Origin of the sequence: Microbacterium stercoris (assembly GCF_017592545.1) — a bacterium.
Taxonomy (GTDB): Bacteria; Actinomycetota; Actinomycetes; order Actinomycetales; family Microbacteriaceae; genus Microbacterium; species Microbacterium stercoris.
This window is the reverse complement of record NZ_JAGFOA010000006.1, coordinates 55,115-111,277: the sequence shown is the minus strand read 5'-3', so window position 1 is coordinate 111,277 and position 56,163 is coordinate 55,115. Positions and strand designations below refer to the sequence as shown.

At 70.7% G+C, this 56,163-nt stretch carries 53 protein-coding genes and 1 tRNA gene (2 of these 54 only partly in view); 15 read left to right on the top strand and 39 right to left on the bottom strand.

Going from position 1 to position 56,163, the window contains the following annotated elements; all coding sequences use genetic code 11:
• Positions 1-1,010 carry the 3' portion of an NAD(P)-binding domain-containing protein gene (locus J5V96_RS14275; protein WP_208504520.1) on the top strand. The gene continues 115 nt to the left of window position 1, outside the view, so only the last 1,010 of its 1,125 coding nucleotides appear in the window; the start codon falls outside the window, past its left edge; the stop codon is at positions 1,008-1,010.
• Between the two features lie 44 nt (positions 1,011-1,054).
• On the opposite strand, the gene phnN is transcribed toward J5V96_RS14275, so the two are convergent.
• The 9 genes from phnN to phnG are packed head-to-tail and all read right to left on the bottom strand — an operon-like array spanning position 1,055 to position 8,155.
• Positions 1,055-1,612, bottom strand: coding sequence for a phosphonate metabolism protein/1,5-bisphosphokinase (PRPP-forming) PhnN (phnN, locus tag J5V96_RS14270; RefSeq protein WP_208504518.1), 558 nt, complete (start codon positions 1,610-1,612; stop codon positions 1,055-1,057).
• Positions 1,609-2,793, bottom strand: coding sequence for an alpha-D-ribose 1-methylphosphonate 5-triphosphate diphosphatase (locus J5V96_RS14265; protein ID WP_208504516.1), 1,185 nt, complete (start codon positions 2,791-2,793; stop codon positions 1,609-1,611). Before J5V96_RS14265 ends, phnN begins: the two co-directional genes overlap by 4 nt.
• Entirely contained in the window at positions 2,790-3,473 is a 684-nt protein-coding gene (locus J5V96_RS14260) for a DUF1045 domain-containing protein (protein ID WP_208504514.1), read from the bottom strand. The genes J5V96_RS14265 and J5V96_RS14260 overlap by 4 nt, the downstream gene beginning before the upstream one ends.
• Entirely contained in the window at positions 3,470-4,225 is a 756-nt protein-coding gene (gene phnL, locus J5V96_RS14255; protein ID WP_208504513.1) for a phosphonate C-P lyase system protein PhnL, read from the bottom strand. The genes J5V96_RS14260 and phnL overlap by 4 nt, the downstream gene beginning before the upstream one ends.
• Positions 4,226-4,227: 2 nt before the next feature.
• Positions 4,228-5,013, bottom strand: coding sequence for a phosphonate C-P lyase system protein PhnK (gene phnK / locus J5V96_RS14250; protein WP_208504511.1), 786 nt, complete (start codon positions 5,011-5,013; stop codon positions 4,228-4,230).
• Complete coding sequence (locus tag J5V96_RS14245) at positions 5,010-5,888, bottom strand: alpha-D-ribose 1-methylphosphonate 5-phosphate C-P-lyase PhnJ (RefSeq protein ID WP_208504509.1); 879 nt, start codon at positions 5,886-5,888, stop codon at positions 5,010-5,012. Before J5V96_RS14245 ends, phnK begins: the two co-directional genes overlap by 4 nt.
• Complete coding sequence (locus J5V96_RS14240; RefSeq protein WP_208504507.1) at positions 5,881-7,023, bottom strand: carbon-phosphorus lyase complex subunit; 1,143 nt, start codon at positions 7,021-7,023, stop codon at positions 5,881-5,883. The genes J5V96_RS14245 and J5V96_RS14240 overlap by 8 nt, the downstream gene beginning before the upstream one ends.
• Positions 7,023-7,673 carry a phosphonate C-P lyase system protein PhnH gene (gene phnH, locus J5V96_RS14235; RefSeq protein ID WP_208504505.1) on the bottom strand — a complete coding sequence of 217 codons (651 nt, stop codon included), beginning with the start codon at positions 7,671-7,673 and terminating at the stop codon, positions 7,023-7,025. Before phnH ends, J5V96_RS14240 begins: the two co-directional genes overlap by 1 nt.
• Positions 7,670-8,155 (bottom strand): phosphonate C-P lyase system protein PhnG, encoded by a 486-nt coding sequence (gene phnG, locus J5V96_RS14230; RefSeq protein WP_208504495.1) that lies wholly within the window; start codon positions 8,153-8,155, stop codon positions 7,670-7,672. The genes phnH and phnG overlap by 4 nt, the downstream gene beginning before the upstream one ends.
• 138 nt (positions 8,156-8,293) lie before the next feature.
• Here phnG and phnF point away from each other — a divergent pair, with 138 nt between their 5' ends.
• Positions 8,294-9,040, top strand: coding sequence for a phosphonate metabolism transcriptional regulator PhnF (phnF, locus tag J5V96_RS14225; RefSeq protein WP_208504492.1), 747 nt, complete (start codon positions 8,294-8,296; stop codon positions 9,038-9,040).
• Between the two features lie 25 nt (positions 9,041-9,065).
• Here phnF and J5V96_RS14220 read toward each other — a convergent pair.
• Both J5V96_RS14220 and J5V96_RS14215 read right to left on the bottom strand, forming a co-directional pair.
• Positions 9,066-9,138 (bottom strand) — tRNA-Met (locus J5V96_RS14220).
• A 68-nt stretch (positions 9,139-9,206) separates the two neighbouring features.
• Positions 9,207-9,674, bottom strand: a complete 468-nt coding sequence (locus J5V96_RS14215) for an Lrp/AsnC family transcriptional regulator (RefSeq protein WP_208504488.1) — start codon at positions 9,672-9,674, stop codon at positions 9,207-9,209.
• Positions 9,675-9,776: 102 nt separating this feature from the next.
• On the opposite strand from J5V96_RS14215, the gene J5V96_RS14210 reads away from it, so the two are divergent.
• From J5V96_RS14210 to J5V96_RS14200, 3 genes are all read left to right on the top strand, one after another.
• Entirely contained in the window at positions 9,777-10,247 is a 471-nt protein-coding gene (locus J5V96_RS14210) for a DUF2000 domain-containing protein (protein ID WP_208504485.1), read from the top strand.
• A 169-nt stretch (positions 10,248-10,416) separates the two neighbouring features.
• Complete coding sequence (locus J5V96_RS14205) at positions 10,417-12,054, top strand: ABC-F family ATP-binding cassette domain-containing protein (protein WP_208504481.1); 1,638 nt, start codon at positions 10,417-10,419, stop codon at positions 12,052-12,054.
• Between the two features lie 48 nt (positions 12,055-12,102).
• On the top strand, positions 12,103-12,891 hold the full coding sequence (locus J5V96_RS14200) for an SDR family NAD(P)-dependent oxidoreductase (RefSeq protein WP_208504479.1): 789 nt from the start codon (positions 12,103-12,105) through the stop codon (positions 12,889-12,891).
• Positions 12,892-12,948: 57 nt separating this feature from the next.
• On the opposite strand, the gene mmsB is transcribed toward J5V96_RS14200, so the two are convergent.
• The 12 genes from mmsB to J5V96_RS14140 all read right to left on the bottom strand — a co-directional run bounded on the left by mmsB (position 12,949) and on the right by J5V96_RS14140 (position 27,667).
• Positions 12,949-14,172: a multiple monosaccharide ABC transporter permease gene (gene mmsB / locus J5V96_RS14195; protein WP_208504477.1), complete on the bottom strand. Its 1,224-nt coding sequence runs from the start codon at positions 14,170-14,172 to the stop codon at positions 12,949-12,951.
• A complete protein-coding gene (gene mmsA / locus J5V96_RS14190; protein WP_208504475.1) occupies positions 14,169-15,719 on the bottom strand; it encodes a multiple monosaccharide ABC transporter ATP-binding protein in 1,551 nt (516 codons plus the stop codon). Before mmsA ends, mmsB begins: the two co-directional genes overlap by 4 nt.
• 93 nt (positions 15,720-15,812) lie before the next feature.
• Positions 15,813-16,967 (bottom strand): multiple monosaccharide ABC transporter substrate-binding protein, encoded by a 1,155-nt coding sequence (gene chvE, locus J5V96_RS14185; RefSeq protein ID WP_208504473.1) that lies wholly within the window; start codon positions 16,965-16,967, stop codon positions 15,813-15,815.
• A gap of 145 nt (positions 16,968-17,112) precedes the next feature.
• The gene (arfA, locus tag J5V96_RS14180; protein ID WP_208504471.1) at positions 17,113-18,624 is read right to left on the bottom strand and encodes an arabinosylfuranosidase ArfA; all 1,512 of its coding nucleotides are present in this window, start codon (positions 18,622-18,624) and stop codon (positions 17,113-17,115) included.
• A gap of 118 nt (positions 18,625-18,742) precedes the next feature.
• Positions 18,743-20,089: an ABC transporter substrate-binding protein gene (locus tag J5V96_RS14175; RefSeq protein WP_208504469.1), complete on the bottom strand. Its 1,347-nt coding sequence runs from the start codon at positions 20,087-20,089 to the stop codon at positions 18,743-18,745.
• A gap of 76 nt (positions 20,090-20,165) precedes the next feature.
• Positions 20,166-21,047: a carbohydrate ABC transporter permease gene (locus J5V96_RS14170; RefSeq protein ID WP_236014823.1), complete on the bottom strand. Its 882-nt coding sequence runs from the start codon at positions 21,045-21,047 to the stop codon at positions 20,166-20,168.
• Positions 21,044-21,943, bottom strand: coding sequence for a carbohydrate ABC transporter permease (locus J5V96_RS14165; protein WP_208504467.1), 900 nt, complete (start codon positions 21,941-21,943; stop codon positions 21,044-21,046). Before J5V96_RS14165 ends, J5V96_RS14170 begins: the two co-directional genes overlap by 4 nt.
• A 119-nt stretch (positions 21,944-22,062) precedes the next feature.
• Entirely contained in the window at positions 22,063-23,925 is a 1,863-nt protein-coding gene (locus tag J5V96_RS14160; protein WP_208504465.1) for a glycoside hydrolase family 127 protein, read from the bottom strand.
• Positions 23,926-23,969: 44 nt separating this feature from the next.
• Positions 23,970-24,974: a LacI family DNA-binding transcriptional regulator gene (locus J5V96_RS14155; protein WP_208504464.1), complete on the bottom strand. Its 1,005-nt coding sequence runs from the start codon at positions 24,972-24,974 to the stop codon at positions 23,970-23,972.
• Between the two features lie 83 nt (positions 24,975-25,057).
• Positions 25,058-26,242, bottom strand: coding sequence for an acetyl-CoA C-acetyltransferase (locus tag J5V96_RS14150; protein ID WP_208504462.1), 1,185 nt, complete (start codon positions 26,240-26,242; stop codon positions 25,058-25,060).
• On the bottom strand, positions 26,239-26,889 hold the full coding sequence (locus J5V96_RS14145) for a CoA transferase subunit B (RefSeq protein WP_208504459.1): 651 nt from the start codon (positions 26,887-26,889) through the stop codon (positions 26,239-26,241). Before J5V96_RS14145 ends, J5V96_RS14150 begins: the two co-directional genes overlap by 4 nt.
• Position 26,890: 1 nt before the next feature.
• Complete coding sequence (locus J5V96_RS14140) at positions 26,891-27,667, bottom strand: CoA transferase subunit A (RefSeq protein ID WP_208504457.1); 777 nt, start codon at positions 27,665-27,667, stop codon at positions 26,891-26,893.
• Positions 27,668-27,785: 118 nt separating this feature from the next.
• Here J5V96_RS14140 and J5V96_RS14135 point away from each other — a divergent pair, with 118 nt between their 5' ends.
• Positions 27,786-28,598 (top strand): IclR family transcriptional regulator, encoded by an 813-nt coding sequence (locus tag J5V96_RS14135; protein ID WP_208504455.1) that lies wholly within the window; start codon positions 27,786-27,788, stop codon positions 28,596-28,598.
• Positions 28,599-28,676: 78 nt separating this feature from the next.
• Here the strand turns inward: J5V96_RS14135 and araA are convergent, their stop codons facing one another.
• The 9 genes from araA to J5V96_RS14090 form a co-directional block, all read right to left on the bottom strand.
• Positions 28,677-30,188 (bottom strand): L-arabinose isomerase, encoded by a 1,512-nt coding sequence (gene araA / locus J5V96_RS14130; RefSeq protein ID WP_208504453.1) that lies wholly within the window; start codon positions 30,186-30,188, stop codon positions 28,677-28,679.
• 28 nt (positions 30,189-30,216) lie between these two features.
• Entirely contained in the window at positions 30,217-30,909 is a 693-nt protein-coding gene (locus J5V96_RS14125) for an L-ribulose-5-phosphate 4-epimerase (protein ID WP_208504452.1), read from the bottom strand.
• An 88-nt stretch (positions 30,910-30,997) separates the two neighbouring features.
• Positions 30,998-32,596, bottom strand: a complete 1,599-nt coding sequence (locus J5V96_RS14120) for an FGGY-family carbohydrate kinase (RefSeq protein ID WP_208504450.1) — start codon at positions 32,594-32,596, stop codon at positions 30,998-31,000.
• Between the two features lie 133 nt (positions 32,597-32,729).
• Positions 32,730-33,752, bottom strand: a complete 1,023-nt coding sequence (locus tag J5V96_RS14115; RefSeq protein ID WP_208504448.1) for a LacI family DNA-binding transcriptional regulator — start codon at positions 33,750-33,752, stop codon at positions 32,730-32,732.
• 36 nt (positions 33,753-33,788) lie between these two features.
• Entirely contained in the window at positions 33,789-34,373 is a 585-nt protein-coding gene (locus J5V96_RS14110) for a YdeI/OmpD-associated family protein (RefSeq protein WP_208504446.1), read from the bottom strand.
• Between the two features lie 32 nt (positions 34,374-34,405).
• Positions 34,406-35,716: an MFS transporter gene (locus J5V96_RS14105; protein WP_208504444.1), complete on the bottom strand. Its 1,311-nt coding sequence runs from the start codon at positions 35,714-35,716 to the stop codon at positions 34,406-34,408.
• 130 nt (positions 35,717-35,846) lie between these two features.
• A complete protein-coding gene (locus J5V96_RS14100) occupies positions 35,847-36,971 on the bottom strand; it encodes a fatty acid desaturase family protein (protein WP_208504442.1) in 1,125 nt (374 codons plus the stop codon).
• Between the two features lie 174 nt (positions 36,972-37,145).
• Entirely contained in the window at positions 37,146-37,436 is a 291-nt protein-coding gene (locus J5V96_RS14095; RefSeq protein ID WP_208504440.1) for a hypothetical protein, read from the bottom strand.
• A 208-nt stretch (positions 37,437-37,644) separates the two neighbouring features.
• A complete protein-coding gene (locus tag J5V96_RS14090; RefSeq protein WP_208504438.1) occupies positions 37,645-38,544 on the bottom strand; it encodes a LysR family transcriptional regulator in 900 nt (299 codons plus the stop codon).
• A 125-nt stretch (positions 38,545-38,669) separates the two neighbouring features.
• Between J5V96_RS14090 and J5V96_RS14085 the strand changes: the two genes are divergently transcribed.
• The 3 genes from J5V96_RS14085 (at position 38,670) to J5V96_RS14075 (ending at position 42,799) form a co-directional block, all read left to right on the top strand.
• Positions 38,670-39,356, top strand: coding sequence for a type 1 glutamine amidotransferase domain-containing protein (locus J5V96_RS14085; RefSeq protein ID WP_208504436.1), 687 nt, complete (start codon positions 38,670-38,672; stop codon positions 39,354-39,356).
• A 162-nt stretch (positions 39,357-39,518) separates the two neighbouring features.
• On the top strand, positions 39,519-40,523 hold the full coding sequence (locus tag J5V96_RS14080) for a LacI family DNA-binding transcriptional regulator (protein ID WP_208504434.1): 1,005 nt from the start codon (positions 39,519-39,521) through the stop codon (positions 40,521-40,523).
• 68 nt (positions 40,524-40,591) lie between these two features.
• Positions 40,592-42,799 (top strand): alpha-galactosidase, encoded by a 2,208-nt coding sequence (locus J5V96_RS14075; RefSeq protein WP_208504432.1) that lies wholly within the window; start codon positions 40,592-40,594, stop codon positions 42,797-42,799.
• A gap of 66 nt (positions 42,800-42,865) precedes the next feature.
• On the opposite strand, the gene J5V96_RS14070 is transcribed toward J5V96_RS14075, so the two are convergent.
• The 3 genes from J5V96_RS14070 to J5V96_RS14060 all read right to left on the bottom strand — a co-directional run bounded on the left by J5V96_RS14070 (position 42,866) and on the right by J5V96_RS14060 (position 46,096).
• Positions 42,866-43,738, bottom strand: a complete 873-nt coding sequence (locus J5V96_RS14070) for a carbohydrate ABC transporter permease (RefSeq protein ID WP_208504430.1) — start codon at positions 43,736-43,738, stop codon at positions 42,866-42,868.
• Entirely contained in the window at positions 43,738-44,721 is a 984-nt protein-coding gene (locus J5V96_RS14065) for a carbohydrate ABC transporter permease (protein ID WP_307793649.1), read from the bottom strand. Before J5V96_RS14065 ends, J5V96_RS14070 begins: the two co-directional genes overlap by 1 nt.
• 79 nt (positions 44,722-44,800) lie before the next feature.
• A complete protein-coding gene (locus J5V96_RS14060; RefSeq protein ID WP_208504428.1) occupies positions 44,801-46,096 on the bottom strand; it encodes an extracellular solute-binding protein in 1,296 nt (431 codons plus the stop codon).
• 249 nt (positions 46,097-46,345) lie between these two features.
• Between J5V96_RS14060 and J5V96_RS14055 the strand changes: the two genes are divergently transcribed.
• On the top strand, positions 46,346-48,724 hold the full coding sequence (locus tag J5V96_RS14055; RefSeq protein WP_208504426.1) for a glycosyl hydrolase family 95 catalytic domain-containing protein: 2,379 nt from the start codon (positions 46,346-46,348) through the stop codon (positions 48,722-48,724).
• Here the strand turns inward: J5V96_RS14055 and fliW are convergent.
• The 4 genes from fliW to J5V96_RS14035 are packed head-to-tail and all read right to left on the bottom strand — an operon-like array spanning position 48,678 to position 51,914.
• Entirely contained in the window at positions 48,678-49,061 is a 384-nt protein-coding gene (gene fliW, locus J5V96_RS14050) for a flagellar assembly protein FliW (protein ID WP_208504425.1), read from the bottom strand. The two genes, J5V96_RS14055 and fliW, sit on opposite strands and share 47 nt — an antisense overlap.
• Positions 49,058-49,945, bottom strand: a complete 888-nt coding sequence (locus J5V96_RS14045; protein ID WP_208504423.1) for a flagellin N-terminal helical domain-containing protein — start codon at positions 49,943-49,945, stop codon at positions 49,058-49,060. Before J5V96_RS14045 ends, fliW begins: the two co-directional genes overlap by 4 nt.
• Positions 49,946-49,964: 19 nt before the next feature.
• Positions 49,965-51,374 (bottom strand): flagellar hook-associated protein FlgK, encoded by a 1,410-nt coding sequence (gene flgK, locus J5V96_RS14040; protein WP_208504421.1) that lies wholly within the window; start codon positions 51,372-51,374, stop codon positions 49,965-49,967.
• A 54-nt stretch (positions 51,375-51,428) separates the two neighbouring features.
• Positions 51,429-51,914 carry a flagellar protein FlgN gene (locus J5V96_RS14035; RefSeq protein ID WP_208504419.1) on the bottom strand — a complete coding sequence of 162 codons (486 nt, stop codon included), beginning with the start codon at positions 51,912-51,914 and terminating at the stop codon, positions 51,429-51,431.
• A 269-nt stretch (positions 51,915-52,183) separates the two neighbouring features.
• Between J5V96_RS14035 and J5V96_RS14030 the strand changes: the two genes are divergently transcribed.
• The 5 genes from J5V96_RS14030 to J5V96_RS14010 form a co-directional block, all read left to right on the top strand.
• Positions 52,184-52,993: a sigma-70 family RNA polymerase sigma factor gene (locus J5V96_RS14030; RefSeq protein ID WP_208504417.1), complete on the top strand. Its 810-nt coding sequence runs from the start codon at positions 52,184-52,186 to the stop codon at positions 52,991-52,993.
• 94 nt (positions 52,994-53,087) lie between these two features.
• Positions 53,088-53,960 (top strand): flagellin N-terminal helical domain-containing protein, encoded by an 873-nt coding sequence (locus tag J5V96_RS14025; protein WP_208504414.1) that lies wholly within the window; start codon positions 53,088-53,090, stop codon positions 53,958-53,960.
• A 134-nt stretch (positions 53,961-54,094) separates the two neighbouring features.
• A complete protein-coding gene (gene fliD / locus J5V96_RS14020; protein ID WP_208504413.1) occupies positions 54,095-55,447 on the top strand; it encodes a flagellar filament capping protein FliD in 1,353 nt (450 codons plus the stop codon).
• Complete coding sequence (locus J5V96_RS14015) at positions 55,447-55,947, top strand: flagellar export chaperone FliS (protein ID WP_208504411.1); 501 nt, start codon at positions 55,447-55,449, stop codon at positions 55,945-55,947. The genes fliD and J5V96_RS14015 overlap by 1 nt, the downstream gene beginning before the upstream one ends.
• A protein-coding gene (locus J5V96_RS14010; protein WP_208504410.1) for a hypothetical protein crosses the window boundary here: on the top strand, positions 55,940-56,163 show its 5' portion. The gene runs 55 nt beyond the window's last position; only the first 224 of its 279 coding nucleotides appear in the window; it begins with the start codon at positions 55,940-55,942; the stop codon falls past the right edge of the window. The genes J5V96_RS14015 and J5V96_RS14010 overlap by 8 nt, the downstream gene beginning before the upstream one ends.

Here is a 56,163-nt window from a genome sequence, read left to right as displayed (position 1 = left end):
CGCGCTCGTACGTCGTTCTCGACGCGAACCCCGCCCCCGGCGGCGCGTGGCAGCACCGGTGGCCGTCGCTGACGGTGCGCAACCTCAACCGCATCTTCGACCTTCCGGGGCTCGCGCAGCCGCGGATGGATCCGGACGAACCGAGCAGCGCCGCGGTGCCCCGGTACTTCGCAGGATTCGAGGAGCAGTACGGCTTCCCGATCCTGCGTCCCGTGCGGGTGCTCTCCGTCGACTACGCCGACGACGACGAGGACGGCGATCTGCTCGTCGAGACCGATCAGGGCACGTGGCGCACGCGAGCGGTCATCAACGCGACCGGCACATGGAACAACCCCGTGCTCCCCGTCTACCCCGGCGCCGAGACCTTCCGCGGCCGCCAGCTGCACACCCGCGACTACGGACGCCTCGAGGATTTCGCGCCCGTCGACGGGCGGCGCCAGCGGATCGCGATCGTCGGCGGCGGGATCTCGGCGGTGCAGCAGCTCGAGGAGATCTCCCGCGTCGCCGACACGCGCTGGTACACGCGCCGCGAACCGGTGTTCCTCGAGGGCGAGTTCGACCCCGAGACCACGGGCCGCGCCACCATCGACAAGGTGACAGCGGATGTCGAGGCGGGGCGCCCGACCGGAAGCGTCGTCGGCTACACCGGGCTCGGCTGGGGCGCCGCGGCCCGCGCGGCCCGCGACCGGGGTGTGCTTGTGCGCCGCCCGATGTTCACGGCGATCGAGCCCGATGGCGTGCGCGAGGCAGACGGATCCTTCACCCCGCTCGATGCGATCCTCTGGGCCACCGGCTTCCGGGCCGACCTGCGCCACCTCGACCCCCTCTACCTGCGCAACGAGCTCGAGGGCATCACCATGCGCGGCACACAGGTCGCCGGCGAGCCGCGTGTGCACCTCATCGGGTTCGGCCCGTCCCAGTCGACCGTCGGCGCCAATCGGGCCGGGCGGGCGGCCGTCGCCGCGGTCACGCGCTACCTCGACGACGGGCTCGCCGAGGACGTGGCCTGACCCGCGCCTCCGACAACCCGAGCCTCCTCAGCCGGCGACTCGGATCAGCGTGCCGGCGCCCCGGTTCGCACCGAGCGCAGGAAGTCGAGCAGCTGCGCGCCAGCATCCGCGAGCGCGCCGCCGTTCACGATCTCGAGGTCGACGGGGAAGTCCGGGGCCGGGTCGATACGATCGAGGCGGGCCTGCGCGTCGGCGGAGGTCTCGCGGCCGCGAGCGAGGATGCGGGCGCGACGCACCTCGTCGGGCACAGCGATCCGCACCGAATACGCGCGTCCGAAGGTCTCCTCGAGCCTCGGAAGCGTCTCGCGCGACACGTTGCCGACCACGACCCAGCCATCGGCGATCGCGTCGAGGACCGACGCGGACACCCCGTAGGCGAGGCCATGCGCGCGCCAGGACAGCGCGAATCGTCCGGCCGCCTCGGCCGCCGCGAAGTCGGCCTCGGTCACCGGTACGTGATCCTCCCCCGGCCCCGAAGGGCGGGTGATGACGCGGCGCGGGAACAGGTAGCGCGACGTGCTCAGTCGCTCGCGCGTCCATCCGAGCACCGCGTCCTTGCCGGATCCGGAGGGACCCGTGATCGCGACGAACGCGCCGGTCATGCGACGCGCACGCCCTCGCGCCAGACGCCGCGCACGATCGGCACCGGCGCACCGAGCGGGTGCTGCTCGGACGGAGCCTCGTCATACGCGTGCACCCGGATCAGGTCGGCGCGCTTGCCGATGCCGATCGTCCCGCGGTCATGCAGTCCGACCGCCGCGGCCGGATTGGCGCTGATGAGCTTCGACGCCTGCGAGAGAGTGACGTCGCCGCGCGCGAAGAGCAGGAACGCCGCCTGCAGCGGGCTGGCGGGCACGTAGTCGCTCGACAGGATGTCGAGCAGCCCGGCGGCCAGCAGCTCCGACGCCGCGACGTTGCCCGAGTGGGATCCCCCGCGCACGATGTTCGGCGCGCCCATCACGATGAGCTGGCCCACGGAGCGCGCGTGGCGGGCGGCCTCCACCGTGGTCGGGAACTCCGAGATGAGGCCGCCGAGCGCCTTCGACTCGTCGACGTGCGCCTGCGTGGCGTCGTCGTGGGCGGCGATCGCGATGCCGCGGGCGGCGGCGCGCTCCGCCATCTGCTTCCGGTGCGGCACCGCGTACTCGGCCGAGAGCTTGTGCAGGGCCACCACGTGCGCGTCGAACTCGTCATTCGTCAGGCGCCCCTTGCCGACCATGTAGGTGCGGAAGGCCTCGACGTCGGCGTACTGGCGCTGGCCCGGAGTGTGATCCATCAGCGAGACCATGCGCACGCGCTCGTGGACGCCGACCTCGTCGAACACGTCGACGACATCCGGCGTCGAGACCTCGCAGCGCAGGTGCACGAAGTGGTCGGCCCGCAGCAGGCCGCTGTCGGCCGCGTGCACCACGGCCTCGACGAGCGTGCGCGCGTTCTTGGCCATGTTGTTGCCGTCGGTCGGGCCGGTGCCGATGCGCAGGGCGTCGAGCACTGTGGTCATCCCCGAGGCCGCCATCTGCGCGTCGTGTGCGATCACCGCGGGGATCGGATCCCAGTAGCGCTTCGGGCGCGGCTGGAAGTGCGCCTCGACCTGGTCGGTGTGCACCTCGACGATGCCCGGCATCAGGAAGTCCCCGCCGACATCCTCGCCGCCGGAAGCCCCGACGGCCGAGCCGCCCGACGAGATGTCGGCGATCATCCCGTCGGCGACGCGGACGGATCCGAGGATCACCTCATCGTCGAGCACGATCCGGGCATTGGTGAAGACGGTCTCGTTGCTCATGCGTGTGCTCCCGGGGCGCTGTTCTCGGCGAACGGATGGACGGAGAGGATCTCGAAATCGGCACCGGGTCCGCGCTCGACGAACAGGGCGATCGCGCGCAGCGGCACGTCAACGCCGGTGAGGGCGGAGAAGTGCGTCTCGAGGGCCGCGTCGACCTCGTCGGCGGCTTCGGGCGGCACCGGATCCGTCAGGGTCAGGTGGAACCGGAACTCGTCGAGCACGTACGGGTAGCCGTATCGCTCGAAGAGCTCACGCTGGCGCGGGGTGAGGCGCTCCGGCCGACGGCGTGCGACGTCGGCTTCGGTGAGCGGGGCGCGGAACGCCTCGAACGCGCGCACCGCATCTTCCGCCAGCGTCGCGATGTCGGATTCGTCACCCGAGGCGATGAGCGCACGGAAGTGCCCGAGCCTCGCCACCCGCGGCGAGCGCAGCACGACCTCGTGACGTCCGGCGGCGAACGCGTCGGCCGCCGCGCGCAGCTCCTCCTCGGTGCGCCCCTCTGCGAGGCGGAAGGGCGCCTTCAGCGTGCCGTGGAAGCCGTAGCGGCGGGGCCCCAGCGTGCGATCGCGGAGGTCGGGTCGGGCGAACCACGCCTCGGCCGCCGCGCGCAGGGCGGCGCCCTCGGGCTCCGCGGCCTCGCCCAGGGCGCCGGGGAGCGCGTAGACCGCGTAGCGCGTCATGCCCCGGCTCCGGGGGTGAAGGCCGCCACGTCGACGATCGCATCGCTCACGGCGTCGCGCACGTCATGGTCGTGGAAGATCGCCAGCATCCCGACGCCCCGGGCGAGGCGCTCGCGGATGAGCTCGATCACAACACCGCGATTGCGGGCGTCGAGCGAGGCGGTCGGCTCGTCGAGCAGCAGCAGCGGCCGCTCGGCGAGGAACCCGCGCGCGATGTTGACACGCTGCTGCTCGCCGCCGGAGAAGGTCGCCGGAGGCAGTGTCCACAGTCGCTCGGGGATCGAGAGGCGGGCGAGCATCTCCTCCGCCCGCTGGCGCGCCGCCTGGCGCTCGACGCCGCGCTCGACGAGCGGCTCGGCCACGACGTCGATCGCGGGTACGCGGGGAACAGCTCGCAGGAACTGGCTCACGTAGCCCATCGTCTCGCGTCGTGCCGCGAGTACCTCGCGCGGCTGCGCCGTGGCGAGATCCAGGGTGGCCCCTTGGTGCGCGAGCAGGATGCGCCCCGCGTGCGCCCCATAGGAGCCGTAGACCATCTTCATCACGGTGCTCTTGCCGGCACCCGACTCGCCGCCCAGCACCACGCAGGATCCGCGCGGCACGTCGAAGGTGAGCCCGGCTAGCACGGGGATCCGCTGGCGGCCCTGCAGGTGCAGCGTGAATGTCTTCCCCACACCCTGGACGCTCAGGATGGCACCCTCGGGCAAGGTGGCCGAGGGCTCGGCGGTCAGCGTGTTCGTGGGAGAAGGCATCACTACCCCTGGAGGATCGAGGAGACGAGCAGCTGGGTGTAGGCGGCCTGGGGATCATCGAGCACGCGATCCGTGAGCCCCTGTTCGATCACGGCGCCGTCCTTCATCACCAGCGTGCGGTGCGAGATGAGACGGGCGACCGCGAGGTCGTGCGTGACGATGATGACCGCGAGGCCGAGATCGGACACGAGCGAGCGGATCAGGTCGAGCAGGCGGGCCTGCACCGACACGTCGAGGCCGGAGGTCGGCTCGTCCATGAAGACGAGCCGGGGGCCGAACACGAGGTTGCGGGCGATCTGCAGACGCTGGCGCATGCCGCCCGAGAAGGTCGCCGGGGCGTCGTCGATGCGATCCAGCGGGATCTCGACACGTGCCAGCCACTCCTCGGCCTGCCGTCGGATGTCGCCGTAGTGGCGGGCGCCGTTGGCCATCAGCGGCTCGCCGATGTTGCCGCCGGCCGAGACGTGCATCCGCAGGCCGTCGGCCGGGTGCTGGTGCACAAAGCCCCACTCGGTGCGCCAGAGGCGGCGCACGTCGCGCTCGGACAGCTCCGACAGCTCGACGAGGTCGCCGCCCTGCCGGTAGCGGATGGATCCCTCATCGACCGACAGGCGCTGGGACAGCATGCCGAGCAGGGTGGACTTGCCCGATCCGGACTCGCCGACGATCGCCAGCACCTCCCCCGGCCACAGGTCAAAGCTCACGTCGCGGCAGCCGAACTTCTCGCCGTAGGTGTGGCCCGCGCTCATGACGCTCAGCAGGGGCAGCTCGTAGTCGAGCGTGTTCATGCCAGGACCTTCCCGGTCGGCGTGCCGGCGGGGCCGGATCCAGCCACTCGGCGCTCGCAGTGATCGGTGTCGGAGCACGCATACATGACCGTGCCCTTGTCGTCCATCACGATCTCGTCGAGGTAGACGCCCTCGGCGCCGCAGACGGCACACGGAGTCTCGAAGGTCTGCGGCTCGAACGGGAAGTCCTCGAAGCCGAGGCTCTCGACGTCCGTGTACGCGGGCACCGCGTAGATGCGCTTCTCACGCCCCGCGCCGAACAGGTGCATCGCAGGACTCTGGTGCAGCTTCGGGTTGTCGAAGCTCGGGATGGGAGAGGGCGCCATCACGTAGCGGCCGGCGACGAGCACGGGGTAGTCGTAGGTCTTCGCGATATGGCCGTACTTGGCGATGTCCTCGTAGAGCTTCACGTACATCAGGCCGTACTCCTCGAGGGCATGCAGGCGACGCGTCTCGGTCTCGCGCGGCTCGAGGAAGCGCAGCGGCTCGGGGATCGGCACCTGGTAGACCATGATCTGCCCGTCCACGAGGGGCGTCTCGGGGATGCGGTGACGCGTCTGGATGACCGTGGCGAGGTCGGTGCGGGTGGTGCCGCGGGCGCCCGCGACCTTCTCGAAGAACTGGCGGATCGAGACGGCGTTCGTGGTGTCGTCCGCGCCCTGGTCGATGACCTTGAGGGTGTCGGCCTGGCCGATGACGCCGGCGGTGACCTGCACGCCGCCCGTTCCCCAGCCGCGGGGCATGGGCACCTCGCGGGAGGCGAAGGGCACCTGGAAGCCCGGGACTGCGATGGCCTTGAGCAGGGCCCGGCGGATGACGCGCTTGGTCTGCTCATCGAGGTAGCCCTCGTTGTAGACGATGCGGGGCTCAGGCATGGCTGTCCTCCTTCTTGGTCCGGCGTTCGGCGCGCGCATCCCCTTCGGCCCGCGCGGCGGCGACCCGCTCCTCGAACTCCCTGTGCAGCTGGCGGATGAGCACGAGCTCCCCCTGGAAGTCGACGTAGTGCGGCAGCTTCAGGTGCTCGACGAACCCGGCGGCCTGCACGTTGTCGGCGTGGGCGATGACGAACTCCTCGTCCTGCGCCGGAGAGACCCGGCGCTCGGAGAACTCCTCTGCGCGGAGGGCGCGGTCGACGAGCGACATCGACATGGCCTTCCGCTCGGAGCGGCCGAAGACGAGACCGTAGCCGCGCGTGAACTGCGGGGCCTGATCGGCGCTGCCGACGAACTGGTTCACCATCTGGCATTCGGTGAGCTCGATGCGTCCGATCGGGATGGCCATGCCGAGCTCCGGCGCCTCGAACTCGACCTCGACCTCACCGACCCGCACTTCCCCGGCAAAGGGGTGGTTGTTGCCGTAGCCGCGCTGCGTCGAGTAGCCCAGCGCCAGCAGAAAGCCCTCGTCTCCGCGGCTCAGGGCCTGCAGGCGCTCCGCGCGCGACATCGGGAACACTGTCGGCTCGCGGGTGAGATCGGCCGGATCCGGATCCGTCCAGTCATCCGGACGATCCGGCTCGATGAGCGCGTCGACCCCGAGCAGGTCGGTGACGCGGGGCATGGCGTCGTCGCCGGAGGGCGGCGTCAGCGGATCGGTCGGGAGCTCGGGCGTGGTCAGCTCATCGGCGAGCAGACGGTGCGTGTAGTCGAACGTCGCGCCGAGCTGCTGGCCGCCGGGGATGTCCTTGAACGTCGCCGAGACGCGGCGCTCGGACGCGAGGCCCGCGGTGTCGAGGGCCTCGGTGACACCGAAGCGCGGCAGCGTTGTGCGGTACGACCGCATCAGCGTCACGGCTTCGAGCACGTCGCCCTGCGACTGCAGCAGCGCCTTGGCAGCCAGGTCGGGGTCGTACAGCGACCCCTCGGCCATCACGCGCGCGACGAGCACGCCCATCTGGTCGCGGACCTGGGCGTATCCGATCCGCTCGGATCCCGCGTCGCCCCGTCCGCGCTGCGCGAGCAGAGCGTGGGCGTTCGCGATCGCCTTCTCGCCTCCCTTGACGGCGACGTACATCAGTTCACCCTCCGGTCGTGGGTCTTGTTCTCGGCACCCTCGAGGCGGGTGCTGCGGGGCAGCCCGCGCACGATGTCGCCGTGCGCGTCGGATGCGGCGAGCACCACGTCGACGCCACGCGGGAACCGTTCGTGGTTCTGCATCCACTGTCCGAGGAACCCGCCGGGAAGCCCGGCGCCGTCCCACCGCGCCGACCCGTTGATCCCGGGACCGGTGGCGGTGAAGGATCCGACGCCCCGGGCGCCCGTGGCGTCGATGACGAGCGTCGCGGAGCGATGCGGCTCCTCGTCGGTGCCCTGCGCGAGGTCGCTCAGACGCGGTGCCGCGGAGGGCGACGAGGCCACGACGAACAGCGCGTCGCGTGCGTCGTCGACGATGCGCGCGCCCGTGTGGAAGCGCAGCCATGAGACGACATCGGTCGAGGCCCTCAGGGCCTTGTCGAGCCAGACCGGGGTCTGGTCGTCGCAGAGCGCGAGCAGGATGCCTCCCACGGCCTGGCTGAGCGGGGCCGGCGGGGCCACCACACGCGGCAGCGGCCGCGGCAGCGTCGGGCGCCCGAGCGCCTCGAGCACGCCGCGGAAGACACGCTGCGCGTCGTGCACGGGCTGCGCGAAGCCGGGCAGCTGGCCACCTCCCGACAGGCTGCTCATTCGTCGTCCTCGTCTTCCGGGCCATCGTTCTCGCGGGCGACCGTGAAGAAGTCGACGACCGTGCTGCGGGCCTGGGCCCGGGCGCGGGCGTCGCGTTCGGCCTGGGCGCTCTCGAGAGGCTCGATCACCTCGGCGAGCACGCGGTCGCGGGCGGGGCCGGCCAGCAGCGCGTCGAAGATCGCGGCGAGGCCGGCGTGCTCCGGGTGGCTGCCGAGCACATACGACGTGCCGGTGCTTTGACCCCCGGACTGCTGCACCAGGACGGTGGCGCGCGTCACGGTGGCCTCGCCCACGTGGAAGCGGTCGCCGGTGCCGCCGATTCGGCCCTGCACCATCACCAGCCCCGCCTCCGGGCCGCGCAGGTACTGCACCTCCGGCCGGTCCGGCCAGGCGTCCCACAGTCGCTGGAGATCAGCCTGCGGCGCATTGGCAAGGACGCGCGCAGTGCGGCGGCGCTCCCGGACGACATCGTGCGTCTTCATCAGCCCATCACCTCGTGTCGAGAAGTTGTCTATCTCTCTAGACAACTGAGACTGTACGCTCGGGATGTCGACCGGAAGGGGCGCAGAACGCGACCTACGGGCCACGACCGCGTGAACATCGAGTGAACGAGGAGCAGGATGAGCGAGCAGACGCCCCGCCAGGGCAGCGGATACTCGGCCTGGCGCCTGATCGCCGAGGAGCTGCGCGCCGACATCACCGAGGGCCACCTGGCCGTCGGCGACAAGCTCCCGACCGAGTCGGCGCTCGCCGAGCGCTTCGCCGTCAACCGCCACACGGCCCGCCAGGCGCTCGCGGCGCTCGCGTCCGACGGCCTGGTCGAATCGCGGCGCGGATCGGGCACCTTCGTCACGGGCGGCGCCATCCACCTGCACCGGATCGGCATGCGCACACGCATGTCGAGCTCGATCGGCACCCGCGGCACACCGCACGGGCGCGTGCTCGAGAGCGCGACCGAGGCTCCCCCGACGCGGATCGGCCGCCGGCTCGGCATCGAACGGGGGCTGGGCGTGCGCGTGGAGACGCTGCGCACGGTCGACGGCCAGCCGCTCGCTCTCGGCACGCACTGGTTCGACGCCGAGCGCCTGCCCGACATCGCGGCGAGTCTGCGCCGCACCGCCTCGATCACCGCCGCGCTGCGCGCAAGCGGCATCGATGACTATGTGCGCGTGGAGACCGTGGCGTCCGCGCGCCACGCCACCGCCGCGGAAGCCTCGCTGCTGAAACTCGACCCCGGCGCCATCGTGCTGGTCACCGAGTCGGTCGACGCCCTTCTCGACGGCACACCCCTGCAGCACAGCGTCGCTCGCTTCGCCGCGCAGCGCGTCAAGCTCGACATCGAGCACACGCCGCCGCTCGGTCGCTGAACGAGCGAGGAGCGCCGAGATCCCGACGCGACGGCAGGAGTCGAACCTGCAGCAGCACCGGGTATGAACCGGACCCCGGGACCACCCGGACCGCCGCGATGCCCCCACGCTACGGCGGGGCTCCGACATCCGGAACGGGTGTGACGGGGCGTGACGTCACGCGCCGTCACGTGGCCGGCGAGATGCCGACCGGATTTCGCAGGTGCTCGTAGACGACCGTGGTACGCACGTCGGCGATCTCCTCGCGTTCGGTGAGTCGGTCGATCACAAACGCATAGAGCGCTTCGTTGTCGGCCACGGCGACGTGGATGATGAAGTCGACGTCGCCGCTCACGACGAAGACGCCGAGCGTCTCGGGCAGCAGCGACACCCAGTCGCGGAAGGCCTCGATGACGTCACGCGAAGGCGGGCGCACGCGCACCGAGATCAGAGCCTGCACCGCCCGACCGACCTGCGCGAGGTCGACATCGAGGCTCGCCCCGAGGATGACCCCGCGCCGGCGCAGCGCCCGGGTGCGATCCAGCGCCGTCGTCGGCGACACCCCGACGCGGGCGGCCACCTCGCGATTGCTCATCCGCGCATTCGTCTGGAGAGCGGTCAGGATCGCCGTATCTAATGCGTCGAGATCAGCCATCGACGCCTCCGTTTCGTACTTCGTAAACCGGTGAATCTGGAGACCCGGATTCCTGCCTAGATTTTTCCCTGACTCCCGATGATCCGCACGCAAGGAACGCACATGGAATCCACGCCCTTCGGCTTCTCCCCCGACGAGATCGACACCGCCGCGCCGACCCGCGCCGCTCGGCTCAAGTGGGTGATCGTCGTGGACGGGTCGCTGCCCACGGGGCGCATCGCCAACGCGACGGCGTGCGTGGGCGCGGCGACGGGCGCCGCGGTCGCCGGGCTGCTCGGCCCCGACGCACTCGACGCCGACGGATCCCGGCACTCCGACCTCCCCTGGATCGGCTGCACCGTGCTGGTGGCGGATGCCGCTCAGCTCGCGGCCATCCGGGCGCGCGCGGCCGCATCCGACGGGGTCTTCGTCTCCGACATGCCCGCGGCCGCGCAGCTTACGCGCGTGTACGACGAGTACCTCGAGGAGGTGACGGCGCATGCGTCCGATGGCCTCGCCTACGCGGCTGTCGGCCTCGTCGGCCCGCGCAACCGGATCGACCGGATCGTCGGTCGCCTGCCGCTGCTGCGCTGACGGCGCAGCGGGGAGGCGGTGCGGAGGCAGGGCCGACACGCCCGGGATTCGCGCACCGGCGTCGGGCGCTGTTACCGTGGAGGCATGGAGATCGAGGTCGACAGGAACTAGCCGGCACCCGGAGTCATCGGGTGCGCGCTCTTCTCACTCGCCCCGAAAGGTCTCCCTCATGCTGCATACCCTGTCCCCCGTCTCCCTGGTCGATGTCTCGTTCGAGTGGCCCGACGGATCCGTCGCCCTCGATTCGCTGACCGGCACCTTCCCCGCCGGGCGCACCGGTCTTGTCGGACGCAACGGCGTCGGCAAGTCCACGCTCCTCAAGCTCATCGCCGGCGTGCACACCCCCACCTCCGGTCGCATCGAGACCGCCGGGGAGGTCGGCTACCTGCCCCAGACGCTCACGCTCGACCGCGACACGACGGTCGCCGATCTGCTCGGCATCGCTCCGATCCTCACGGCACTCCGCGCGATCGAGTCGGGCGATGTCGACGTGGCGCACTTCGACGCGGTCGGCGACGACTGGGACATCGAGTCACGCGCCGACCTCGCGCTCTCCGAGATCGGCTTCGGCGCGCAGGATCTGGATCGGCGCGTCGGCGAGCTGTCCGGCGGCGAGGCGATGCTCATCGCCATCACCGGGCTGCGCCTGCGCCGCACCCCGATCACGCTGCTCGACGAGCCCACGAACAACCTCGACCGACCCACGCGGCAGCGCCTCGCGCGGCTGATCGACGACTGGCCGGGCACGCTCATCATCGTCAGCCACGACCTCGAGCTGCTCGACCGCATGGAGCACACCGCCGAGCTGCGATCGATCGGCCTCGGCCAGGACGCGCGCGACCGCGGCGCGAGGCTCGAGCTGTTCGGCGGTGCGTACTCGGAGTTCCGCGCGTTCGTCGATCAGGAGCAGGCCGCGGCGTCCCAGGCGGCGCGCACCGCGCAGCAGCAGCTGCGCACGGAGAAGCGCCAGCGGCAGGAGGCCGAAGCCAAGATCGCCGCGCGCGCCCGCGCCGGCAAGAAGGCCTCCGAGAACCAGGCCAAGATCCTCGCGAACGCCAAGGCCAGCAAGGCGCAGGCATCCGCCGGATCCCTCCGCAGCTCGCTCGCCGAGAAGGTCGACGAGGCGCAGGCCGCCCTCGATGCCGCGGATGCGCGCGTGCGCCGCGAGGAGCACATCCACCTGACCCTCCCGGATCCCGACGTCGCGCGCGGCCGTCGGATCGCCGAGCTGTCCGACGGCGACAGGATCGTCACGATCCAGGGACCGGAGCGGGTCGCGCTGGTCGGCCCGAACGGCGCCGGCAAGACGACGCTGCTCGAGCAGCTGGCCTCCGGGGCCGAGCCCACCCCGGGCCACGTCGGCGGGCGCCTGGCCACGTCCCGCGTCGGCTACCTGCGACAGCGTCTCGACGACCTCGACGACACCCGATCGGCGGTCGACAACGTGCGCGACGCCGCTCCGGGCACCGCTCCCGGAGAGCTGCGCAACCAGCTCGCGCGCCTGCTGCTGCGCGGCAGCGCTCTGGACCGCCCGGTCAGCACGCTGTCGGGCGGCGAACGGTTCCGCGTGGCGCTGGCGAAGCTGCTGTTCGCCGATCCGCCCGCCCAGCTGCTGATCCTGGACGAGCCGACGAACAACCTCGACATCACGAGCGTCGAGCAGCTGGCCGAGGCCCTCCAGTCGTACCGCGGGGCGCTGCTGATCGTCAGCCACGACCACGCGTTCCTGCGCCGGCTCGGCATCGACGTCGTCATCGGCATCGAGCCCGGCGGTCGCCTGGCCGAGCGCGCAGAGCTGGGTGACTGAGCGCTGCGCATCCGGAATGCCGGCAGCGGCCCGTCGGTTCCCCTCACCATGCAGATCGATCTGAACGGCAGGACAGCGCTGGTGACGGGCTCGACGCAGGGCATCGGGCGGGCGATCGCCGCGACGCTCGCGGACGCCGGAGCACGCGTCGCGATCAACGGACGCACGGCGGGGAAGGTGCAGGAGACGATCGAGCAGCTCGCCGCCCCCGGCCGTGTGTTCATCGCGGCTCCCGGCGACGTCACGCTCCCGGAGGGCGCCGAAGAGGTGCTCGCCGCCTCTGGCGAGGTGGACATCCTGATCAACAACCTCGGCATCTTCGGCTCCGAGGCGCCCCTCGAGATCGATGACGACGAGTGGCGTCGCTACTTCGACGTCAACGTGCTCGCCGCCGTGCGCCTCATCCGCGCGACACTTCCCGGCATGAAGGCGCGCGGATGGGGTCGGATCCAGAACATCGCCAGCGACTCGGCCATCGTGATCCCCGCGGAGATGATCCACTACGGCATGTCGAAGACCGCGCTGCTCGCGGTCTCGCGCGGATTCGCGAAGGACGCCGCCGGCACGGGCGTGACGGTCAACTCCGTGATCGCGGGCCCCACGCACACGGGCGGCGTCGAGACCTTCGTCTACGAGCTCGTGGACGAGAGCCTGCCGTGGGAGGAGGCCCAGCGCGAGTTCATGCGCACCCACCGCCCGCAGTCGCTGCTGCAGCGGCTCATCGAGCCGCAGGAGATCGCGAACATGGTGGCATACCTCGCCTCTCCCCTGGCCTCGGCCACCACGGGCGCGGCCGTGCGCGTCGACGGCGGCTACGTCGACGCGATCCTGCCCTGACGACGACGAACCCCGCCAGGTGCGTGACCTGGCGGGGTTCGTCGTTCGCGAGTGAACTCAGCGCGCGGCGCCGGCGCGACGCTTGTTGTAGATGTCGAAGGCGACCGCGACGAGCAGCACGAGGCCCTTGACGATCGGCTGCAGCGACTGGGGAACGCCCATCAGCGACATGCCGTTCGACATCACGGCCATCACGAGACCGCCCACGAGGGCACCCGTCACGCGGCCGATGCCGCCGGTGGTCGAGGCGCCGCCGATGAAGCAGGCCGCGATCACGTCGAGCTCGAAGCTGTTGCCCATGTTCGGCTGCGCGCCGTTCGAACGACCCGAGAACACCGCAGCGGCGACACCGGTCAGCAGGCCCATGTGCACGAACAGCCAGAAGTTGACCTTGCGCACGTTGACGCCCGACAGCTGCGCCGCGGCGAGGTTGCCACCCACGGCGTAGACGTGGCGGCCGAAGACGGTGCGGTTCGTGACGAGCTGGTACACGAGGACGAGAACGCCGAGCACGATCAGCACGTACGGGAAGCCGCGGTTGTACGCGAGGGCCCAGGCGAACGCCATGACGACCACCGCGACGGCGACGAGCTTCACGATGAACAGCACGTTCGACTCGACCTTCTGGTTGTAGCCGATGCGCGCCTGGCGGCTGCGGATCTGCGACCAGATGAAGGCGCCGACCGCCAGCACGCCGATGAGGAGCGTGAACACGTCGATCGTGACCGGCACGGCCTTGAGGCCGGTGCCCTGACCCACGACGATCTCGCCGAACAGGCCGCGCGAGAAGTCGGTGGCGATGGTCTTGTACTCGGCCGGGAACGGCGAGAGCGAGACGTTCTGCAGCACCACGAGCGTGAGGCCGCGGAAGAGGAGCATGCCCGCGAGGGTCACGATGAAGGCCGGGATGCCGACGTACGCCACCCAGAAACCGTGCCAGGCGCCCACAAGCACACCCACGACGACGGCGGCGATGAGGCCGACCCACCAGGGCATGCCCTCGCGGATGACCAGCACGGCCGACACCGCCGAGGCGAAGGCGAGCACCGAGCCCACCGACAGGTCGATGTGACCGGCGACGATGATCATGATCATGCCGAGCGCCATGATCAGGATGTGCGCGTTCTGGAGAACGAGGTTGGTGATGTTCTCCGGGTTCAGCAGCAGGCCGCCGGTGAGGATCGTGAACAGCAGCACGATCGCGACGAACGCGATGTAGATGCCGGACGTGCGGAGGTTGCGCGTGAACAGGTCTTTGGTCTCAGCCAGGACATTGCTCATGCCGCGGCCTCCTTCTGGTTCTTCTCGATGGTCATGAGGCTCATCAGGTTCTCCTGAGTGGCCTCTTCGACGGGCAGCTGGCCGGTGATCCGGCCGTAGGCGAGCGTGTAGATGCGGTCGCTCATGCCCAGCAGTTCGGGCAGCTCGCTGGAGACGACGATGATCGCCTTCCCCTGAGCGGCGAGCTGGTTGATGATCTCGTAGATCTCGTACTTGGCTCCGACGTCGATTCCTCGCGTCGGCTCATCCAGGATCAGCACCTCGGGATCCGAGAACAGCCACTTCGACAGGACGACCTTCTGCTGGTTTCCGCCGGAGAGGTTGCCCACGGTCTGCATGACCGTCGGCGTCTTGATGTTCATCGCCCGCCGGTACTCCTCGGAGACCTTGATCTCCTCGTTGCCGTTGACGAACGACGCCCAGTTGCTCAGCTTGTCGAGCGCGGCCGCGGTGACGTTCGTGCGGATGTCCGTGATGAGGTTCAGGCCGTAGTGCTTGCGGTCCTCGGAGACGTACGCGATGCCGTTGGCGATCGCGTCCTTCACCGTGCGGGTGCGGATCTCCTTGCCGTGCAGCAGCACGCGGCCGGAGACATCACGGCCGTAGGACTGGCCGAAGACGCTCATCATGAACTCGGTGCGACCCGCGCCCATCAGCCCCGCGATGCCGACGATCTCGCCGGCGCGCACCGAGATGGTGGCGTCGTCGACGACGACGCGATCGGCCTGGGTCGGGTGATAGACGGTCCAGTTCTCGACGCGGAAGATCTCCTCGCCGATCTGGGGGGTGCGATCCGGGAAGCGGTGGTCGAGCGAACGGCCGACCATTCCGCGGATGATGCGGTCCTGCGAGGCGTCGGCACCGTGCATGTCGATGGTCTCGATGGACTCGCCGTCGCGGATGATCGTCGTCGAGTCGGCGATCGCCTCGATCTCGCCCAGCTTGTGGCTGATGATGATGCACGTGATGCCCTGGTCGCGCAGCTCGCGCAGCAGACCGAGCAGGTGCTCCGAGTCGGTGTCGTTGAGCGCCGCGGTGGGCTCGTCGAGGATCAGGAGCTTGACGTCCTTGGTCATCGCCTTGGCGATCTCGATGAGCTGCTGCTTGCCGACACCGAGCTCGCCGACCGGCGTGGTCGGGTTCTCGTTCAGGCCCACGCGCGCCATGTAGTCGGCGGCCTCGTGGTTGGCCTGGTTCCAGTCGATGAGACCGCCGCTGACGCGCTCGTTGCCGAGGAAGATGTTCTCCGCGATCGAGAGGTAAGGCACCAGGGCGAGCTCCTGATGGATGATCACGATGCCCTGCTGCTCGGAGTCGCGGATGGAGGAGAACGACATCGACTGGCCGTCGAACAGGATGTCTCCGCCGTAGGTGCCGTGCGGGTAGACACCCGACAGCACCTTCATGAGCGTCGACTTGCCGGCGCCGTTCTCGCCGCAGATGGCGTGGATCTCGCCGCGCGCGACGCTCAGGTCGACGCCCTTGAGCACCTTCACGCCGGGGAAGTCCTTGGTGATGGCCCGCATCTCGAGGATCGCGTCAGTCATCTTCCGTCCCTTCGGGTGGGTTCGGGAGGCGGGGCCCGCCGGGCGCGACGATGTCGTCGCCCGGCGGGCTCCGCCAGAGAAAAGCGGGTCGGATTACTCCGCGACGCCCGCGGCGACCTCGTCCTCGGTCCAGTAGCCCGAGTCGACGAGCAGCGAGGTGATGTTGTCCTTGACGACGATGTCCGACTCGAGGAGGAACGACGGCACGACCTTCTTGCCGTTGTCGTAGGTCTCGGTGTCGTTGGCCTCCGGCTCGCCACCCTCGGCGTAGGCCGAGGCGGCCTCGACGGCCTGGGTCGCGAGCTTGCGGGTGTCCTTGAAGATCGTCGCGAACTGCACACCGTCGTTGATCAGCTTGACCGAGGCGATCTCGGCGTCCTGACCCGAGACGACCGGCAGGCCGGCCTCGATGTTCTCGCCGTAGCCGGCGTTCTGCAGGGCCGTGATGATGCCGCGCGAGATGCCGTCGTAGGGGGCGAGCACACCGTCGAGCTGACCCGAGCCGCCGCCGTAGGTCGACGTGAGGAGGTCCTCCATGCGCTTCTGGGCGGTGGCGCCGTCCCAGCGCAGGGTGGCGACCTGGTCCATCGAGGTCTGACCCGAGCCGACCGTCAGGCGGCCGTCGTCGAGGTAGGGCTTGAGGGTGTCCATGGCGCCCTGGAAGAAGAAGCCCGTGTTGTTGTCGTCGGGCGAACCGGCGAACAGCTCGATGACCTTCTTGTCGGCCAGGCCCGTCTCCTTGCCATCGGCGTCGAGGTAGCCGAGGCCCTGGAGGAGCGAGGTGGCCTGCTGGACACCGACGGTGTAGTTGTCGAACGTGACGTAGAAGTCGACGTTCTCGGTGCCGTTGATCAGGCGGTCGTACGCGATGACCGGGATGCCCTTGTCGGCCGCGGTCTGCAGCTGGCTGGCGAGAGCGGTGCCGTCGATCGAGGCGACGATCAGGATGTCGGCACCCTTCGTGATCATCTGCTCGATCTGCTGCTGCTGCGTGGGGATGTCGTCGTTGGCGTACTGCAGGTCGACGCCGTAGCCGGCCTCCTCGAGCTGGTCCTTGACGGCCTTGCCGTCGTTGATCCAGCGCTCCGAGGTCTCGGTCGGCATCGCGACGCCGACGGTGAGGTCCTCAGCGGCGGGCTCCCCGCCGTTGCCGCCGGGGGCGGCGGTCTGGCCGGCGCAGCCGGCGAGGCCGACTGCCAGTGCGATGGCCGCGGTGGTGGTGATGAACCGCAGGGCAGTTCGCTTCATTGCTGTGCCTCTCTCTTCCTCGAGAACCGGGTCGGGAACCCGGATATCTGTGAATATGTTAGCGCTCACATACGGCGTGCGCACGTTCACATCGAGAGAGACTCTAACCCCTCCCGACCCGGTTCTCGGTCACAGATCGGCTACATCACCCCCGAGCGAGACGCAGAATCGACCACGAGACGGGAGGAAGCACGGCTGCGATGCGCTCCCCCGACACGCTCGCCGACTCGTTGGCGCGGGGCGCGAACGACTCGGAGTCGTCGGCCGTGGCGGCCCAGGTGTGGTCCGGATTGGACAGCGTCAGGGCCTCGAGGAGGCGCAGATCGCCGAGTCCGCGAACCGCCACCGAGAGCTCGAGGTCGTCGGTCGTCGAGCGGTTCACGGCGAACACGGTCACCTCGCCTGTCTCGGGATCGTGCGTTGCCACGGCGTCCAGCGCCGACACGGCGCCGTACTTGGCGGTGTCGTGCGAGGGCGACTCGATCGCGAGACGAAGAACCTCTCCGACGGCGTGTCGCGCGGTCAACGCGAACGGGTGGAAGATCGTCTGGCGCCAGCTGCGTCCGCCCGGCTCGGTCATGATCGGGGCGATCACGTTGACGAGCTGAGCGAGCGAGGCGGCGTGCACGCGGTCGGTGTGACGCAGCAGCGAGATGAGGAGGTTGCCGACCACAACGGCGTCGGCGACGTTGTACTTGTCCTCCAGCAGCACGGGCGCGACCGGCCAGTCGTCGCCTTCGGGCACCTTCGACTCGGCGCGCTTCTGGTACCAGACGTTCCACTCGTCGAAGGAGATCGCGATCCGCTTCTCGTGCTTGCCTGCCGCGCGCACGGCGTCGGCGGTCGCGACGACCGACTCGATGAAGTGATCCATGTTCACGGCCGAGGCGAGGAACGATGCGAGGTCGCCGTCCTCCTCGTAGTAGTACACGTGGGCGGAGACGAAGTCGACGTGCTCGTAGGTCTCGGTGAGCACCGTCTGCTCCCAGCTGCCGAAGGTCGGCATCGTCGAAGACGACGAGCCGCAGGCGACGAGCTCGAGGTCCGGATCGACCATGCGCATCGCGCGCGCGGTCTCCGCGGCGAGCCGGCCGTACTCCTCGGCCGTCTTATGGCCGATCTGCCAGGGGCCGTCCATCTCGTTGCCCAGGCACCACATCCGGATGTCGTAGGGCTCCTCGGCGCCGTTGGCACGACGCAGGTTCGCGAAATGCGTGTCGGAGGTCCCGTTGCAGTACTCGAGCAGATCGAGCGCATCCTGCACACCGCGGGTGCCGAGGTTGACGGCCATCATGGGCTCGACGCCGGTCTTGCGGCACCAGCGCATGAACTCATCCACGCCCACGAGGTTCGGCTCAGTCGAGTGCCACGCGAGGTCGAGCCGGCGCGGGCGCTCGTCCACGGGACCGACGCCGTCTTCCCAGCGGTAGCCCGAGACGAAGTTGCCGCCCGGGTAGCGCACGGTCGAGACGCCGAGCTCGCGCGTGAGGTCGATCACGTCGCCGCGGAACCCGTCGGCGTCGGCCGTGGGGTGACCGGGGTCGTGGATGCCCGTGTAGACGCAGCGTCCCAGGTGCTCGACGAACGAGCCGAAGGTGCGCGAGCGCACGGGTCCGACCGTGAAGGCGGGATCGACCGTGACGGAGGCGGTCAGCATGGAGGGGTTTCCTTTCGGAGGCGTGCGGAAAGAAGCCGGGGTCGCCGCGGAGGGCCACGGCGGCCCCGGCTCGGTGGAAGGGATCAGCCGGTGTGTGCGGCCGAACCGGGGTGCAGGATCAGCCGAGCTCGTTCTCGAGGTCGGACTGCGCCTGCTTCAGGGCGTCTTCGATCGGGGTGCCGTTCTCGAACACCTCGTTGAGCGTGACGGTCGTGAAGTTGTTGTTGATGGCGGGGTAGGCAGGAGTCGTCTGCGACTGGAGCAGACCGATGGAGTCCTTGACCGCGTTGAAGGCGTCGAACGGGTTGTTCACGAAGTACTTCACGAACTCGTTGTCGGGGTTGTGCGTGACGGCCTCGTCGGCCCACACCTCCGTGTTCAGCGGGTCGAAGCCGAGCTTCTCCCAGACCATGACGTTGCCCTCGTAGGAGAGCTTCGCGAACGCCGCGTACTCGGCGGCCAGGTCGGAGTTCTCACCGGCCGACGGGACCGCGGTGCCCGTGCCGCCGCCGCCGACGGTCGCGAACTCCGCGCCGTCCATGACGGGAACAGGGGCCACCGCGATCTTGCCGGCGAGGTCGGGCATGTACGACGTGAAGCGCGACATGAACCAGCTCGGCATGATGAACGCGGCGAAGTCGCCGTTGTTAATGGCGCCGTATGCCTCTTCGGTGTCGGGCTGGCCGCCGGCGATGGTGCCCTCGGCGCCGGAGTCCTGCAGGTCCTTCAGCAGCGCGAGCGCCTCAGCGACCTCGGGGCTGTCGACCGTCGGGTTGCCGTCGGCGTCCGCGTAGTCGCCGCCGAGCTGACCGAGCAGCACGGCCTCCTGCCACATGGCGGAGGTGTCGGCGGTGCCGAACTCCTTGCCGGTGGCCTCCTTGTAGGCGACGCCGGCGGCCTTGAAGTCGTCCCAGGTCTTGATCGTCGTGTAGTCGATGTCGGCCGACTCGAGCAGCTCGGTGTTGTAGTACGCGACGGTCGTGCCGACGTGCATGTCGAGGCCGTAGAGCGCGCCGTCCTTCGAGTACAGGTCGAGACGGGCCTTGACGATGTCGTCGACATACGGCGCGGCCGCCTCGGTGAGGTCGACGAGGGCGGGCTCGCCCTGCGTGAAGCCCGGGAACTTCGATACCTCGATGTCGACGACATCCGGCACGCCCTGGCCCGAGTTCAGCGCGAGCTGCAGCTTGTTGTGCATGTCGTCGTACGGCATCACGCTGACGTCGATCTTGACCTGCTTGTCCGGGTTCTCCTCGTTCCAGACCTTGGCCATGTTCTCGTAGAACTCGCCGTGGAGCTCGACGAAGGTCCACAGCGACAGGGTGGTGGCGTCCTCCCCTGCCTCCTGGTCGACCGTGCTGGTGTACTCGGGCTCCGGGCTGCCGCCCGGCTGGGCGCATCCCGCGAGGGAGGCGATTCCGAGGGCGCCGATCGCGGCGCCTCCGATGATGCGGCGGATGTTCATGTGAGGTCTCCTTCGACTCTCTGTTGCATCTCTTGGGTGGGTGGGGTGGGGACGTACGGAGGGAGAACGGTTCTCCTCAGCCCTTCACGGCGCCGGCGGTCATGCCGGCGATGAAGAAGCGCTGGAAGGCGAAGAACAGGATCATGATCGGGAAGATCGAGAAGAATGCCCCGACGATGAGCAGCTCGTAGTTGTTGCCGTACGGCGTCAGCAGCGTGTTGAGGCCGATCGGCAGGGTGTACTTCTCGGGCGTGCGCAGCACGAGCAGCGGCCACAGGAAGTTGTTCCAGCTGGCCATGCCGTTGAGGATCGCCATGGCCGCCATCGCGGGCGTCATCACGGGCAGCACCAGCCGGAAGAAGATGCCGAACTCCGTGACCCCGTCGATCCGGCCGGCCTCGAGGATCTCGCGCGGCACCCCTAGGAGGTACTGGCGGAAGAAGAAGATCGTGGTGGCCTGCGCGAGGAAGGGCAGCAGCACGGCCGCATACGAATCGGACAGGTTCATGTTGTTCGTCTGCACGTACAGCGGCAGCATCAGCATCTCGAACGGGATGGTCATGAGCACGATGACGAGGATGAACAGCGTCGTCTTGAACCGGAACTCGTACATCGCGAAGCCATACGCGACGAACGACGAGACGAGCAGGGTGAACACGACCTGCGCGGCAGTCAGCATCAGCGAGTTGAAGAACCAGGTGAAGTACGAGCCCGAGTTCGTGAACAGCATCACCCAGTTGTCGAAGTTCGCCTGGGTGAAGTCGATGCCGAGGTTCAGGCCGTACCGGACGAGCATGTTGCCGTCGTGGAACGTGCCCACGAAGATCGCCCAGAACGGGATGAGCGCGATGATCGTGCCGACGATGAGCACGATCGACGTGACGGTGCGCGCGCCCAGGTGACGGCGCTTGGCGGGCGTCTCGACGCCCGGGGCGACCATGGTGCGGGTCTCGCTCATCGCGTCGCCTCCTTCTTGAAGGCGCCCGTGGCGCCCAGCTGCACGAGGTTGATCGCGAGGATGACGACGAGCAGCACCACGCCGACGGCGGAGGCGTAGCCGAGGTCGTTCTTCTCGATGCCCTGCCGGTACAGGTATCCGACGATCGTGAGGCCGATGTTCTGCGGGGAGTTGTTGCCGCCGAAGATCATGAAGCTCTCGAGGAACATGGCAAGACCGCCGTAGACGGAGATCACCAGGACGTAGACGATGGTGGGCTTCATCCCGGGAACCGTGATGTGCCAGAAGCGCTGCCACGCGTTGGCGCCGTCGATGGCGGCGGCCTCGTAGTACTCCTCCGGGATCGACTGCAGGCCGGCCAGGAAGTACATCATGTTGACGCCCGCCCAGCGCCAGGTCGCCAGCAGCAGCAGTGCGACCAGGGCGGTGCCGTCGTTGCGCAGCCACCGCTCGGGCTCGAGGCCGAACACCCCGAGGATCTGGTTCATGAGCGCCGTCTCGGTCTCGGAGAACATCAGGCGGAACACGATGCCCGCAACGACCACCGAGGTTAGCGCCGGCACGAACAGCGCCGATTTGAAGATGTTGGTGAGCCGCGGCGAGCTGATCCGCGAGTTCACCAGCACCGCGAGCGCCAGGGGCAGCGGGATCAGGATCAGCAGCGTCAGGGCCATGTACCGGAACGAGTTGCCCATGGCGAGCCAGAACAGCCGGTCGCCGACGATGCGCTCGTAGTTGGCCAGGCCGACGCTGGTGACCTGCCCGGGAAGGATATCCTGCGTGCTCATGATCACGGAGTTCACGAGCGGGTACGCCCAGAAGATGCCGAACGTGAGGATGAACGGCAGGACGAACAGGTAAGGGGCCGCTTTCGCGGAGTACAGCATGCGCTTCATCGCGCCTCCGTCTGGGGGGAATGACATCTGTGTCGGGTTCAGTTTTACATCGATGTAAAAGCGAGCGCAAGTAACAACTTCGTCTCGCTGGCGGAAGGGGCCGCTGGCCCCCTGTGAAGTCAGGTGGCGAGGGGCAGGAACACGCGCATCGTGGCGGGCCCGCGGTTGCCCCAGCGGCGGTAGGGCACAAGCGCCGAGGTGCGCTGCTCCCCCGCGGGCGGCTGCTCCGCGGCGTACGGCCATGCGGCCGCATCGTCCTCTCGCACGAGGAAGTCGGCGACGACACCCTCGCCCTCAGCGCGGACGGAGCCCGGCACGAGGACGGCACCGGCGACGTCCGTGCCGAGATCGACCGATTCGAGCGCCCAGACCTCCGGACCGCGCTCGATCGCAACGGATCCCCGCACCGCGTCGATGCGCGGATCCGGCAGGCTCACACGCGGCGCGACGGGCAGCTCGAGCACGACCTCGTCGCCCTCGTTCCACCGGCGCCGCACGCGGGCATAGCCGGGCGAGACCGGGGCGCCGTCGAGCGTCGCGCCATGGGCCCAGCCCGGCACGCGCAGCGCGATCTCGAAGTCGCCCGGCTCATCGATCCGCACCACGATGCGACCCCGCGCCGGATAGGCGGTGTCGACCGTCAGGGCGATGCCGGACGCGGTGCGGATCTCGCCGGCCGCGTACTGGTGCACCTGCACCCCGTGCGCGGTGGTCGTGGCGAGGTAGGCGCCGAGCGATGCGATCGTGCGGCCGATGTTGGTCGGGCAGCACGAGACGCTGAACCACGGCGCGCGCAGCGAGGTCGACGCGCGACCGACGGTCTCGCCGGGATCCGGCATCGCTCCCTCTACGCGCTGCTGCAGCGGGTTGGAGTAGAAGAACGCGGTGCCCTCATCGCTCACCGACGTGGCCAGCACGTTGTACAGGATGCGCTCGATGAGGTCGGCGTAGCGGGCCTCGCCCGTGGCGAGCAGCAGGCGCCACGCGAACATGAGGGAGGCGATGCCGGCACAGGTCTCCGAGTACGCGCGATCGCTCGGCAGCTCCCAGTCCTCGCCGAAGGCCTCGTCCGAGTGGCGCGCGCCCTGGCCACCCGTGATGTACGTGCGCCGCGCGATCGTGCGGCTCCACTGGCGCTCGAGGGCGGCGAGCAGGTCAGCATCGCCCGTGTCGATCGCGACGTCCACGGCCGAGGCCGCGAGATAGTTCGCGCGCACGGCGTGACCGCGCAGCGCCTCGGCCTCCCGCACGGCGACGTCGTCCTGGTAGTACGCGCGGCCGTGCTCGATGTCGCGCAGCGTGTGCTTCCCGTGGCGTTCGACGAACAGCGCCGCCTGCTCGGTGTAGCGGCGGTCACCCGTGACCCGGCCGAGCTCGGCAAGGCCCAGCTCGATCTCGGCGTGGCCGCAGATCGCCTCGCGTGCGCCGGGGCCGAACTCCCGCACGACGAGATCGGCCACCCGGATCGCCACCTCGAGCAGGCCGTCGTCGGATCCCGGCCGCGTGCGCGCTCGGGCCACCGCGGCCTGGAGCAGATGGCCGGCGCAGTAGAGCTCGTGGCCCCACTCGAGATCGCTCCAGCGGGGCCGCTGACCCTCGCGGCCGAACATCGTGTTCAGATAGCCGTCGGCCTCCTGCGCCGCCGCAACACGTGCGACCGCGGCCCGGAAGGTCTGCTCGAGCTCATCCGATCCGCCTCGGCCGATCTCCCACGCGAGCGCCTCGAGCCACTTGTACACCTCGGAGTCGGCGAACTCGCGGCCGCGACGCCCCTCGGGCAGCGCGCCGGCGGCGGCGAGGTCGAAGTTGGGCAGCCAGCCCTCGCTCTCCAGGCGCGCCCGGATGTGCTCGAGGGTCGCGGCCGCATTCACGACCTGCTTCTGGGCCCACAGGCCGCCCGTGATGCGCGACTCATCGAGGCCGAGAGGAGTGAGGACGCCGGCGCTCGGCAGGACGGGAGCGGGAATCGCGGCGCGGGTCATGCTCCCGTTTTACATCGATGAAATACGGAGGGCAAGAGGCAGATTCACCGCGTCGACTCCCGCCCGATCAGATCGAAGTCGGCCACGATCGTCGCCGGATCCGTGTCGTCGCCGTCGATGCGGCGCAGCAGCCGGTCGACGGCGACGCGCGCGATCTGCTCGCGGCCGGGAGCGATCGATGACAGGGGCGGCTCGGAGTAGCGCACCTCGTCGAGGTCGTCGAAGCCGATGACGCGCACGTCCTCCGGCACGCGGAAGCCGCGCTCGTGCAGCACGTGCAGGGCGCCGAGAGCGAGCGCGTCGTTCATCGCGAAGACGCCGTCGACCTCTCCCCCGGTGGCATCGAGCACACGGGTCATCGCGTTCGCCCCCGTCGCGCGCACCCAGCGGCCCGCCTCGCCCACCAGTCGCGGATCGGGGGCGATGCCCGCGTCGGCGAGGGCGTCGAGGTAGCCCGAGTAGCGCAGGGCGGCCGATCCCATCCGCTCGCCCTCGTGTGCGCCCAGCACGGCGATCCGGCGAGCTCCGCGCGCGATGAGGTGGGCGGTGGCTGCCCGCGATGCCTCGCGATTGGCCATGGTGACGTGGTCGACGCCGGCATCGAACACGCGCTCGCCCAGCAGCACCAGCGGGTAGTCCACGGCGAGCGCGGCCTTGTCGTCGGGATCCATGCCCACCGCCGAGAACAGCAGCCCGTCGGTCTGCTGGCGCTGGAGGCTGGAGAGCACCTCGAGCTCGTGCTCTCCACCCGCGCCGGTCTGCTCGATGAGCAGCACGAGACCGCGTTCCTCGGCGGCTCGCAGACACGAGTCGGCGAGCTCGGCGAAGTACGGCACTCGCAGCTCGGGGATGGCGAGACCGATCATGCCGGTCCGGCCGCGGCGCAGGTTGCGTCCCGCGAAGTTCATCCGATAGCCCAGCTCGTCGATCGCCGCCTCGACGCGTTCGCGCGTGGACGGGCGGACGTGCGCGAATCCGTTCACGACGTTCGAGACGGTCTTGACCGACACGCCGGCGCGAGTCGCGACGTCGCGCATTGTGGCCGACATGCCCCTCGCCTCCCGCCGCGCGCCTGTACGCGGCATCCAGCCGCATTCTATTCAGACAGCGGCATACAACGAGCCAGGCTCTGTCAGCGCGTGAGGATCAGCGCGTCGCCCTGTCCGCCGCCACCGCAGAGCGACACGACCGCGGTGCCCGTGCCGCGCCGCGCCAGCTCGTGCGCCATGTGCACAACGAGCCGGTTGCCCGACGCGCCCACCGGGTGCCCGAGCGCGATGCCGCCGCCGTGGATGTTGACCACGTCGTTCGACAGGCCCAGCTCGTCACGCGACTGGGCCACCACCGCGCCGAACGCCTCGTTGATCTCGACGAGGTCGATGTCACGCGGCGCGATCCCGGCGCGCTCGCACGCGCGGCGGATCGCCTGCGCGGGCTGGGACTGCAGGGAGTTGTCGGGCCCGGCCGTCTGGCCCCATGCCCCCACGGTGGCCAGCACGGTCCAGCCGCGTGCCGCCGCGTGAGCTCGCGTGGTCAGCACCGTGGCCGAGGCGCCGTCGGAGATCTGCGAGGCGTTGCCGGCCGTGATCGTGCCGTCGGCGGTGAACGCCGGGCGCAGGCCTGCGAGAGTCTCGATCGTGGTTCCGGGACGGACGCCCTCATCGCGCGTGACGACGAGGGGGTCGCCCTTGCGCTGGGGCACCTCGACCGGCACGATCTCGGCGTCGAAGACACCCGCCTCCTGCGCCGCGGCGGCCCGCTGGTGCGACAGGGCCGCGACCTCGTCCTGAGCCTGGCGGCTGATGCCGAACCGGGCGTTGTGCTGCTCGGTCGACTCGCCCATGCTCACCCCGTCACGGGCGTCGGTGAGCGCGTCGTAGGCCATGTGGTCGAGTACCTCGATCGAGCCGTAGGCGTAGCCCGTCCGCGAGGCCGGCAGCAGGTGCGGGGCCTGGGTCATCGACTCCATGCCGCCGGCGACGACCGTCACCGCGTCGCCGAGCCGGATCATCCGGGCCGCCTCGATCACGGCCGTGAGGCCCGAGAGGCAGACCTTGTTGACGCCCTGCGCGGGCACGTCCCACCCGATCCCGGCGCCGATCGCGGCCTGCCGGGCGGGGTTCTGCCCCGATCCGGCCGGGAGCACCTGGCCCATCGTCACGGCATCGATGTCGGCGGGGTCCACACCGCCGCGCTCGAGCGCCCCGCGGATCGCGAAAGCACCGAGCTGCGGCGCCGAGAACGACGCGAGCTGTCCGCGCAGCCGTCCCTGGGGTGTGCGGGCGGCCGCGACGATGACGACATCGGAATCGTTCATGAGTTGTCCTCCTCGAGGCGAATGGTGAGCGGGGGCTGGGTGGCGGCGACCACCTCGTCGACGGTGACCCCCGGGGCGGTCTCGACGAGCACCAGCCCGTCGGGGGTGACGTCGATGACGGCGAGATCGGTGATGATCCGGTCCACGACACCGCGGCCGGTGAGCGGAAGGGCGCACGCGTCGAGGATCTTCGGGGAGCCGTCCTTGGCGACATGGTCCATGAGCACGATGACGCGGGCGGCACCGTGCACGAGATCCATCGCGCCACCCGGGCCCTTGACCATCTTGCCGGGGATCATCCAGTTGGCGAGATCGCCGGACGCCGAGACCTGCATGGCGCCGAGGATCGCCGCGTCGATCTTGCCGCCGCGGATCATGCCGAAGCTCAGCGCCGAATCGAAGAACGCCGCGCCCGGCAGCACCGTCACGGTCTCCTTGCCCGCGTTGATGAGATCCGGATCGACGAGCTCCTCGGCGGGATACGGCCCCACCCCCAGGATCCCGTTCTCCGACTGCAGCACCAGGGTCATGCCCTCGGGCACGTGGTTCGGCACGAGGGTGGGCAGACCGATGCCCAGGTTGACGTACTGGCCGTCGCGCAGCTCGCGTGCTGCTCGCGCCGCCATCTCGTCGCGTGTGAGTGCCATGTCAGTTCCCTCCGCCTGCGCGCACCGTGCGCTTCTCGATGCGCTTCTCGATGCCGGAGCCGACCTCGACGATCCGGTGCACGTACACGCCGGGGAGATGCACCGCATCCGGGTCGAGCTCACCCGGCTCGACCAGCCGCTCGACCTGGGCGATGCAGATGCGCCCCGCCATCGCGGCGATCGGGTTGAAGTTGCGCGCGGCCTTGTTGAAGACGAGGTTGCCGTGCCGGTCGGCGGCCAGCGCGTGCACCAGCGAGAAGTCGGTCGCGATCGCCTCCTCGAGCACGAACTCCCGCTCCTCCCCGCGCACCGCGAAGGTGCGGACGTCCTTCTTCGGGCTCGCGACCGCCACGGAGCCGTCGGCCGCGTAGCGCCGCGGGAGTCCCCCCTCGGCGACCTGCGTGCCGACGCCGGTCTGCGTGAAGAAGGCCGCGATGCCGGATCCGCCGGCGCGCAGCTTCTCGGCGAGCGTGCCCTGCGGCGTCAGCTCGAGCTCGAGCTCGCCCGAGAGGAACTGGCGCTCGAACTCCTTGTTCTCACCGACGTACGACGCGACGATGCGGCGGATGCGGTGGGCCTGCAGCAGCACCCCGAGGCCCCAGTCGTCGACGCCGCAGTTGTTCGAGACGATCTCGAGGTCGGTTGTGCCCTGCGCCAGCAGGGCGTCGATCAGGGCGGTCGGGTTGCCGGACAGCCCGAACCCCCCGACCGCGATGCTCGCGCCGTCGGGGATGTCGGCCACCGCCTCGGCGGCGCTTCCGATGGTCTTGTCGATCACTGATGACTCCCTCGTCGTGATCCGGCCGGTGCCCGGCCGATGATCCCACCCTGACGCCGGCTGCCCGGCACGACAACCGACTGCTTGCCATGTGGCCGGATCCGTCACTAGCGTCCACATGGTGGACACATCGGACGAGACAGGACGAGCCGCGCGCGCGGCCGCGATCCCGGGCACGCAGGCCGTCGCTCGCGCCACCGATCTGCTGCGGCTCGTGACGGCCGCGGGCGTCGAGGGTCGCACCTCGCAGCAGCTCGCGCGCGACGCGGGGCTGTCGCGCGCGACGGCCCATCGCCTGCTCGGGGCGCTGCGCGCGGCGGGCATGGTGGACCGCGACGAGGCGACGGGCCGCTGGCTTCCCGGCCCCGAGCTCTACGTGATGGGCACGGTCGCCGCGGCGCGCTACGACGTGACCGCGGTCGCCCGCGACATCGTGCGGTCGCTCGCCGCCCGCACCGAGGAGAGCGCCTTCCTCTCCGTGCGCCGCGGTGACGAGACCGTGTGCCTGCTCCGCGAGGAGGGCGCGTTCCCGATCCGCTCCTTCGTGCTGAGCGAGGGCGTGCGCTTCCCGCTCGGGGTCGCCTCGGCCGGCATCGCGATCCTCGCCTACCTGCCAGACGCCGAGGCGGAGGCGTACCTGGCCCGGCATCCCGAGCTCGGGGCGCAGTGGGGCCGCGCTCACGATGTGGAACAGCTGCGCGCCCGCCGGGCGCAGACCCGCGACCAGGGATACGCCCTGAACCCGGGGCTGATCGTGGAGGGCAGCTGGGGCATGGGCGCGGCCGTGTTCGACCGCGCGGGGCGCGCCGAGTACGCGCTCAGCCTCACCGGCGTGGAATTCCGCTTCTCCCCCGAGCGGGTGCCGGCCCTCGGGCGGATCCTGCTCGCACACGCGCACGAGCTCTCGAACCGGCTCGGCGCGGCCCGCTGACGCGACGGCGCGACCCGCGCCATCCGGAGACGCGAAAGCGGGCCCCGGATGATCCGGGGCCCGCTTCGGCGCGCGGGGTCAGAGACCCTGCGCCAGGCGGTGGTAGGCGGCGTTCCAGCGCACCTGGTCGGCGAAGCCGCGCCGGGTGGTGGCCTCGTCGATCACCAGCAGCTCGCAGCGCGCGATGTCGGCGAACACCTCGAACGCCTCGACGCCGGCAGCGGTGGAGAGCACCGTGTGGTGCGCGCCGCCCGCGGTCAGCCAGGCCTCGGCCGACACGTCGAAGGACGGACGCGGCTGCCAGACCGCACGCGCCACGGGCAGGTGCGGCAGCGGGGCGGGCGGGGTGACGACGTCGACGACGTTCGCGGTGAGGCGGAATCGGTCGCGCATGTCGGCGAGCGACACCACGACGGCCCCCTCGGTGGCGTCGGCGTCGAACACCATGCGCACCGGGTCCTCCTTGCCGCCGATGCCGAGCGGGTGGATCTCCACGCGCGGCTTCGAGGTCGTCAGCGACGGGCAGATCTCGAGCATGTGAGCGCCGAGGATCAGCTCGCTGCCGGGCGTGAGGTCGTAGGTGTAGTCCTCCATCAGCGAGGCTCCACCGGGCAGGCCCTCGCCCATGACCTTCGCCGCGCGCACGAGCACGGCCGTCTTCCAGTCGCCCTCCGCGCCGAAGCCGTAGCCCTTGCCCATCAGGCGCTGCACGGCGATGCCGGGGAGCTGGCGCAGATCGCCCAGGTCCTCGAAGTTGGTCGTGAAGGCCTTGGCGCCCACCGACTCGAGGAACGTCTCGAGCGCGATCTCCTGGCTCGCGGCGTACCGCAGCGATTCGTGACGCTCGCCGCCCTTGCGGAGCTCGGGAACGACGTCGTAGAGCTCCTCGTACTCGGCGACGAGCGCGTCGATCGCGCTCTCCTCGACCGCGGCGACCGCGGCGACGAGCTCGTTCACGCCCCACGTGTTGACCGAGACGCCGAAGCGCAGCTCGGCCTCGGTCTTGTCGCCCTCGGTGACGGCGACGTTGCGCATGTTGTCGCCGAAGCGCGCGAGCTTCAGCTCGTGCGTGGCGGCCCAGCCGGCGGCTCCGCGGATCCACGTACCCACGCGACGCTGGACGGCCGGGTTCGAGACGTGGCCGACCACGGTCGTGCGCGCGATGCCGAGGCGGGCGGCGATGTACGCGTACTCGCGGTCGCCGTGCGCCGCCTGGTTGAGGTTCATGAAGTCGAAGTCGATGCTGTCCCAGGGCAGCTCGACGTTGGCCTGCGTGTGCAGGTGCAGCAGCGGCTTGCGAAGGGCATCGAGGCCGGCGATCCACATCTTCGCGGGGCTGAAGGTGTGCATCCAGGTGATGACGCCGAGCACGCGGTCATCTGCGTTGGCGTCGAGCATGGCCCGGCGGATGGAGGCCGAGTCCTTCAGGACGGGCTTCCACACGATCTCGGCGGGAACGTCGTCGGAGGCGCCCAGCGCACGGGCCACCTCCTGCGACTGCTCGGCGACCTGGCGGAGGGTCTCCTCGCCATAGAGGTCCTGGGATCCGGTGAAGAACCAGATCTCGCGGTCGGCATAGGGCTTGGTCATGTGTGTGCTCCTTGTGGGACGGACGGCGTCAATGCTGGCCGTAGACGTTCTGGTAGCGGTTGTAGAGGCTGTCGATCGCGTCCTGCGGGATCGGCAGCGGGTCGCCGAGCTGGCGGGAGATGTGCACGGTGCGCGCGACCTCCTCGAGCAGCACGGCCGCCTTCACGGCCGACTTCGCGTCCTTGCCGATGGTGAAGGGACCGTGGTTCTGCATCAGCACCGCGGGGCTGCGGTGTCCCTCGAGGGTCGCGACGATGCCGCGGCCGATCGAGTCGTCGCCGATGATCGCGAAGGGGCCGACGGGGATCGGGCCGCCGAACTCGTCGCCCATCATCGTCAGCACGCAGGGGATCTCCTCACCGCGCGCGGCCCACGCCGTGGCGTAGGTCGAGTGGGTGTGGACGACCCCGCCGACGTGAGGCATGTGCGCGTACACGTACGCGTGCGCGGCGGTGTCGGACGACGGGCTGCGCTCCCCCTCGATGAGGGTGCCGTCGAGGTCGCACACCACGATCTCCTCGGGCGTCAGGTCGTCGTACGCGACGCCCGACGGCTTGATGACGAGCAGGTCGGGGTGGCCGTCGACGCCGCGGACGCGCTCGGACACGTTGCCGGCGGTCCAGACGACGAGCTCCCAGCGGGGCAGCTCGGCGTGGAGGGCGGACACGCGCGCCTTGGCGGCGTCGACCGCCTCGCGCATGGCGGAGGGGACGGTGGTCATGCGGTTCTCCTCTGTGGGTTCACGGGTGAGTTCGAGTCTCCTGCCCCGTCCGTCGGCGGATGCCGGCGGTCGGGAGGAGGGAGCGGGATCAGCGGAGCGCGTCGATCGCGGCGCGCTCGGCGGCGAGGCCGGCGGCCCAGCGGTCGAGGTAGGCGCGATGGTCGGCGATCTCGTCGGGCGTGGGCGTGGCGGTGTCGGTGGCGGAGCCCGCGAAGATCTCGTCGGCGAGCCAGGCCGACAGGTCGCGACCGGCGGCGGAGCCGTCGATCACCGCGAGGCGGTAGGCGCCGAGCACGGCCATGCCCCACGCGCCGCCCTCGCCGGCGGTCTCGCCGACGACGACCGGAGCCTCCACGGCGGCGGCCAGCAGGCGCTGGGCGACTCCCGCGGTGCGGAACATGCCGCCGTGCGCGAACATCGCATCCACCGCGACGCCCTCCTCGACGAGCGTGCGCATGCCGAGGCTCAGGGTGGCGAACACCGCACGCAGCTGGGCGCGGGCGAAGCCGGCGAGGCTCAGGCGCGAGCCGGGGGTGCGCACGAAGAGCGGGCGTCCCTCGGAGAGCTCGGCGATCGGCTCACCCGACAGGTGGTTGTAGGCGAAGAGACCGTCGTCGACGCCGGCCTCGAGGGCGCCCGACAGCAGGGCGGCGAACACGTCGTCGCCGGACGCCGAGGCGCCGAGCGCGGCGGCGAACTCGCCGAAGACCGCGGCCCACGCCCCGAGCTCGCTGGCGCCGTTGTTGCAGTGCACCATCGCGACCGGGTCACCGGCCGGCGTGGTGACGATGTCGATCTCGTCGTAGGCGCGCGAGAGGGCCTTCTCGAGCACGATCATCGCGAAGATGCTGGTGCCGGCACTGACGTTGCCGGTGCGCGGGGTGACGGCGTTGGTGGCGACCATGCCGGTGCCGGCATCCCCCTCCGGCGGAGCGGCGACCGCACCGGGCTGCAGGGTGCCGGTGGGGTCGAGCAGGGCGGCGCCCTGGGCCGTGAGGCATCCGGCGTCGCCGCCGGCGGGAAGCACGGCCGGCAGCAGCGCGCCCAGCGACAGGTGCGCGGCTCCGGCGGCGGCGAGGCGCTCATCGGCCGTCGCGACGAGGGCCGCGTCGTAGGTGCCGGTGGCGGGATCGATCGGGAACATGCCCGAGGCGTCGCCGACGCCCAGCACACGCTCACCGGTGAGCAGCTCGTGCACGTAGCCCGCGAGGGTGTTGAGGTGGTGGAGGCGCGCGACGTGGTCCTCGCCGTCGAGCGCGGCCTGGTGCACGTGGGCGACCGACCAGCGCAGCGGGATGTTCACGCCGAGCGCCTCGGACAGCTCGGCGGCCGCCCGCTCGGTGTTCACATTGCGCCATGTGCGGAACGGGACGAGCAGCTCCCCCGCCTCGTCGAACGCGAGGTAGCCGTGCATCATCGCCGAGACGCCGATCGCGCCGAGGGCCGTCGGGCGCGCACCGAGGCGCTGCTCGGCGTCGGCGGCGAGGGCGGCGTAGGCGGCCTGGAGGCCTTCGTGCACCGCGTCGAGCGAGTACGTCCAGAACCCGCCCTCGAGCTGGTTCTCCCACTCGTGCGAGCCGCTGGCGAGCGCTGCGCCGGCCGCGTCGGTCAGCACCGCCTTGATCCGGGTCGATCCGAGCTCGATGCCGAGGCTGGTGCGCCCCTGATCGATCGTCGCTGCCGCCATCGCAGTGCTCCGTTTCCGCCGGGGCGTCGCTGCGCCCGGCTCTCGCCGTGCGGATCCCGGGTGCGATCCGCGGGCCGATCCGGCCCCGTTCAGATCATATGTTAGCGCTCACATACGGCGCTGTCACACCTGCTCAGCGGGGTGCCGGCGCGGCGGTGCTGTCGCGCACGACGAGCACGGGAGGGATCACGACCGCGACCTGCGCCGCGTCGGGCCACAGCAGCGCGTGGGTGGCGGCTCGCCCGATCTCGTCGAAGGGCTGCCGCACGGTCGTGAGCGCGGGCACGAGGAACTCGCTCCCGTCGATGTCGTCGAACCCGACGAGCGACACGTCGTCGGGCACACGCAGACCCGCCTCCCAGAAGGCGCGGAGCAGGCCCATGGCGAGGGTGTCGTTCGCCGCGAACACCGCCGTGGGTCCGCCCGAGGCCACCTCGGCCGCGAGCGCGCGACCGACCTCGTAGCCGTCGGCGGCCGCCCAGCCGCCTGCGGGGACGAGACGCGACTCGAGGCCCGCCTCCCCCATCGTGCGGGTGTAGGCGCCCGCCCGCTCGTCGGCGTCGTACCACCCGGCGGGGCCGGCGACATGCACGACCCGGCGATGCCCCTGATCCAGCAGGTGGCGCGTGGCGAGCGCTCCGCCGAGCGCCTGATCGACCTCGACGTACCGGATGCGCGAGTCCGCGGGGATGTCGGCGCGCGCCGCGACCGCGACGACCGGGGTGGTGGGCGCCACCAGCTCGACGAGGTCCATGACCTCCCGCTGGGGCACCACGACGAGGATGCCCTCGACCCCCTGGTCGATGAGCTGGTCGAGGGCGGCGCGCACGGTCTGCGGGTCGTAGGCGGGGAGCGATCCGATCGAGACGAAGTAACCCTCCGCGCGTGCGGCCGCTTCGATCGCGAACGCCGTGCTGGCCGGGCCGAAGAACGTGGCGTTGGTGACGAGCACTCCCACGGTCTTCGTGCGGGCGGTGGCCAGGGCGCGGGCCGCGCGATTCGGCCGGTACCCCAGCTCCTCGATCGCGGCCTGCACGCGCTCCCGCGTCTCTGGCCGCACGTATGCGTGGGCGTTGAGCACTCGCGAGACGGTCTGATGCGACACGCCCGCCCGCGCGGCGACATCCGCCATGGATGGCGGGCGGGTGGAGGTCATGGTCTTCGAGACTACCCGGGACATCGGATGAATACGTCAGCCGGAGGGGTACGGCCTCTCTCCCGCCGCCAGCATCGCCACCAGCTTCGCGATGCGGTTCGCCCTGCTGAAGGCGCTCGGCGCGGTGTGCACGCGGTGCAGCACGGCGTAGCGGTTCTGCGCGTTGAGACCGTCGAAGGCGCCCGATGCCTCGGGCGAGGCGCGCAGGGCCGCGGCCAGATCGTCGGGCACCTGCGCGAAGGCCTTGGGCCCGTACGCGCGCGCCCATCGCCCGTCGGCCTGGGCGCGGTCGATCTCGGCCTGGCCGCGCGGTCGCATCCGGCCCTCGGCGGTCAGGCGCTCGACGATGCCGATGTTGCGCTCGGACCAGAGCGAGGCGCGGCGGCGGGGCACGAAGTGCTGGCGGAAGGTCGTCGCATCGCGGCTCTGCTTGCGACCGTCGATCCAGCCGCTGCAGAGCGCCTCATCGAGCGCCTCGGCGTAGGTCAGGGACGTCGGATCGACGACGCCCTTCTTCGCGAGCACCAGCCAGACGCCGTCGGGCGTCTCCTCCTCGTTCGCGTCGAGCCACGCGCGCCACGCGGCGACGTCGGCGACGATCAGCTCCTGGGGTTCGGGCATGGCCCGAGCGTACGCCGGGCCTCCGACATCGCTCAGGAGACCGGGGTCGACTCCACCGGATCGGGATCCGGGTCGCGCACGATCGGGCCGCGACGGATCCGCAGCGAGACGAGCGCCGCGACGACGCACAGACCCGCGGCGGCGAACCACGCGATCGTGTACTGCCCCGTCGCGTCGCGCACGATGCCCGCGAGCACCGTCGCGACGCCCGCGCCGAGCTGATGGCTCGCGAACACCCATCCGAAGACGAGAGGCCCGCGTTCGCCGAAGATCTCACGACACAGCGCAATGGTCGGCGGCACCGTCGCCACCCAGTCGAGCCCGTAGAAGATGATGAAGAACCACATGGGCGGCTGCACCTCGGCCGACAGCAGGAAGGGGAGGAACAGCAGGCTCACGCCCCGACCGCCGTAGTAGATCGCCAGCAGCAGACGCGGATTGACCCGGTCGGTGAGCCAGCCCGATGCGACCGTGCCCACGATGTCGAAGATGCCCACCGTGGCGAGCAGGCCGGCGGCCACCGGCTCGGTCATGCCGTGGTCGTGCGCGGCGGGGATGAAATGGGCCCCGATCAGCCCGTTGGTCGAGGCGCCACAGACCGCGAAGCCCACCGCGAGCGCCCAGAAGGTGCGGTGGCGCGCGGCTTCGCGCAGCGCCCGCAGCGCGAGGAGCGCCGGGTTGACCGCCGAGCGCTCGGGTACGGCGGGCGGATCGGCGGGGTCGGCCCCGTACGGAAGCACGCCGATGCGCGCGGGCGAGTCGTGCAGGAACCACGCCACCAGCGGGACCACGATCAGCGCCCCCGCCGCGACGACGAGACTGGCCTCGCGCCAGCCGTACTCGGTGGCCAGCCACGCGGTCGGCGGCAGGAAGACCAGCTGGCCGGTCGCGGATCCGGCGCTCAGCACACCCGAGACGAGGCCCCGGCGCTTCGCGAACCAGCGCTGCGTGACCTGCGCCGCGAAGACCATCGCCATCGATCCCGTGCCGATGCCGATGAGACCGCCCCAGGTCAGCCACAGCACGAAGGGCGCCGTCGCGAACGTGCCGAGGACCGCACCGAGGGCGATCAGGATCAGCGCGAAGAACGTCACGCGCTTGAGCCCGAACCGGTCCATGAGCGCGGCCGCGAAAGGCGCGGTCAGCCCGTAGAGCACGATGTTGATGCCGATCGCGAGCGACAGATCGGTGCGACTGAAGCCCAGCTCGGCCTCGATCGGCACCATGAACACGCTCGGCGCCGCACGGAATCCGGCGGCTCCCACGAGCGCGAGGAAGGCGACGCCCGCGACGATCCACGCGGGATGAAGCCGACGGACGGACGCGGGCGGGGTGCTGCTCATCTGATCATTGTGGCGGCGCCCGGAGCGGCCGGGATCCGGATGCGACTGCCGACCTGCGTACGATTCCTGCCACCTCGACAGCGCGACCCGCCGGCGAGCACCGGCGGGTCGGGCAGAGCGAGGCGCCGGATCAGCCGCGGCGCAGCTGGGCCGCGGCGGGGCAGTCGAACGGGTCGCGAGCGGCGAGGCCGACGCGGTTCAGGTACTCGATGACGATCCCGTACGAGCGCCACAGCGTGGTCTCGGTGTAAGGCACCTCGAAGGAGGCGCAGTAGTCGCGCACGATCTCGCGCGCCTTGGCGAGGTGCGGACGCGGCATGTTCGGGAAGAGGTGGTGCTCGACCTGGTAGTTCAGGCCGCCCATGAGGATGGTGGCCCACCAGCCGCCCGTCACGTTGCGCGAGGTGCGCACCTGCTTCGAGAAGAAGTCGAGCTTCGCATCGGGGGCGATGACCGGCATGCCCTTGTGATTGGGAGCGAAGGACGCCCCCATGTACACGCCGAACACCGCGAGCTGCACGCCGACGAAGGCGAAGGCCATGCCGACCGGGAGCAGCAGGAACACGGGCACGAGGACGATCGCGAGGCGCAGCGTGATGAGGCCGAGCTCGGTCCAGCGCGCCTTCACGGGGCCGCGCTGCAGCAGGTGACGGATGCCGAGCACGTGCAGGTTGAGCCCCTCGAGCGTCAGCAGCGGGAAGAACAGCCAGCCCTGGCGCTGGGTGATCCAGCGCCGGAGGCCGGTGGCCTTGGCCGCGTCCACGTCGAGGAACGAGATGGTGTCGACCTCGATGTCGGGGTCCTTGCCGACGCGGTTGGGGTTGCCGTGGTGGCGGGTGTGCTTGGCGTCCCACCACGAGAGGCTGATGCCGACCACGCCGGATGCGAGGAAGCGCGCGAGGCGCTCACCGGCCGGGCCGGACGACAGGATCTGCTTGTGCGCGGCCTCGTGGGCGAGGAAAGCCACCTGCGTGAACAGGATGCCCAGGGCCGCGGCCATCAGCAGCTGGAACCAGCTGTCGCCGAGGAGGATGAAGCCGGTGACGACGCCGCCGAAGCCGAGCGCGATCGCGGAGCCGACCAGCGCGTAGAACCAGCCGGTGCGGCGCAGCAGGCCGGTCTCGCGCACCACGTGCGACACCTGGGTGTAGGCACGGGCCATGGGAGGGAAGTCGGCGGTGCCGGCGTAGGTCTGACGGATGGGTCCGAGGGTGGACGCGGCATCCTGACGTTCGAGGGTGTGCGAGGAGGACATTGGCGACGCCCCTGTCGTTCGGTCGGCCCCCCGGAGGGGCCTCGAAGCCAAAGGCGGGTGCCGATCGCTGACACCCCACGCTACGGGTAGCGGTATGCTCCGCCGCGCATACGAGGCGGACGCATAACCGTCTCCCAGGTGTACGGCAGAGAGTCTCCCGCTGGACGGCAGGAACTAGCGGCCGAGCGCCAGCCAGCGCCGGCGCCGCGCGAGCGGCCGCGCGGCGGCGGTCTTGGAGCGGGTGAGGTGCTGGCCGAGGGCCGCCCGGGCCTCGCGGAGCGAGCGATAGGTGCCGATGGGCTCGGAATGCGCCGTGTGCACGGTGTGGGCGGGGCCGTCGACGGAGATGAAGCCGGCGTACTCGTTGTGCACGGTCGCCACGAACACGTCGTGGTCGGCCTGCTTCCAGCTGACGTCGGTCTCGGGGTCGAGAAGGTGGACAGGGGGTACTGCGGTGATTGTCATGATCTTTCTGCGGCGCGCATCGTCATCGCTGCGCACGGGTGTTTCTGTGGACGCCCGGACATGCGGTCTCGGGCGGCGGATCGCGGCTCGCGATCAAGAGGGCACTTCGGCGGTCCGGGAGCCGGTGAGAGGGGCTCTGGAATGACCAGACGTCGGGGTGCGCCTCAACTCTAGCAGAAAAGGCCTGATCGCGAGGCTGGGAGAGCTCTCAGAGGGTGTCCCAGCTCTGCGCGAGCCGGGTCAGACGCTCGATGACGGCGGTGGTCGCCGGGGTCGGCGGCGCACCGGCGGGGATCGCGAGATGCAACGTGTTCAGGGGCGGCTCGACGGGATGGTGCAGCACCTCGACGGTGCCCGCGACCACCGCCGGATCGGTGAGGTAGCGCGGGAGCGTCGACACTCCGACCCCCGCGATGACCGCGGCCAGCACGCCACGAAGATCCGGCACGACCATCGCCAGCGGATTGGCGGGGCGCCGCCCGAACTGACTGCGCCAGTAGCGCCGGATGATCGGCAGCTCGGGAGCATAGGCGACCAGCGGGAGGTGCGCGAGCGCCGCGATCGGATCGCCCTCGAGCCGCTCGGCGTCGACCGTGCGCGCGAGGGCGGGGGCGCCGACGAGAGCGAACTCCTCGTCGATGAGTCCGCGGTAGCGCACCCCGGGGCGCGCGCGCCGCACGGAGGACAGCACGAGGTCGAGCTCGGCGCGCTCGGCGGCGTCGAGGAGATCATCCGCCAGGCCGAGGGTGAACTCGATGCGAAGCCCCGTCGCCGCCAGCGGCGCGAGAGCCGGCACCACCCGCGCAGCGATCACGTCGCTCGCGCCCCCGATGCGCACCACGCCGGTCGTGGCGGGAAGCGGCTCGGCCCAGACCTCGCGGAGGCGGTCGACCGGCTCCGCGACGCGCAATGCGAGGCGGTCGCCGGCGGCGGTGGCGACGACACCTGCGCGCGACCGCGTGAACAGCGCCTCCCCCGTCTGCTGCTCGAGGCGCGCGATCCGCTCGCTCACGGCGGGCTGGCTCAGGCCGAGTCGCGCGGCGGCGCGCGTGATCGAGGCGGCGCGGTGCACCTCAAGGAACGTCGCGAGCAGTTCCAGGTCGCGCATCGACCCCTCCTGGGAATCCGGATCCATCAGAAAATCTATGACCACCGAACATCGTACGGAATGGATCCGATGACCGTTGGTTCTCCTCTCCTGAACCACCCACCGCGAAGCATGAAGGAGACCCCATGGCCGATGTTCTGATGATCGTGACCGGCGCCGACACCCTCGTCCTCAAGGACGGGTCCGCGCACCCGACCGGCTTCTGGGCCGAGGAGCTCGTCGAGCTGCACCGCGGCCTCACCGCCGCCGGGCACCGCGTGCACTTCGCGACCCCCGGCGCCCAGCCGCCCACCGTCGACCCGGGCAGCCTCGACCTCGAGACCGAGACCGGACGCGAGATGGCGGCCTACCTCGCGTCGATCCGCGACGAGCTCAGCGCCCCGCTCGCCCTCGCCGACGTGACTCCGGGCACGTACGACGCGCTCGCCCTGCCGGGAGGGCACGGCCCGATGGCCGACCTGGCCACCGATGCCGATCTCGGGCGCCTGCTCATCGACGCCGCCGATCGCGGCACAACCGTCGCGGTGCTGTGCCACGGTCCGGCCGGGCTGCTGAGCGCCATCCGCGAGGACGGCACGTTCGCCTTCGCCGGAACGCGCCTGGCCGTGTTCACCGACGAGGAGGAGCGGCAGGGCGGGCTCGGCGAGAACTCCCCCTACCTCGTCGCCTCGCGCCTGGCCGAGCTCGGCGCCCGCCTCGCCACCGGCGAGCCCTGGAGCAGCACCGTGGTGACGGACGGCACCCTGATCAGCGGTCAGAACCCGCAGTCATCGGTCGCCACCGCCGAGCGCCTGGTGGCCGCCCTGGCCTGAGCTCAGCCTGATCAGCGGTCAGAACCCACAGTCATCGGTCGCCACCGCCGAGCGCCTGGTGGCGGCCCTCGCCTGACCTCCCGGCATCGGCGCCGGTCGTTCAAATTGCGCAATAATCGAACGACCGGCGCCGACGGACGCCGCCGGATCAGGGAGGACCCCGTGAGCCGTGTGACGCTCTCCCAGATCGCCGCCGAGACCGGCGTGAGCGTGTCGACGGTGTCGCGCGTCCTGCGCGGCGCCGGCGAGATCCGGCCCGAGACCCGCGCACGGATCCTGGCCGCGGCGCGTGCGCTCGGCCACTCCCCCGGAGGCGAGAGCCGCGGGCGCCCCCGCAGCCGCCCCTCCCAGCTCATCGACCTGGTGCTCGGTCACTTCCACGACCCGTACACGGACGAGGTCACCACCGGCGCGCGCACCGCCGCCGCCGAGCTGGGCTACGACCTCGTGCTGACCGCAGAGCGTGACATCCCCGACGACGACTGGCCCATGCGCATCCGCGCGCGCGGATCCGCCGGCGTGGTGATCGGGCTGATCATGCCCACCCGCACGCAGCTCGCCATCCTCGCCGAGGCAGGCATGCCGATCGTGCTGCTGGATCCCTGGTCGGAGATGGGTCAGCCGCTCACCAGCGTGCGCACCACCGATGGCGCCGGCGGCGCCGAAGCGGCCGAGCACCTCGTCGCACAGGGCGCCCGCCGTTTCGTCGTCGTGGGCGGATCGCCGTCGTACCGGTACGGCCGCGCCCGCGTCGACGGGTTCGAGAACGCGATCCGGCGCCTGCTCCCCGATGCGGAGATCACCCGCGTGCACGGCGACTGGACCGCCCCCAGCGCGCGTCGCGCCTGCCTGCCCGCACTCGATGCGGCGCGCGGGGCAGGGCCGATCGGGCTGTTCGCGTGCTCGGACGAGATGGCCGCGGGCGCCTATCGCGCGGCCGCCGATCTCGGGCTCGAGATCCCGCGCGATCTGCTCGTCGTCGGGTTCGACGACGTGCGCGGCGCGAAGTGGCTGCAGCCTGCCCTGACCACCGTGCGGCAGCCGATCCGGGAGATGGCGTCGGCCGCCGTCCGCGCACTCCTGGAGGATCAGCAAGCGGGCCCGCGTGTGATCGAGCTGCCGACCTCGCTGCAGGTGCGCGGGTCGACGATGCCGCCGACGCCCTGACGCGGCGCGGTTGCGCAAACCCCGGGTCGGGGCGCTCTGCCGCCAACGGCCTTGGGATACTGAGCGGCATGTCGCAGCGCCGCGTTGTCCACCTGTCCGCTTCCGGTGTCTCGGTCGTCGTCACCCAGGACGACGATCGACTGCCGGTGATCGCGTACTGGGGCGCCGCCGTGCCGGTCTCCGCGGCCGAGCTCGGCGAGTTCGCCGCCGCCGACGAGCGCCCGGGCATCGGCGGCGAGTCCGACGTCCCCTACGTTCCTTCGGTGCTGCCGGAGGCCGCGCTCGGATGGGGTGGTCGCCCGGGCCTGGCCGTGCATCGGGCCGGTTCGGCCTGGGCACCGCGGATGCGCGTCGAGACGGTGGAGGCCTCGGCATCCGGCGCGGAGCCGCGCGCCCTGGGACCCGGGCAGCAGATCGATCTCGGCGCGGGGACGGTGGTGCTGTCGGCGAGCGACAGCTGGGCCGGCATCGAGGCGCGGATCGAGATCGAGCTCCTGCCGGCCGGGCTCCTGCGCGCCCGCACGACCGTGCGCAACGTGGCCGCCGGCGCGGAGCCGCCGCTCGAGGTGTCCGGGGGGAGCATGGCGCTGCCCGTGCCGGTGCGGGCAGAGGAGCTGCTCGACTTCGCCGGACGCTGGGGCACCGAGCGCATCCCGCAGCGCCACCGGATCACGCACGGCGTGCACGCGCGCGAATCGCGCCGCGGCCGCACGGGCCTCGACGCGACGATGATGCTCGCGGTCGGCACGACGGGGTTCTCGTCGCGCGATGGCGAGGTGTGGACCCAGCACGTCGGCATCGGCGGCAACCACGAGCACGCGCTCGAGCGCGGTGACGGGGTGCAGGCCTTCCGTGGCGGCGAGCTGCTGCTCGCGGGCGAGGTGCGCCTCGATGCGGGCGAGGAGTACACCTCCCCCTGGGTGCACGGCAGCTGGGGTGAGGGCCTCGACGCCGCGTCCGAGCGCTTCCACCGTGCCCTGCGCGACATCTCGCGCTCCTCTCTCCGCCCGCGTCCGGTCACGCTCAACGTCTGGGAGGCGGTGTACTTCGAGCAGAGCTTCGAGGTGCTCGAAGAGCTGGCCGTGCGGGCGGCCGCGGTGGGGGTCGAGCGCTTCGTGCTGGATGACGGCTGGTTCCTCGGCCGACGAGACGATCGCCGCGGGCTCGGCGACTGGTCGGCCGATCCGGAGGTCTGGCCGCACGGCCTCGGACCGCTCGCCGATCGCGTGCGCGAACTCGGCATGGAGTTCGGGCTGTGGTTCGAGCCGGAGATGATCAACGAGGACTCCGAGCTCGCCCGGGCGCATCCTGACTGGATCCTCCGCGCCAGGCCCGAGCTGCCGCCTCGCACCCGCTTCCAGCAGGTGCTGGACCTCACCAATCCGGCGGCATTCCGGCACATCCTCGACACTCTCGATGACCTCATCACGCGGTGGGACATCGCGTATCTGAAGTGGGACCACAACCGCGACCTCGTCGCCGCGGGTCACCCCGCCACGGGCGCGCCGGCGGTGCACGACCAGACGCTCGCGGTGTATGCGCTCCTGGACGGGCTGCGCCGGCGCCACCCGGCGCTGGAGATCGAGTCGTGCGCGTCGGGCGGCGGGCGCGTCGATCTCGGCATCCTGTCCCGGACGGATCGGATCCATCCGTCCGACAACCACGACCCGATCGAGCGCGCCCGCATCCTGCGCTGGACGGGTCTGCTCGTGCCGCCGGAGATGATGGGGTCGCACATCGCCTCGCGGGTGTCCCACGCCACCGGGCGCGCCCACGACCTGCACACCCGCTGCGCCCTGGCCTTCATCGGACACTTCGGCATCGAATGGGATCTGCGCGAGACCACGGATGAGGAGCGCGAGGCGCTGATCCGTTGGATCGGGGCCTATCGCGAGGTGCGGCAGACGATCGCGACCGGATCGGTCGTCACGGACGGATCCTTCGATCCGGGCTCGCACACCATCCGCGGCGTCGTCGCACAAGACCGGTCCGAGGCCGTGTACTCGGTGCTCACCCCGGCCGTGTCGGCCGACACCCGCACGCGCCTGCGCCTGCACGGCCTGGATCCCGCGCGCCGCTACCGCCTCGAGGTCGCGGCGCCGTCCGGCCTGTGGGGCATGCACGTTCCCGCGTGGATCAGCGGCGCGCCGTGGCTGTGCGAGGGCGGCAGCGCCGACCCCGCGCTCTCGGGCGCACTGCTCGCCCGTGTCGGGCTCGAGCTGCCCCACCCGGTCGCCGATCGCGCCTACGTCGTGCGCGCCGTGGCCGTCGACTGAGCGGAAACAGAGAGGCGCCGGCCGACGGAGGATGTCGGCCGGCGCCTCGGCGCCCGGGGGAAGAGGTCACCCCTTGAAGGCGCCGTCCATGATGCCCGCGACCATCCGCCGGCCCACGAAGAAGAACACGATCAGCAGCGGAAGCGTGGCCAGGAACGATCCCCCCATGGCGAGGGCGACGTCGATCGAGCGGTTCGCCTGCAGCTGCTTGATGGCGATCTGCGCGGTGAACAGCTCGGGCGACTTCAGCACGATGAACGGCCACATGAAGTCGTTCCAGACCGCGGTGAAGTTGATGAGCCCCAGCACGAACGCGGCGGGCCGGACGATCGGGAACGCGATGCGCCAGAAGATCTGCCAGCTGTTCGCTCCGTCCATGCGGGCCGCGTGCATCAGCTCGTCGTTCATCGTCGTGGACATGTGCTGACGCATCCAGAAGATGCCGAACGCACTGGCCAGGCCCGGCACGATGATCGCCTGGAGCGTGTCGACCCAGTTGAGCCACGACACGATCAGGTACTGCGGGATCACACTGAGCTGCGCGGGCACCGTCATCGTGAGCAGCACGATCAGGAACAGGATGTTGCGCCCGGGGAAATCGAGCTTCGCGAAGGCGTACCCGGCGAGCGCGCACAGGATGGCCGACACGACTGCGATCGTGAGCGAGACCACCACGCTGTTCCACAGCGACAGGGCGAACGGCACGGTCTCGAACACCTTGGCCGCGACCTCGAAGAAGTTGAATCCCGGAAGCAGGATCGGAGGGCTCGAGGTGACGGCCTTGGCGCCCACAGAGGCGACAACGAACATGTAATACAGCGGGAACACGCTGATGAGCACCGCGATGCCCAGGCCGAGGTAAGTGGGCCACCCGACGCGTCCGACGCGTGACCCCCGTCGACGGCGCCGCACGGGCGCCCGCTCGATCACCCCGGTCATCAGCGCTCTCCTCGTGTGCGAGTGGTCAGGAAGAAGTTGATCGCCGCCGCGACCACGACGATGACGAACAGCGCCACACCGATCGCCGAGCCGTAGCCGAAGTCGAACTGGCCGAATCCCTGCTCGTACAGGAACAGCGCGAGGGTCTGGCACTGGCGAGCGGCGCCGCAGGTGAGGCCCGACTCGGGGGCCACGAGCAGCGGCTCCGTGAAGATCTGCAGGCCGCCGATCGTCGACATGATCACGGTGAAGATGATGATCGGACGCAGCGAGGGGATCGTCAGCTGGAAGAACTGCTGCCGGCTCGACGCGCCGTCCACCGACGCGGCCTCGTACATCTCGCGCGGGATCGCCTGCAGGCCCGCCAGGTACAGCAGGGTGTTGTACCCGAACCAGCGCCACATCACCATCGCCGAGATCACGACCCACGAGCCGCCCTGCGATGCCAGGAAGTTGATGTCCGGCACGCCGAACAGCCCGAGGATCCAGTTGAGCAGGCCGAAGTTGCGGTCGAAGATCTGCGCGAACACGATCGCGGTGGCCGCGACCGAGGTGATGTAGGGCGTCAGCAGCGCCATGCGCCAGAAGTTGGCGAGCTTGAGGTGCGCGTGGTTGAGCAGATGCGCGAGGAACAGCGCGAGCGCCAGCTGCGGGATCGTCGAGATCAGGAAGATCCCGAACGTGTTGACGAGGGCGTTCCAGAACCGCTCGTCGGCGAAGAGCCGCTCGAAGTTCGCGAAGCCGATGAAGGTCTGCTCTCCGATCGGGTTCCAGTCGAACAGCGAGACCCAGAACGTGAACAGCAGCGGGAACAGGCCGAAGACGGCGAAGATCAGGAAGAACGGCGCCACATAGGCGTAGGGCGCGAGCTTCTCGCCCCACGAGCTGCGGATGCGGCGGGACGGCGGCCGGCGCCCCTTCGCGCCGCCGCGCGTGACGATGGCCATCGTGTTGGTGGCCGGGTTGGTCGCCGTGGTGGTCACAGGCACCCCTCAGGTCAGGGCGGGTGCCCCAGGACGTGCGTCCCGGGGCACCCGCCGATCGATCGACTCGGTCAGGTGGTCACTGGGCGAGAGCGGCGTTCGCGTCCTTGACGCCCTTCTCCCACGCCTTGTCGGGTGCGGTGTTGCCCGCCTCCATGTCGACGAGGGCGTTGAGGAGGGCCGCGCCGATCGCGCTGGTGTCCGGGCCGTTGTAGAACGACTGGAACCCGAGCACCGACTCGGCGAGCACCTCGCCGATCTTCGAGTCGCCGTAGAAGGGATCCTGGTAGGCCTTGACCTCGTCGCTCTCGAGCGCCGACTCGGCCGCCGGGAACGTGCCGGTGTCGCTGAAGTGCGTGAGCTGCTGGTCCGGATCCATCATGGTCTCGATGTACTGCCAGGCGCCCGCCGGGTTCTCGGCGCGGGCGGGGATGGCGATCACGCTGCCGCCCCAGTTGCCGGCGCCTTCGGGCAGCGTGGCGACGCGCCACAGGCCCTCGGTGTCGGGGGCGTCGTTCTTGAGACCCTGCAGGATCCACGAGGGCGCGGTGGTGACCGCGAACGATCCGTTGGCCTTGCCCGGCGCCCAGCCGGAGGACCACGCCGCGATGCTCGCGCTGATGCCGGCCTCGTAGGTGTCGACGGCGATCTGGAAGGCGTCCTTCACCTCGGGGTTGGTCTCGAAGGTGACTTCGCCATCGGGCGAGTAGTACTTCTCGGACACCTGGTTGACCGTCGCGAAGAACACGGTGGTCTCGACGTTGTCGACAAACGGCTCGCCGGTGGCCTCGGTGTACTTCTCGCCCATCTCGATGAAGCCGTCCCAGGTGGACCAGGCCTCCGCGACCTCGTCGGGGTCGGTGGGGAGACCGGCGGCCTCGAAGAGATCGGCACGGTAGGCGAAGCTCAGACCGCCCACATCGGTGGGGATGCCGATGATCTCCCCGTTCGCGCCCGTGGCGGCATTGACCGCCCAGTCGAGGTAGGGCTCCCCCACGTCGTCGCCGCCGAGGGTGCGCAGATCCACGAAGTTCTGGGGGTTCTCGATGAACTTCGGCAGGTCGTCGTTCTGGATCATCACCAGGTCGGGCACCTTGCCGCCGGCGAGGGCGGCGGTGAGCGCGGTGGCCGTCTCCGTCGTGCTGCCGACCTCGGACAGCTTGATCTTCGCGTCGGGCTGCAGCTCGAGGTAGGTGTCGACGCCGTCCTTCTGGTTGATTCCGGTGAACGACCAGAATTCGACCTCGGCTTTCGGATCGCCCTTCACGCTGTCGCCGGAGCCTCCCGAGCTTCCGGCGCTCCCGGTGCATCCGGTGAGCGCGAGAGCCGTGGCTCCCAGCAGGGCGAGCGGTGCGATGGCAAGACGTCTGATCACGAGAATCCTCTCCTTCGGGGATCGCGAGTGCGGCGGTGCGGGGCTGTCGCGGCGTCGTCGCCGGGGGCCTGATGGGCCCGGCCCGTGGGGTGGCACCGAAGCTAACAACGGCGTCAGGGGGTGTACAGATCCGACCATAATTTTGCGCAAAACCGATGGGTTCCCGGGACGACGGCGACATTCTGGCCTCACGGGGCATGCCCACCCGAAGACATCACATCTCTGCGATTCGATGAGGAACTCACGCGGATGACCGACCCCCTCGCCGTCGACGGCTCCTTCACCACCCGCACACGCGCGCGGTCCTGGGAGGACGGCCTGATCGTCGGAAGCGGCCGCGTCGGCGCGATCATCTGGGGCGCTTCCCCCACGCAGACGATCGCGATCGCGCACGAACGCTGCTTTCTGCCCGCCAATCCGCGCCCGGCCGCACCGCTGATCGCCTCCTCCCTCGAGGAGCTGCGCGAGCGTGTGCTCGCCGGCGACGGCGAGGGCGCGGGCAGGCTCCTCGCCGCCGCGGCCGAGGTGTCCGGCTTCGAGCGCGACCTGGTGTGGACCGATCCGCTCGGCATCTGCGCGACCCTCGAGCTGACACCGTCGGTCGACGACGGCCCGGTGCGTCGCCGCATCGATCCGGAGCGCGGGGAGGTGGCCCTCGTGTGGCATCGCCCCGAAGGCGACCTCACCGTGCGCCTTGTCGCTCCGCGCGACCTCGACGAGATCCGGGTGGCCGTGGAGGCGCCCTTCCCGTGCGACGTCGGGCTGCGTCTGGGCCTCGGGGGCGGTGTCGGCGAGGGCGCCACCTGGGCCCCCGCCTACGCGGGACTCGTCGAGGCGGTGGCGACCGCGTCGCCGGATCCCTCCGTGGTCGCGAGCACCCGACGCGACGGCACGGCGATCGCGACGACCATCGTGCGGGGCGGTGAAGACTGGGCCCCCACGCCCACCGCCGACGCCGTGACCGGCACCCTGCGCGTGCCGGCGGGCGGCCGGGCGGAGCTGCGGCTGCGCACCGTGCCGGGGCGTGCCGCACCGCACGTCGACCCCACCGACCTCGGCGACTGGGACGAGGTGATGCGCCGCCAGGAGCGCACGCACGGCGAGCTGGTGGCGCGGTCGCGCCTCGAGCTCGGCGGCGACGCGCGCGTCGGTGAGACCACCGAGGCGATATGGGCCAGGGCCCGCGCGGGCGATCCGGCGGCCCGCAGGCGCGTCGTCGAGATCGCGTATCTGTCGGGCCGTGCGAACGCCATCTCGGCGACGGGCGAGCTGCCGCCCACGCTGCAGGGAGTGTGGCAGGGCACGTGGGCGCCGGCGTGGTCGGCCGATTACACGATGAACGGGAACGTGCAGAACGGCGGGATCGCGAGCCTGATCCCGACGGGCACGCCCGAGCTCGCGCGCTCCCTGCTGGCCCTGCTGCTGCCCCACCTCGACGACTACCGCGCCAACGCCGCGCGGGTCTTCGGCGCCTCCGGGATGCTGCTGCCCGCGCGGATGTCCACCCACGGTCGCGCGAACCACTTCTCGCCCGACTACCCCCACCTCTTCTGGATCGGCGCGGGCGGATGGGCGCTGCGCGTCGCGGCGGACGTCGTGAGCGTCACGGGCGATGCCTCGCTCGTGGACGATGCGCTCTGGCAGCTCGCGGTCGGCGTGCTGGAGTTCGCCGAGACCGGCCTCGCCGACATCGACGGCACGCTCCACGCGGTGCCGGGGTACTCCCCCGAGAACGCGCCGGTCCCGGGCGGATCGCCCGTCGCCTCGGACGCGACCATGGACATCGCCATCCTGCGCGACGCGGCGCGCAGCACCGCGGTGCTGGCCGCCGCCCGGGGCGATCACTCTCTGACGGACCGGTGGGCGAGGGTCGTCGAGCGCCTGCCCGCCTACCGGGTGGCCGACGACGGCACGCTGGCCGAATGGATCGATCCGCGGTGGCCGCAGAACCACGCGCATCGCCACGCGTCGCACCTCTATCCGCTCTGGTACGAGACGGATCCGGCCTTCCGGGGCGACACGGCGGAGGCGTCGCGGCTGCGCGATGCGGCCCGGCGCACCATCCACCAGCGCATCGCCTGGCGCGCCGAGGATCCCACCGCGCCTCCGGGACGGATGGAGATGGCCTTCGGGCTTGTTCAGCTCGGTGTCGCGGCGGCCGCCCTCGGCGACGCTCCCGCCGCGCTGCGATGCGCCGAGTGGCTCGCGCTCGAGCACTGGACACCGGCCCTCACGACGACGCACGACGCGGGCCGCATCTTCAACCTCGATGCGAGCGGAGGCCTGCCGGCGGTCGTCGCGGCCATGCTCGTGGGCTCGGATCAGCGGTCGGTCGCGCTGTTCCCCGCACTGCCCGACGCGTGGGAGTCATATGGCGCCGTGACGGGCCTCACCGCCCGCGGCGGCATCGTCATCGACCGCCTCGAATGGGACGCCGAGGGCGCGCGGGCTACGCTGCGCCGTCGCCACGGTGCCCCCGCCCCCGTGCGTGTGCGCGTCGGCGAACCCTTCTCGCTGCCGGAGGGTGGGGCCGGTGCGGAGGTGGTGGTCGGGACGGAACCCGCGACGATCGTGCTCGGGCTCAGCGCAGGGCAGCACGCACGGGCAGATCCTGACCCTCGAGGATGACCTGGGCGGCCATCCCCGTCGTCGTGTTCACGACCACGGGCGCGAGCAGGTTGACGTGCACGCCCTCGGGCCCGGGGTTCGCGACCACCAGCACCAGCGCCTCCTCGGGCGCCGTGAGGCCGAGTGCCGTCGTCTGCTCGTCGCTGAGCACCGGCGCGTACGGCGCCCCCTGCGAGGCGACGAGGGACGGATCCACGAGGAACAGCCGGAGCTCGGCGTCCTGGATCGCCCGCAGCGCGAACAGCCCCGCAGCGCCCGCCAGCGGAGACAGCTCGAAGCCGGTGTGCGGAGCGAGCCCCGGAGGCGGAGCCACGAAGTCCAGGACGACGCCGCTCACGAGAGGAAGTCCATCAGCGTCGGCTGCAGCACTCGGCTCGTGACCTGCAGCGCCGAGCGGTACACCAGCTCCTGCGCCTGCAGCTCGACGAGCACCTCGACCGAGTCGACGTCCTCGACGGCCGCCCGGCGACCCTCGAGGGAGACGGCTGCGTCCACCGTGGCCTCCTTCGCGCGCTCGATCTGGGCCTGGCGGGCGCCGACGGCGCCCTGCGCGCTCAGCATACGGGTGACGCGGTCGTCGATGCGCGCGACCTGGGGGCCCACGTTCGTGCCCGAACGCAGATCGGCGACGATGTCGTCGAGCAGCGCGAAGACCGAGTCCGCTCCGGCGCCGAACACCTCGGCGCCGTCGGCGTCGACCCGCACGGTGACGCCCTCGGAGAGACGGCGCTCCACCGCCGATCCCGGCGTGCCGTTGAACGTGTACCCGGCGCGGTCGAAGGCCGCGGCCGCATCGGACGTGCCCGCGAACACCGAGCGACCGAGCAGCTTCGTGTTCGCCTGCGCGAGCAGCTCGTCGCGGATCCCCTCGAGCTCGACCGCGATGGCCTCCTTCGCGGTGGCATCCAGCGCGCCGTCGTTCGCTCCCTGCAGCGTGAGGGTGCGCACGCGGTCCATCAGCTTCGTGCTCGAGCTGATGGCGCCGTCCGCCGTCGTGACCCATGCCATCGCGTCGTCGACGTTGCGGGCGAACTGGCCGTTGCGCACCTGCTCGGCGTGCAGGCCGAGGGTCACGGCGGCCGCGGAGGGGTCGTCCGAGGGGGCCAGGAAGGCACGCTGCGAGGTGGCCATCTCCTGCAGGCGGCCCAGCTCGTTCAGGTTCGCTTGGAGGTGTCGCAGCGATACCTGCGTCATCGTCTGGGCGGTGGTGCGGGAGATCATCCGGTGCCTCCGGGGTGGGTCAGCGGCCGACGAGGCCGGTGCGGTTGATCAGGACGTCGAGGGCCTCGTCGACCGCGGTCAGCACACGCGCGGCGGCCTGGTAGGCGGTCTGGTAGGTCATGAGGGCGATGGTCTCCTCGTCACCGTCGACGCCGGCGACCGACTGCTGCGCCGCCACGCTCGTCACGGCGGCGACCTCGGCCACGCTCGCGCGCTGCGCGTCACCGGCCGTCTGCACGCCGAAGGCGGTGACGAAGTCCGACCAGAGCGTGTCGGGCGATCCCGCCCCGGATCCGAGCTGTGAGATCGCGTCGGCGTTGGAGGCGTCGAGGGCGCCGGCGCCGGGTGCGGCGAGCGCGAGGCCCGCGCCGTTCACGGGCACCACGCCCAGCCCGAGGGCGGCGGGGGTGCCGGCGGAGAGCGAGAAGAAGTCGCCGCCCGGGGCTCCGGAGGCGGTGACGCCGGCGCGGTGCTGCGCGTTGACGGTCGTGGCGAGCGCGGTGGCGAGGCGGTTGTACGTGTCGGCGATCCCCGCGAGCAGGCCGTCTTCGGCGGCGGGGGCGAGAAGGGACAGCGCTCCCCCGAGCTCGCCGCCGACGTGCGGGATCGCATCGGCCGGGCGGTTCTCCCACGCCACCGTGACCGGCGCCCCGTCGGCCAGCCCGAGCGGACCCGAGACCACGAGATGACGCGCGTCGCCCGCGGAGACCAGGGCGTTGCCGTCGATCCGCACCGTCATGGTGCCGTCGGCCTCGACCGTGCCGGTGGCTCCCGCCGCGCGAGCGAGGCGCTCGACGAGCACCCCTCGTCGATCGATGAGCTCGTTGGCCGAACGGCCGGCGTTGAGCGCATCGCGGATGTCCCGGTTGAGGTGCGCAACCTCGTCGGCCGCGCTGTTGATCTCGGAGACCGTGCGGTCGACCCCGTTTCGCGCATCGGTCCACTGCGTGCTCACGGCGGTGTAGCCGGCGGCGATCTGGCCCGCGAGCACGGCCGCGTCGTTGAGGACGACCGCGGCGGCCGCCTCCGAGTCGGGGCTGTTGGCGAGATCCTGCCAGCCGGTCCAGAACTGGGTGAGGCGGTGCGCGAGCCCCTTCTCGGTGGGCTCCGCCATGACGGCCTCGGCGCTGCGGGCGGCCTCGGCCCGCACGGTCCAGAAGCCGGAGGCGCCGAGCGCGTCGCGCACACGCGCGTCCAGCACCGCATCGCCGAGCCGGGTGATGCCGTCGAGGCGCACGCCCTGCCCCGGCACAACGCCCGTCGAGAACCGGCCCGCCTGCGCCACCGCGCCCACCGCGGAGGTGTCCAGGCGCTGGCGGGTGTAGCCGGTGGTCTTCTGATTGGCGATGTTCTGACCCGTGACCTCGATGCCTCGGCGCGCGGCGGCGAGCGCCGAGGCGGCGGTGTTGAGTCCGGTGAAGGTGGACATGGGTCTCCGTCGGGTAGACCGGGCGGTGCGGCGCAGCCGCAGCACCCGGAGGGGTCAGAGGTCGGTGTCGAGGATGCGCGGCGCGGCATCACCGCGGGCGGCGGTGCCACCCGCCGTGTACTCGCCGGGGCCGGCGCCGAGGCCCGCGATGGCCTCCTGCGTGGCACGCACCGCGGCGCGCAGCTGGAGCTCGTTCGCGTCTCGCTGCTGTGCGATCTCATCCGCGAGCTGGGTCATGGCGCGCAGGTGCTCGGAGAACACCTCTCGCCAGGCGTCGGTGGGCGCGTGCTCGATGAGCTGCGCGAGCGTCGCATCGTCGTCGGCGCCCCACTCGTCAGCGAGAGCCGCGACCTCGACGGCGCGCCCGAGGCCCGTCTGCCGGATGCGGTCCAGCACCTGCTCGACCTCGCGCGTGGCGTAGTGGATCCAGCGTGCGCGCCCGGCCGAGAGCAGCAGCTGCTGCTCGTCCAGTTTGAACAGCAGCATCTCCATCAGCTCGCGCTCACGCCACAGCTGAGCCGAGAGCTCGTTGGCACCCATTCGATCGCCTCCTTTCCGGGGCACGACACTCCCATGGGGTGGTGTCTTTCGCCACTATCGGCCCGACCGCCGCTACCGTTACGAGCACCGGTGGGGAGTCCTCCCCATTTGTCCCGAAGGGTGGGACGTCGGATAATCGCGATTTTGTTTGACATCGTGCTTTATCTCGATAGCCTCGCCATTGTCCCACTGTGAGCTTCCCGACTCACCGGCCTTCCCTGGAGGCCCGCCGTACCCCGCCCCGACCCCCCTAAAGAGCGGCAATAACAATGACGACCCGTGCTGAGCGCAACCGCCTCATCGTGGACAACCTCCCCCTCGTCGGCTTCCTCGCCAGCGAGTTGAGTGCTAGGGCCACGCACATCCCTCGCGAGGAGCTCGCCGCAGCCGGGGCACTCGCCCTCGTGCAGGCGGCGGAGGCCTTCGATCCGGATCTCGGTGTGCCGTTCGGGGCGTATGCCCGCCGCCGGATCCTCGGCTCGTTCGCCGATGAGATGCGGTCGATGGACTGGGCGTCACGGGGCATCCGACGCCGCATCAAGGAGACGCTGCAGGTGCGCGACACGCTCGCCGCCGGCCTGGGCCGCACGCCGACGGTCGCCGAGATCGCCTCCGCAATGGGCGTCGCCGCCGAGGTCGTCCGCGAGGCACTCGACGACGCCGACCGCGCCATCGTGCCGATCGATGAGCCCGGCGCCCTGAGTCTCGCGAGCGACCTTCCGCTTCCCGACGAGGCCGCGGCCCTCGGCGAGCGCCGCGAGGTGCTGATGCGCGCGCTCGATGCCCTCCCCGACCGCATGCAGCACATCGTGCGCTCGGTGTACTTCGAGGATCGTCCGGTGAAGGAGATCGCGGAGGAGCTCGGCGTCTCGCACTCCGCCGTGTCCCAGCAGCGCTCGGAGGGACTCCGGCTGATGCGCGACGCGCTCGAGCGCTACTTCGCCGAGGACGCGGGTGTCATCCCCCTGCCCACGTCGAGGGTGTCGGAGAGCACTCGCGAGGCGTTCTTCACGCGCATCGCGACGAACGGCGGACGGCACCTCGCGAACGTCTTCCTGAAGAACGCCGCGGCCCTCTGATCCATCCCTAACCTCCCTCGGCACGCTGCCGATAGATCCCTACGGAGCCCACGGACGGGCTCCATCAGGAATCTCATTCACGGAGGAATTCATCATGGGTATGCAGATCGCTACCAACGTCACGGCCCTCAACGCCTACCGCAACCTGTCGTCGACGCAGAACGACCTGTCGAAGTCGCTGGAGAAGCTCTCGAGCGGCAACCGCATCAACCGCGCTGCGGACGACGCGGCCGGCCTCGCGATCTCCGAGGGCCTGCGCGCGCAGGTCAACGGTCTGAACGTCGCCGCGCGCAACGCCCAGGACGGCATCTCGGTCATCCAGACCGCGGAAGGCGCCCTGACCGAGGTCCACAACATCCTGCAGCGCATGCGCGACCTGGCGGTTCAGGGCGCGAGCGACTCGAACAACGCCGACTCTCGTTCCGCGATCAAGACGGAGGCCGACCAGCTCGGCGCCGAGCTCGCTCGCATCTCGGAGTCGACGAACTTCAACGGCATCAACCTGTTCCAGGCCGGCACCACCGCCGGCCCCGCCGCGCTGACCTTCCAGGTCGGCGCCGACGGCGACGCAGCCTCGGCTGTGTCGGTGAACATGGTCGACCTGGCTGCCGCTCTGACGGGCGTCGTGACGCTCGCCGACGGCACGCTGCCGACGGCTGCGGCCGGCTTCAGCGTCGCGACCAACGCGGCCGCGCAGACGACGATCGAGGCGCTCGACACCGCCATCACTGCCGTCTCGACGGGCCGCGCCGGCCTCGGTGCCGCTCAGAACCGCTTCGAGTCGACGATCAACTCGCTGCAGGTCTCGTCGGAGAACCTCGCGGCCGCCAAGAGCCGCATCGCCGACACCGACATGGCGTCCGAGATGGTCAAGTTCACCGCGGCGAACGTGCTGTCGCAGGCCGGCACCGCCATGCTCGCGCAGGCGAACCAGCAGGGCCAGGGCGTCCTGCAGCTCCTCCGCTGATCGTGATCGCCGGATCCATTCCGGCGCTCTGATCGGCTCCGTCGCCCGGGTGAGGGACAGCGTCCTGCGCCGTCACTCACCCGGGCGCCATCCTCTCTTCACCACCCGCTGTACGCGCACGGAAAGGCGCCGGAATGGGAATCTCGCTCGACGGCCTCGTCTCGGGTCTCGGCACGGCCGCCATGATCGACGCCCTGATGGACGTCGAGGCCATCCCGCGCACCCTCCTGCAGAACAAGATCGACGACCGCGGTCTCGTCATCAAGAATCTGCAGTCCCTGAACACCTCGCTGCAGGATCTCGTCACCCAGGCTCAGAAGGCCGGGAAGACCGATGCCCTCGCCGCGTTCACCGCGACGAGCTCGAGCGACGCCGTGAAGGTCACCGCGACCTCCAGCGCCTCGCCCGTCGCGACGTCCGTCGTCGTCGACCGCGTCGCCACGGCGCAGACCGTCGTCACCGCACCGCGCACCTCCTGGCCCACCGATCCCCCCGTGCTCACGGTGGTGGATGCCGACGGAGTCGCCACGGAGATCCGCCCCTCCTCCACGTCGATGACCGAGGTCGCCCGTGCGATCAACGCGGCCGGTGCGGGCGTCACGGCCTCGGCCGTCGCCGCCGGTGTCGATTCCGAGGGGAAGGCGCTCTACCGTCTGCAGCTCACCGCCACGGAGACCGGATCGGCCGGCGCGTTCCAGGTGCACGCGGATGGTGTGGATCTGGCCACCGAGCCGGGCGCGGCCACCATCACCACGGCGAGCGACGCGCAGGTGCGCCTCTGGGCCGGCACGGCCGCCGAGCAGACGATCACCTCGTCGTCGAACACGTTCACGAACCTGCTCCCGGGCGTCGATCTGACGGTCGTGAAGGCCTCCGCGGATCCGGTCGCCGTGACGGTGGCTGCGGATCCGGACGCGTCGGCCAAGACCGCAGGCGACTTCGTCAAGACCCTCGCCGCCCTGCTCTCCAAGATCGACGCAGGATCGAAGGCCACGGTCGCAAAGCCCGGAGAGAACACGACACTCGGCGTCTACACCGGCGACAGCACGGTGCGCTCGGCGCGCCGCGGCATCGCCGATGCCGTGCAGTTCCCCGTGGACGGCGTCTCGCCCTCGACCATCGGCATCTCCATCGACCGCTACGGCGTGCTCACGTTCGACGCGACGAAGTTCAAGGCCGCACTCGCGGACGATCCTGCGTCGGTGCAGGCGGTGTTCGGCGGGATCGCGAAGAGGGTCGAGACCGTCGCCGACACGTACTCCGACAAGTACGACGGCCTCCTCACCGCCCGCATCACGGGCCAGGAGCGCGAGGTCACCATGCTCGAGAAGACCGTGGACCGCTGGGATGTGCGGCTCGACATGCGTCGTGCGAGCCTCGAGCGCACCTACGCGCGTATGGAGACGATGCTCTCGCAGATGAACTCGCAGGCGGCGTACCTGACCTCGCAGCTCGCCTCGCTCGCCCCGTCCACCCAGGAGAAGTGATGACCCCGTTCGGATCCGCCGCGCACAGCTCCTTCCCCCAGCCGTCGTTCGCGCCGCCCGTCGCGCGGCGCAATGCCGCACAGCAGCAGGCCGCGCAGGCCCGCTACCGCGACGAGGCGATCCTCTCTGCCTCCCCCGAGCGCCTGGTCACGATGCTCTACGACCGCCTGATGCTCGACCTCGAGCGCGGCGAGGCCGCCCAGCGCGCGGGCGAGTGGCACGAGGCGAACGCGCAGCTGCAGCACGCGCAGGCGATCGTGGCCGAGCTGACCTCCTCGCTGACCGACGCCTGGGCGGGCAGCGCCGACCTGCGCTCGATCTACGTGTTCCTCACAACGACCCTGATCGGCGCGAACATCGGCCGCGACGCCGAGCGCACCCGCGCCTGCCGCGACCTCGTCGCGCCGCTGCGCGACGCGTGGCACGCGGCCGCCCAGTCCGTCGCCGACGCCGCAGCGCCCGCGATCGTCACCGCCTTCCCCGCCCACGCCGATGCCTGACGCGCACGCCCGCGCCCTCGCGGAGTGGACCGCCCTCCTCGACGACTTCGAGCGCGCCGTGCAGTCCGACGAGTTCGCCGAGTGGCGCCCGGCGCGCCACCCGCTGCCCGCCGAGCTCGCCCCCCGCGCGCGCCGCATCCTGGCCGCCCAGCACCGGCGCGTCGCCGAGCTCACGCGAGAGCGCGACGAGGCCGCCGCGCACCTCAGCGCCCTCCG

Bases quoted from the DNA above. Each gene is read 5' to 3' on its own strand.
- phnN (WP_208504518.1), bottom strand. From the start codon at position 1,612: ATGACCGGCGCGTTCGTCGCGATCACGGGTCCCTCCGGATCCGGCAAG.
- J5V96_RS14265 (WP_208504516.1), bottom strand. From the start codon at position 2,793: ATGAGCAACGAGACCGTCTTCACCAATGCCCGGATCGTGCTCGACGAT.
- J5V96_RS14260 (WP_208504514.1), bottom strand. From the start codon at position 3,473: ATGACGCGCTACGCGGTCTACGCGCTCCCCGGCGCCCTGGGCGAGGCC.
- phnL (WP_208504513.1), bottom strand. From the start codon at position 4,225: ATGCCTTCTCCCACGAACACGCTGACCGCCGAGCCCTCGGCCACCTTG.
- phnK (WP_208504511.1), bottom strand. From the start codon at position 5,013: ATGAACACGCTCGACTACGAGCTGCCCCTGCTGAGCGTCATGAGCGCG.
- J5V96_RS14245 (WP_208504509.1), bottom strand. From the start codon at position 5,888: ATGCCTGAGCCCCGCATCGTCTACAACGAGGGCTACCTCGATGAGCAG.
- J5V96_RS14240 (WP_208504507.1), bottom strand. From the start codon at position 7,023: ATGTACGTCGCCGTCAAGGGAGGCGAGAAGGCGATCGCGAACGCCCAC.
- phnH (WP_208504505.1), bottom strand. From the start codon at position 7,673: ATGAGCAGCCTGTCGGGAGGTGGCCAGCTGCCCGGCTTCGCGCAGCCC.
- phnG (WP_208504495.1), bottom strand. From the start codon at position 8,155: ATGAAGACGCACGATGTCGTCCGGGAGCGCCGCCGCACTGCGCGCGTC.
- phnF (WP_208504492.1), top strand. From the start codon at position 8,294: ATGAGCGAGCAGACGCCCCGCCAGGGCAGCGGATACTCGGCCTGGCGC.
- J5V96_RS14215 (WP_208504488.1), bottom strand. From the start codon at position 9,674: ATGGCTGATCTCGACGCATTAGATACGGCGATCCTGACCGCTCTCCAG.
- J5V96_RS14210 (WP_208504485.1), top strand. From the start codon at position 9,777: ATGGAATCCACGCCCTTCGGCTTCTCCCCCGACGAGATCGACACCGCC.
- J5V96_RS14205 (WP_208504481.1), top strand. From the start codon at position 10,417: ATGCTGCATACCCTGTCCCCCGTCTCCCTGGTCGATGTCTCGTTCGAG.
- J5V96_RS14200 (WP_208504479.1), top strand. From the start codon at position 12,103: ATGCAGATCGATCTGAACGGCAGGACAGCGCTGGTGACGGGCTCGACG.
- mmsB (WP_208504477.1), bottom strand. From the start codon at position 14,172: ATGAGCAATGTCCTGGCTGAGACCAAAGACCTGTTCACGCGCAACCTC.
- mmsA (WP_208504475.1), bottom strand. From the start codon at position 15,719: ATGACTGACGCGATCCTCGAGATGCGGGCCATCACCAAGGACTTCCCC.
- chvE (WP_208504473.1), bottom strand. From the start codon at position 16,967: ATGAAGCGAACTGCCCTGCGGTTCATCACCACCACCGCGGCCATCGCA.
- arfA (WP_208504471.1), bottom strand. From the start codon at position 18,624: ATGCTGACCGCCTCCGTCACGGTCGATCCCGCCTTCACGGTCGGACCC.
- J5V96_RS14175 (WP_208504469.1), bottom strand. From the start codon at position 20,089: ATGAACATCCGCCGCATCATCGGAGGCGCCGCGATCGGCGCCCTCGGA.
- J5V96_RS14170 (WP_236014823.1), bottom strand. From the start codon at position 21,047: ATGAGCGAGACCCGCACCATGGTCGCCCCGGGCGTCGAGACGCCCGCC.
- J5V96_RS14165 (WP_208504467.1), bottom strand. From the start codon at position 21,943: ATGAAGCGCATGCTGTACTCCGCGAAAGCGGCCCCTTACCTGTTCGTC.
- J5V96_RS14160 (WP_208504465.1), bottom strand. From the start codon at position 23,925: ATGACCCGCGCCGCGATTCCCGCTCCCGTCCTGCCGAGCGCCGGCGTC.
- J5V96_RS14155 (WP_208504464.1), bottom strand. From the start codon at position 24,974: ATGTCGGCCACAATGCGCGACGTCGCGACTCGCGCCGGCGTGTCGGTC.
- J5V96_RS14150 (WP_208504462.1), bottom strand. From the start codon at position 26,242: ATGAACGATTCCGATGTCGTCATCGTCGCGGCCGCCCGCACACCCCAG.
- J5V96_RS14145 (WP_208504459.1), bottom strand. From the start codon at position 26,889: ATGGCACTCACACGCGACGAGATGGCGGCGCGAGCAGCACGCGAGCTG.
- J5V96_RS14135 (WP_208504455.1), top strand. From the start codon at position 27,786: ATGGTGGACACATCGGACGAGACAGGACGAGCCGCGCGCGCGGCCGCG.
- araA (WP_208504453.1), bottom strand. From the start codon at position 30,188: ATGACCAAGCCCTATGCCGACCGCGAGATCTGGTTCTTCACCGGATCC.
- J5V96_RS14125 (WP_208504452.1), bottom strand. From the start codon at position 30,909: ATGACCACCGTCCCCTCCGCCATGCGCGAGGCGGTCGACGCCGCCAAG.
- J5V96_RS14120 (WP_208504450.1), bottom strand. From the start codon at position 32,596: ATGGCGGCAGCGACGATCGATCAGGGGCGCACCAGCCTCGGCATCGAG.
- J5V96_RS14115 (WP_208504448.1), bottom strand. From the start codon at position 33,752: ATGACCTCCACCCGCCCGCCATCCATGGCGGATGTCGCCGCGCGGGCG.
- J5V96_RS14110 (WP_208504446.1), bottom strand. From the start codon at position 34,373: ATGCCCGAACCCCAGGAGCTGATCGTCGCCGACGTCGCCGCGTGGCGC.
- J5V96_RS14105 (WP_208504444.1), bottom strand. From the start codon at position 35,716: ATGAGCAGCACCCCGCCCGCGTCCGTCCGTCGGCTTCATCCCGCGTGG.
- J5V96_RS14100 (WP_208504442.1), bottom strand. From the start codon at position 36,971: ATGTCCTCCTCGCACACCCTCGAACGTCAGGATGCCGCGTCCACCCTC.
- J5V96_RS14095 (WP_208504440.1), bottom strand. From the start codon at position 37,436: ATGACAATCACCGCAGTACCCCCTGTCCACCTTCTCGACCCCGAGACC.
- J5V96_RS14090 (WP_208504438.1), bottom strand. From the start codon at position 38,544: ATGCGCGACCTGGAACTGCTCGCGACGTTCCTTGAGGTGCACCGCGCC.
- J5V96_RS14085 (WP_208504436.1), top strand. From the start codon at position 38,670: ATGGCCGATGTTCTGATGATCGTGACCGGCGCCGACACCCTCGTCCTC.
- J5V96_RS14075 (WP_208504432.1), top strand. From the start codon at position 40,592: ATGTCGCAGCGCCGCGTTGTCCACCTGTCCGCTTCCGGTGTCTCGGTC.
- J5V96_RS14070 (WP_208504430.1), bottom strand. From the start codon at position 43,738: ATGACCGGGGTGATCGAGCGGGCGCCCGTGCGGCGCCGTCGACGGGGG.
- J5V96_RS14055 (WP_208504426.1), top strand. From the start codon at position 46,346: ATGACCGACCCCCTCGCCGTCGACGGCTCCTTCACCACCCGCACACGC.
- J5V96_RS14045 (WP_208504423.1), bottom strand. From the start codon at position 49,945: ATGATCTCCCGCACCACCGCCCAGACGATGACGCAGGTATCGCTGCGA.
- flgK (WP_208504421.1), bottom strand. From the start codon at position 51,374: ATGTCCACCTTCACCGGACTCAACACCGCCGCCTCGGCGCTCGCCGCC.
- J5V96_RS14035 (WP_208504419.1), bottom strand. From the start codon at position 51,914: ATGGGTGCCAACGAGCTCTCGGCTCAGCTGTGGCGTGAGCGCGAGCTG.
- J5V96_RS14030 (WP_208504417.1), top strand. From the start codon at position 52,184: ATGACGACCCGTGCTGAGCGCAACCGCCTCATCGTGGACAACCTCCCC.
- J5V96_RS14025 (WP_208504414.1), top strand. From the start codon at position 53,088: ATGGGTATGCAGATCGCTACCAACGTCACGGCCCTCAACGCCTACCGC.
- fliD (WP_208504413.1), top strand. From the start codon at position 54,095: ATGGGAATCTCGCTCGACGGCCTCGTCTCGGGTCTCGGCACGGCCGCC.
- J5V96_RS14015 (WP_208504411.1), top strand. From the start codon at position 55,447: ATGACCCCGTTCGGATCCGCCGCGCACAGCTCCTTCCCCCAGCCGTCG.